General features: G+C 51.5%; 48 protein-coding genes (2 of these 48 cut by a window edge). 32 read left to right on the plus strand and 16 right to left on the minus strand.

Translation table 11 applies throughout. From position 1 onward, the window contains the following. Both ACO0LN_RS22075 and ACO0LN_RS22080 read left to right on the plus strand, forming a co-directional pair. On the plus strand, nt 1-254 hold the 3' end of the coding sequence (locus ACO0LN_RS22075) for a LysR family transcriptional regulator (protein ID WP_422977512.1). 676 nt of this gene lie to the left of the window's left edge; only the last 254 of its 930 coding nucleotides appear in the window; its start codon lies beyond the left edge, outside the window; its stop codon occupies nt 252-254. A gap of 134 nt (nt 255-388) precedes the next feature. After that, nucleotides 389-928 carry a M50 family metallopeptidase gene (locus ACO0LN_RS22080; RefSeq protein WP_422977514.1) on the plus strand — a complete coding sequence of 180 codons (540 nt, stop codon included), beginning with the start codon at nt 389-391 and terminating at the stop codon, nt 926-928. A 12-nt stretch (nt 929-940) separates the two neighbouring features. Here the strand turns inward: ACO0LN_RS22080 and ACO0LN_RS22085 are convergent, their stop codons facing one another. Continuing rightward, nucleotides 941-2,377: a PLP-dependent aminotransferase family protein gene (locus ACO0LN_RS22085; RefSeq protein ID WP_422977516.1), complete on the minus strand. Its 1,437-nt coding sequence runs from the start codon at nt 2,375-2,377 to the stop codon at nt 941-943. A gap of 88 nt (nt 2,378-2,465) precedes the next feature. Between ACO0LN_RS22085 and ACO0LN_RS22090 the strand changes: the two genes are divergently transcribed. Continuing rightward, entirely contained in the window at nt 2,466-3,719 is a 1,254-nt protein-coding gene (locus tag ACO0LN_RS22090) for a benzoate/H(+) symporter BenE family transporter (protein WP_422977518.1), read from the plus strand. Between the two features lie 12 nt (nt 3,720-3,731). On the opposite strand, the gene ACO0LN_RS22095 is transcribed toward ACO0LN_RS22090, so the two are convergent. The 3 genes from ACO0LN_RS22095 to ACO0LN_RS22105 all read right to left on the minus strand — a co-directional run bounded on the left by ACO0LN_RS22095 (nt 3,732) and on the right by ACO0LN_RS22105 (nt 8,613). Continuing rightward, nucleotides 3,732-5,999 carry a CHASE2 domain-containing protein gene (locus tag ACO0LN_RS22095; RefSeq protein WP_422977520.1) on the minus strand — a complete coding sequence of 756 codons (2,268 nt, stop codon included), beginning with the start codon at nt 5,997-5,999 and terminating at the stop codon, nt 3,732-3,734. A gap of 101 nt (nt 6,000-6,100) precedes the next feature. After that, nucleotides 6,101-7,741 (minus strand): GAF and HD-GYP domain-containing protein, encoded by a 1,641-nt coding sequence (locus ACO0LN_RS22100; protein WP_422977522.1) that lies wholly within the window; start codon nt 7,739-7,741, stop codon nt 6,101-6,103. A gap of 107 nt (nt 7,742-7,848) precedes the next feature. Beyond that, a complete protein-coding gene (locus ACO0LN_RS22105) occupies nt 7,849-8,613 on the minus strand; it encodes a 3',5'-cyclic-nucleotide phosphodiesterase (RefSeq protein WP_422977524.1) in 765 nt (254 codons plus the stop codon). Nucleotides 8,614-8,952: 339 nt separating this feature from the next. Between ACO0LN_RS22105 and ACO0LN_RS22110 the strand changes: the two genes are divergently transcribed. Both ACO0LN_RS22110 and ACO0LN_RS22115 read left to right on the plus strand, forming a co-directional pair. Continuing rightward, nucleotides 8,953-11,325 (plus strand): GspE/PulE family protein, encoded by a 2,373-nt coding sequence (locus ACO0LN_RS22110; RefSeq protein ID WP_422977526.1) that lies wholly within the window; start codon nt 8,953-8,955, stop codon nt 11,323-11,325. A 104-nt stretch (nt 11,326-11,429) separates the two neighbouring features. Beyond that, a complete protein-coding gene (locus ACO0LN_RS22115; RefSeq protein ID WP_422977528.1) occupies nt 11,430-11,849 on the plus strand; it encodes a VOC family protein in 420 nt (139 codons plus the stop codon). 272 nt (nt 11,850-12,121) lie between these two features. Here the strand turns inward: ACO0LN_RS22115 and pgi are convergent, their stop codons facing one another. Further along, nucleotides 12,122-13,768 carry a glucose-6-phosphate isomerase gene (pgi, locus tag ACO0LN_RS22120; RefSeq protein WP_422977530.1) on the minus strand — a complete coding sequence of 549 codons (1,647 nt, stop codon included), beginning with the start codon at nt 13,766-13,768 and terminating at the stop codon, nt 12,122-12,124. Nucleotides 13,769-13,956: 188 nt separating this feature from the next. Here pgi and ACO0LN_RS22125 point away from each other — a divergent pair, with 188 nt between their 5' ends. Further along, nucleotides 13,957-14,397, plus strand: coding sequence for a response regulator (locus tag ACO0LN_RS22125; RefSeq protein WP_422977532.1), 441 nt, complete (start codon nt 13,957-13,959; stop codon nt 14,395-14,397). Between the two features lie 29 nt (nt 14,398-14,426). Here the strand turns inward: ACO0LN_RS22125 and rsmA are convergent, their stop codons facing one another. From rsmA to ACO0LN_RS22145, 4 genes are all read right to left on the minus strand, one after another. Continuing rightward, nucleotides 14,427-15,209, minus strand: a complete 783-nt coding sequence (rsmA, locus tag ACO0LN_RS22130) for a 16S rRNA (adenine(1518)-N(6)/adenine(1519)-N(6))-dimethyltransferase RsmA (RefSeq protein WP_422977534.1) — start codon at nt 15,207-15,209, stop codon at nt 14,427-14,429. Between the two features lie 38 nt (nt 15,210-15,247). Continuing rightward, on the minus strand, nt 15,248-16,288 hold the full coding sequence (pdxA, locus tag ACO0LN_RS22135; RefSeq protein ID WP_422977536.1) for a 4-hydroxythreonine-4-phosphate dehydrogenase PdxA: 1,041 nt from the start codon (nt 16,286-16,288) through the stop codon (nt 15,248-15,250). Next, a complete protein-coding gene (locus ACO0LN_RS22140; RefSeq protein ID WP_422977538.1) occupies nt 16,288-17,646 on the minus strand; it encodes a peptidylprolyl isomerase in 1,359 nt (452 codons plus the stop codon). The genes pdxA and ACO0LN_RS22140 overlap by 1 nt, the downstream gene beginning before the upstream one ends. Before the next feature lie 173 nt (nt 17,647-17,819). Then, nucleotides 17,820-20,150 carry an LPS-assembly protein LptD gene (locus ACO0LN_RS22145; protein ID WP_422977540.1) on the minus strand — a complete coding sequence of 777 codons (2,331 nt, stop codon included), beginning with the start codon at nt 20,148-20,150 and terminating at the stop codon, nt 17,820-17,822. Nucleotides 20,151-20,411: 261 nt separating this feature from the next. Here ACO0LN_RS22145 and ACO0LN_RS22150 point away from each other — a divergent pair, with 261 nt between their 5' ends. From ACO0LN_RS22150 to ACO0LN_RS22165, 4 genes are read left to right on the plus strand one after another with little or no spacing between them, the layout of a single operon-like run. Then, nucleotides 20,412-21,362, plus strand: a complete 951-nt coding sequence (locus tag ACO0LN_RS22150; RefSeq protein ID WP_422977602.1) for an aminoglycoside phosphotransferase family protein — start codon at nt 20,412-20,414, stop codon at nt 21,360-21,362. A gap of 18 nt (nt 21,363-21,380) precedes the next feature. Further along, nucleotides 21,381-22,094: an N-acetylmuramate alpha-1-phosphate uridylyltransferase MurU gene (murU, locus tag ACO0LN_RS22155; RefSeq protein ID WP_422977542.1), complete on the plus strand. Its 714-nt coding sequence runs from the start codon at nt 21,381-21,383 to the stop codon at nt 22,092-22,094. 2 nt (nt 22,095-22,096) lie between these two features. Further along, nucleotides 22,097-23,455, plus strand: coding sequence for a Xaa-Pro aminopeptidase (gene pepP / locus ACO0LN_RS22160; protein WP_422977544.1), 1,359 nt, complete (start codon nt 22,097-22,099; stop codon nt 23,453-23,455). A gap of 14 nt (nt 23,456-23,469) precedes the next feature. Further along, nucleotides 23,470-24,651: an FAD-dependent monooxygenase gene (locus tag ACO0LN_RS22165; RefSeq protein ID WP_422977546.1), complete on the plus strand. Its 1,182-nt coding sequence runs from the start codon at nt 23,470-23,472 to the stop codon at nt 24,649-24,651. A gap of 29 nt (nt 24,652-24,680) precedes the next feature. Here ACO0LN_RS22165 and ACO0LN_RS22170 read toward each other — a convergent pair whose 3' ends face one another. Continuing rightward, nucleotides 24,681-25,985 (minus strand): MFS transporter, encoded by a 1,305-nt coding sequence (locus ACO0LN_RS22170; RefSeq protein ID WP_422977604.1) that lies wholly within the window; start codon nt 25,983-25,985, stop codon nt 24,681-24,683. A gap of 202 nt (nt 25,986-26,187) precedes the next feature. Between ACO0LN_RS22170 and cyoA the strand changes: the two genes are divergently transcribed. From cyoA to ACO0LN_RS22230, 12 genes are all read left to right on the plus strand, one after another. After that, the gene (gene cyoA, locus ACO0LN_RS22175) at nt 26,188-27,288 is read left to right on the plus strand and encodes a ubiquinol oxidase subunit II (protein WP_422977548.1); all 1,101 of its coding nucleotides are present in this window, start codon (nt 26,188-26,190) and stop codon (nt 27,286-27,288) included. After that, nucleotides 27,288-29,294, plus strand: coding sequence for a cytochrome o ubiquinol oxidase subunit I (gene cyoB, locus ACO0LN_RS22180; protein WP_422977550.1), 2,007 nt, complete (start codon nt 27,288-27,290; stop codon nt 29,292-29,294). Before cyoA ends, cyoB begins: the two co-directional genes overlap by 1 nt. Next, the gene (cyoC, locus tag ACO0LN_RS22185) at nt 29,287-29,952 is read left to right on the plus strand and encodes a cytochrome o ubiquinol oxidase subunit III (RefSeq protein WP_422977552.1); all 666 of its coding nucleotides are present in this window, start codon (nt 29,287-29,289) and stop codon (nt 29,950-29,952) included. The genes cyoB and cyoC overlap by 8 nt, the downstream gene beginning before the upstream one ends. After that, nucleotides 29,949-30,410 (plus strand): cytochrome o ubiquinol oxidase subunit IV, encoded by a 462-nt coding sequence (gene cyoD / locus ACO0LN_RS22190; protein ID WP_422977554.1) that lies wholly within the window; start codon nt 29,949-29,951, stop codon nt 30,408-30,410. The genes cyoC and cyoD overlap by 4 nt, the downstream gene beginning before the upstream one ends. After that, entirely contained in the window at nt 30,407-31,276 is an 870-nt protein-coding gene (locus tag ACO0LN_RS22195) for an SURF1 family protein (protein WP_422977556.1), read from the plus strand. The genes cyoD and ACO0LN_RS22195 overlap by 4 nt, the downstream gene beginning before the upstream one ends. Nucleotides 31,277-31,359: 83 nt before the next feature. Next, nucleotides 31,360-32,712: an ATP-binding protein gene (locus ACO0LN_RS22200; protein WP_422977558.1), complete on the plus strand. Its 1,353-nt coding sequence runs from the start codon at nt 31,360-31,362 to the stop codon at nt 32,710-32,712. A gap of 138 nt (nt 32,713-32,850) precedes the next feature. Further along, on the plus strand, nt 32,851-33,387 hold the full coding sequence (locus tag ACO0LN_RS22205; protein WP_422977560.1) for a response regulator transcription factor: 537 nt from the start codon (nt 32,851-32,853) through the stop codon (nt 33,385-33,387). 91 nt (nt 33,388-33,478) lie between these two features. Next, nucleotides 33,479-33,691, plus strand: coding sequence for a hypothetical protein (locus ACO0LN_RS22210; RefSeq protein WP_422949406.1), 213 nt, complete (start codon nt 33,479-33,481; stop codon nt 33,689-33,691). A 291-nt stretch (nt 33,692-33,982) separates the two neighbouring features. Then, a complete protein-coding gene (locus ACO0LN_RS22215) occupies nt 33,983-35,629 on the plus strand; it encodes an S-layer protein (RefSeq protein WP_422977562.1) in 1,647 nt (548 codons plus the stop codon). A gap of 225 nt (nt 35,630-35,854) precedes the next feature. Next, a complete protein-coding gene (locus ACO0LN_RS22220; RefSeq protein WP_422977564.1) occupies nt 35,855-36,472 on the plus strand; it encodes a LysE family translocator in 618 nt (205 codons plus the stop codon). 212 nt (nt 36,473-36,684) lie between these two features. After that, complete coding sequence (locus ACO0LN_RS22225) at nt 36,685-37,824, plus strand: HD-GYP domain-containing protein (protein WP_422977566.1); 1,140 nt, start codon at nt 36,685-36,687, stop codon at nt 37,822-37,824. Nucleotides 37,825-37,858: 34 nt separating this feature from the next. After that, nucleotides 37,859-38,683, plus strand: coding sequence for a response regulator (locus ACO0LN_RS22230; protein ID WP_422977568.1), 825 nt, complete (start codon nt 37,859-37,861; stop codon nt 38,681-38,683). 9 nt (nt 38,684-38,692) lie between these two features. On the opposite strand, the gene ACO0LN_RS22235 is transcribed toward ACO0LN_RS22230, so the two are convergent. Then, nucleotides 38,693-39,148 carry an Lrp/AsnC family transcriptional regulator gene (locus ACO0LN_RS22235; RefSeq protein ID WP_162057814.1) on the minus strand — a complete coding sequence of 152 codons (456 nt, stop codon included), beginning with the start codon at nt 39,146-39,148 and terminating at the stop codon, nt 38,693-38,695. Between the two features lie 370 nt (nt 39,149-39,518). Here ACO0LN_RS22235 and ACO0LN_RS22240 point away from each other — a divergent pair, with 370 nt between their 5' ends. Both ACO0LN_RS22240 and rocF read left to right on the plus strand, forming a co-directional pair. Next, nucleotides 39,519-40,598, plus strand: a complete 1,080-nt coding sequence (locus tag ACO0LN_RS22240; protein ID WP_422977571.1) for an ornithine cyclodeaminase — start codon at nt 39,519-39,521, stop codon at nt 40,596-40,598. Nucleotides 40,599-40,631: 33 nt separating this feature from the next. Continuing rightward, nucleotides 40,632-41,543, plus strand: a complete 912-nt coding sequence (gene rocF, locus ACO0LN_RS22245; protein ID WP_422949411.1) for an arginase — start codon at nt 40,632-40,634, stop codon at nt 41,541-41,543. 77 nt (nt 41,544-41,620) lie between these two features. On the opposite strand, the gene cadR is transcribed toward rocF, so the two are convergent. After that, entirely contained in the window at nt 41,621-42,067 is a 447-nt protein-coding gene (cadR, locus tag ACO0LN_RS22250; protein WP_422977573.1) for a Cd(II)/Pb(II)-responsive transcriptional regulator, read from the minus strand. A 252-nt stretch (nt 42,068-42,319) separates the two neighbouring features. On the opposite strand from cadR, the gene ACO0LN_RS22255 reads away from it, so the two are divergent. From ACO0LN_RS22255 to ACO0LN_RS22275, 5 genes are all read left to right on the plus strand, one after another. Beyond that, nucleotides 42,320-44,623 carry a heavy metal translocating P-type ATPase gene (locus ACO0LN_RS22255; protein ID WP_422977575.1) on the plus strand — a complete coding sequence of 768 codons (2,304 nt, stop codon included), beginning with the start codon at nt 42,320-42,322 and terminating at the stop codon, nt 44,621-44,623. A gap of 33 nt (nt 44,624-44,656) precedes the next feature. Further along, nucleotides 44,657-45,025, plus strand: a complete 369-nt coding sequence (locus tag ACO0LN_RS22260; RefSeq protein ID WP_422977577.1) for a hypothetical protein — start codon at nt 44,657-44,659, stop codon at nt 45,023-45,025. Between the two features lie 143 nt (nt 45,026-45,168). Beyond that, nucleotides 45,169-46,461, plus strand: coding sequence for a TolC family protein (locus tag ACO0LN_RS22265; RefSeq protein ID WP_422977579.1), 1,293 nt, complete (start codon nt 45,169-45,171; stop codon nt 46,459-46,461). Between the two features lie 8 nt (nt 46,462-46,469). Then, nucleotides 46,470-47,990, plus strand: coding sequence for an efflux RND transporter periplasmic adaptor subunit (locus ACO0LN_RS22270; protein ID WP_422977581.1), 1,521 nt, complete (start codon nt 46,470-46,472; stop codon nt 47,988-47,990). Between the two features lie 17 nt (nt 47,991-48,007). Further along, entirely contained in the window at nt 48,008-51,136 is a 3,129-nt protein-coding gene (locus tag ACO0LN_RS22275; protein ID WP_422977583.1) for an efflux RND transporter permease subunit, read from the plus strand. 75 nt (nt 51,137-51,211) lie between these two features. On the opposite strand, the gene ACO0LN_RS22280 is transcribed toward ACO0LN_RS22275, so the two are convergent. From ACO0LN_RS22280 to ACO0LN_RS22295, 4 genes are all read right to left on the minus strand, one after another. After that, entirely contained in the window at nt 51,212-52,645 is a 1,434-nt protein-coding gene (locus tag ACO0LN_RS22280) for an NAD(P)(+) transhydrogenase (Re/Si-specific) subunit beta (protein WP_422977585.1), read from the minus strand. After that, on the minus strand, nt 52,645-52,968 hold the full coding sequence (locus ACO0LN_RS22285; RefSeq protein WP_162040008.1) for an NAD(P) transhydrogenase subunit alpha: 324 nt from the start codon (nt 52,966-52,968) through the stop codon (nt 52,645-52,647). Before ACO0LN_RS22285 ends, ACO0LN_RS22280 begins: the two co-directional genes overlap by 1 nt. A gap of 83 nt (nt 52,969-53,051) precedes the next feature. Beyond that, entirely contained in the window at nt 53,052-53,417 is a 366-nt protein-coding gene (panD, locus tag ACO0LN_RS22290; RefSeq protein ID WP_422977587.1) for an aspartate 1-decarboxylase, read from the minus strand. 51 nt (nt 53,418-53,468) lie between these two features. Then, nucleotides 53,469-54,584: a Re/Si-specific NAD(P)(+) transhydrogenase subunit alpha gene (locus ACO0LN_RS22295; RefSeq protein WP_422977589.1), complete on the minus strand. Its 1,116-nt coding sequence runs from the start codon at nt 54,582-54,584 to the stop codon at nt 53,469-53,471. Nucleotides 54,585-55,037: 453 nt separating this feature from the next. Here ACO0LN_RS22295 and ACO0LN_RS22300 point away from each other — a divergent pair, with 453 nt between their 5' ends. The 3 genes from ACO0LN_RS22300 to ACO0LN_RS22310 all read left to right on the plus strand — a co-directional run. Further along, entirely contained in the window at nt 55,038-55,529 is a 492-nt protein-coding gene (locus tag ACO0LN_RS22300) for an NUDIX hydrolase (RefSeq protein WP_422977591.1), read from the plus strand. Then, entirely contained in the window at nt 55,526-56,623 is a 1,098-nt protein-coding gene (gene mnmA, locus ACO0LN_RS22305) for a tRNA 2-thiouridine(34) synthase MnmA (protein WP_422977593.1), read from the plus strand. Before ACO0LN_RS22300 ends, mnmA begins: the two co-directional genes overlap by 4 nt. A 317-nt stretch (nt 56,624-56,940) precedes the next feature. Next, nucleotides 56,941-57,671, plus strand: partial view of a MurR/RpiR family transcriptional regulator gene (locus tag ACO0LN_RS22310; RefSeq protein ID WP_162040004.1) — the 5' portion only. Its footprint extends 217 nt past the window's final position; only the first 731 of its 948 coding nucleotides appear in the window; its start codon is at nt 56,941-56,943; its stop codon lies beyond the right edge, outside the window.

Below are 57,671 nucleotides of genomic sequence, written 5' to 3' on the forward strand. Positions count from 1 at the left end.
TCTTGCACCAGGCCGCCCTGCGCGGGCTGGGGATAGTCTATGACACGACTTTTCTTGCATGGCGTGATTTGATCGAAGGCACTCTGGTCACAGTTTTGCCAGACTGGAACTTGCCCTTGAATGACTTCACCGCACTTTACCCAGCTACCCGCAAGGTCAGCCCCAAGGTGCGGGCGCTGATTGATTTTCTGGTGGAAGAGTATCAGCCTGTGCCGGAATGGGATAAGGCCTTGCTCGCTGCCGGGCTCTTGTAAAATAGAGTATTGATCAATACAGACAAGCCATATATATGGATTCAGGTTATTGGAAGCTCGCGCACTGGAAAAAAATACCAGTTTACGCACATTGGACTATCCTGCTTTGGTTTCCCTGGGTTTTGATACAGGGAATGAAGCTGGTCTGGCTACTCCCTGGCTTCCTGGCATTCGTCACTATCCTGCTCTTTCATGAATTTGGTCATGCGATTGCTGCAAGATATACAGGCACCAAAGTTTACGCCATCAAACTATTCCTGATGCATGGTGAATGCTCGCATGAGACGCCTTATTATGAATCAGAGGATATTTTAATTGCCTGGGGCGGCGTGCTTGGGCAGTTGTTGCTCCTTATATTGGCTGTTGTAGCGCAATATCTGCTGTTCTATTTCTCGCCCATGTGGATGTTTCAATTGTCTCCGGTGTTCGATGTCCTGACTAAAACAAATCTGATCATCATCGCCTTCAATTTAATCCCGGTGAAGCCTTTGGACGGTGTGGTTGCGTGGCGCATCATCCCTTTTGTTTTACTGAAAATCCGCACGAGAAAAGCGGGCATCTTGTCCAGATTTGCCAAACGTCAGCAACCATCTGAAAATAAAACTGAAAAGCAAACAGAAGAGCAAAATGCAGACAAGATAGCCAAAGATTTATTTGACCGGCTTAAAAAATAAGCCCTATTTCATCTACATTTCTGAAACCAGCCTGCCCAGGGTTTTAATACCCTGTTCCATCTCTCGCCCCCATGGCCGACCTATATTCATGCGCAGATAATTGGCGTATTTGCCTGAACCAGAAAACAGGCTGCCGGGCGTAAACGCTATACCCTTTGCTACTGCCTGACGCAGCAAAGCCAAACTATCTACATGCTCAGGCAATTCCAGCCATAACCACCAGCCTCCAGCAGGACTGATGACTTGTGTACCCAAGGGAAAATAACGCGCTATGGCTGCAGTCGCCAGCGGGATATTGGCAGCCAGACGCTCGCGCAACTTACGCAAGTGGGATGGCAAGGCACCCGATTGTATAAACTCAGCCAGTACCGCCTGCTCAAACAAAGGTGTGATCAGGGATGCGCTCAGCTTCAATGAATTGATCCTGGCCTGATAACGTCCGCCTGCTATCCAGCCTATACGAAATGCCGGGGCCAGGCTTTTGCTGCAAGAGCCGCAATAGATGACCCTGCCCTGCTTGTCCCAGGCCTTGATGGCTTGCGGCCTTTCCTGTTGATGCGAAAGGTCGCCGAAGACATCATCTTCTATCAAGGCCAGGTCATATTGTTCAACCAGGCGTAACAGGCGCTTCTTGTTTTTATCCGGCATGGCGCAACCGAGGGGATTCTGGAAATTCGGCATGGCGACGATGGCACGTACCGTACCCTGATGTTCGAGCGCATATTCAAGCGCTTCCATGCTGATGCCCTGGCCTGGCACGCAAGGAATTTCTATGGCCTTGATGCCGAGGTTTTCCAGCATTTGCAACAAGCCAAAATAGACTGGCGATTCAACGATAACGGCATCACCTGGCTGGGCAACTGCGCGCAGTGCCACGCTCAGGGCTTCTGTGCTGCCATTGGTGATGAGCAAATCACTGGACTGCAAATCCATGCCTGCATTTTTTAACCAGTGTATGAGGCTGGTTTTCAAGGCTGGCAAACCCGTACCGCCGGGATAAACACCGATCACCATGGGGTCTTGCCGCAGCAGGCGCTGGGCGATTTTGGCCAGGGCTTCGCAGGGATACCATTCTGGCGCAGCACTGGCCAGATGCAGGCCCAGATGCAGGGGTTGTGCCGTCAGCGAATACAATTCCGTCATTCTGTGCTGCAAGGACATCAGTTTGTCGTACTCAACTGCCGGTGCCGCCTGGCTGTTTTTTTTCTGCGCCACGGTACTTGTCGTTTGCCTAGATTTCCAGTCAGCGACATAGATGCCAGACTTGTTGCGCGCCTCGACCAGGCCCTGGCTTTCAAGGTAACGGTAACAGCGTATCGCGGTAGAAACACTGACATGCTGCGTCTCTGCAATCAGGCGCACAGATGGCAGGCGCTCACCTACCTGATAGCGGCTGGCCCGGATGTCTGCACCAATGGCGTCTGCCAGTTGCCTGTAACTGTGCTGCATAACAGATACCCTGAATATGAATCTGTATAGCATAAGACAGACTGATACTGTAAGTAAACGCTGGCCTGCACTGAACTAGACTAGATGTATGAATACACCACACTCTCCCCCTCTCCTTACCCCGGCAAATGCCATCAAGCCGGGTTTTGCCGCTACGGCGGCAGATTTTTTTCCTGCGGTACTGGCTGGCCTGATCGCCGTCCTGATCTCTTATGCTGGCCCCATGCTGTTGATATTACAGGCAGCACAAAGCGCAAAACTGACAACAGCGCAAACCAGTTCATGGATATGGGCTATCTCGATAGGATCTGGTCTGGTAGGAGTATGGATGAGCTGGCGGCACAAGATACCTGTGATCTGTGCCTGGAATACTCCGGGTGCAGCCTTGTTGGTGACGGGCCTGGCGACGGTGCCTTATCACCAGGCCATAGGTGCCTACCTGGTTGCGGCGGCGGCGATATGGCTGATAGGCATTACCGGCATCTTTGAAAAACTCATGGCAAAAATACCCAAAAGCCTGTGTGCAGCCATGCTGGCGGGTATCCTGTTCCGCTTTGGGGTTGATGTATTTGCAAATGCCCGTAGTGAGGTTGGTGGCGCGCCCTGGCTGGTGACAGCCATGTTCGCGGCTTACCTGATATTCAAACGCCGTAGCGCACGCTATGCCATCGTCCTGACCTTGCTCAGCGGTGTCGTGCTCTGGAGTGTCCTGGGCTGGGGTGATTCCAATCAGGGTCAGTCTATTGCTGTACAACTGGGTTTGACGATGCCCGTGTGGACTGCGCCTGAATTTTCTTTGAGCGCCATCATCAGCCTTGGCTTGCCATTGGCACTGCTATGCCTGACTGGCCAGCAAGTACCGGGCGTAGCTGTCATGCGCGCTGCAGGTTACGAACAGGCACCGACCAGCAAGCTGGTCAGCGCCACCGGTTTTGTCAGTATCTTGCTGGCACCTTTTGGCTCACATGGCGTGAACCTAGCGGCGATCACTGCAGCAATTTGCACAGGGCCAGAAGCACACCAGCAGCCAGAAAAACGCTGGGTGGCCGGTGTTGCCTGTGGTGGCTTTTATTTATTGATAGGCAGTTTTGCCGGTTCCCTGACTGCCCTGTTCCTGCATTTGCCTCATGCACTGGTGACCACGGTGGCCGGTCTGGCACTGCTGGGGGCAATACAAAATGGTCTGGTGAATGCGATGCAGGAAACAACAGAACGTGAAGCTGCGCTGATCACCTTTATTATTACTGCATCGAATATCAGTTTGCTGGGTCTGGGTTCTGCCTGCTGGGGCATCGTTCTTGGAGTCATCAGTTACTACCTGTTGCGGGTAAAAGCCAAATAACCGTTGCCATTTTTATTCACTGAACTTGCTGACAAAGGTCGCTACCCCGTCCCAGTCGGCAGGCAATGGGTTCTGCCGGTAGTGGGCGATACGCTCCAGAAAGACCTGGGCTGCCAGGTCTTCTGCACGGACTTCCAGATATGAGCGGAAAGATTTTTCGGCAACATCCCACTGCTGCGCGCGAAAATCATCGAGTGCCTGATGCCATAGTTCCAGCAAGGCAGACTGAACATCGTCTATATCCGTTGCGATGGCAACCGGTTCAAAAATCGAGATGGGCCTGGTCTTGCCTTTGACCCTGACCCTGTCCAGCTCACGATAGGCAAATTCTGCCGCCGCATTTTTTGTCGCTTCACCAACCACGACACCGACACCATATACCTTGGTAATACCTTCCAGGCGTGAAGACAGGTTCACTGCATCGCCCATGACAGTATAGGCGAGCCTGATCTTGGAACCCATGTCACCTACGCGCACTTCACCTGTGTTCAAGCCCACTCCTATCTTCAAGGCAGGCCAGCCACGTTTGACAAAGTCTGCACTCAGGCCTTGCGCGATGGATTGCATTTTTAGCGCACTGGCAACGGCCAGCCTTGCATGGTCTTCGAGACGCACCGGTGCGCCCCAGAAAGCCATGACGCAGTCACCTATGTATTTATCGAGCGTGCCGCGATTACCGCGTATTTCTTCTGACATCGCGGTCAGGTAGATATTGATATATTCTCGCAAATCCGCGGCACTCAGGCTTTCGGAAATAGTTGTGAAACCGCGCACATCAGAGAACATCACAGTCAGCTCACGAATTTCACCTTCCATGGTGTAGCTGTCAGGTTCTTCTGCCATGACGGCAACCAGTTCCGGCGCTACATATTCACCGAAACGCCTGACCACGCCGCGCAATTTTCTGGATTCGACCAGATAGCCCCAGGTGATATTGAACACGAACAGCGCAGCGATCAATAACAGCACTGTTGCCAGTGGCTGGACGAGGTTGAAGGACTGATACATCCAGTAGTTGAAGGCAATCACCAGTATTAGCATTGCCGTGGTGCAGAGCACGGCTGCCAGCGCCTTGAAACGCGACAGTGCAAAAGTGAGCAATAAACCGATCAGGCATACCTGTATGACTTCAAAGCCACGCGTGCTGTCAGAGCGCTGCTTTACATCACCATCCAGTATCGAGGCAATCACATTGGCATGCATTTCCACGCCTGGGTAATCCAGTCCAAGCGGCGCGGTGCGCAAGTCCTTGAGCCCCGCTGCTGTCGTGCCTATCAAGATGATTTTCTCTTTAAGCTTATCAACAGCCAGGCGTTTTTTGAGCACATCCGAGGCTGACACATAGGCAAACCCGCCACCATTTGGCCCACCCTTGCTTTTATAGTGGATCAGTGCAGTTAGCAATGGCTCTACAGGGATGCGCTTGTTGGGTGTGGAGTTAAGTTTGATCGCTTCTATCGAACCATAATTATTCAAAAAACTTTGAGAATTGATGCCATCAGCTTGCAAAAACACTGGTTTGACTTTGCTGGCATTCAGCGCGATACGTGCTGTTGCCAATGACAGTGCTTCATAGTAGCCAGCACCATGTTTTGCCAGCAATGGAATACCCCGTATCACCCCATCAGCATCCGGTGAAGGATTAAAAAACCCACCCGCAATCGCTGCTTTTTGCAGCTCCGGCAAATTGGCGGTGTACTTGGTGTAGATGGCAGACTCAAAACTGCGCTCGCCGAGATCGGCATCGACAAAGGCGGGCGTTGGCAGCAAGCCTTTTGAACTGTCGTTCGGAGTATTTGAAAACACATAACCCAAAACCACAGGGCGCCCAGCCAAGGTTCTGGCCAGTTTGTCGTCAAAATCGAGTTCTTTTCTGAGTGCGGGCATTTGCGCTACAAAGCCAGCATTTTCCTTTAACTCTTTTTGCGCCAGACCTTCCAGTACCTGTATGCCGGTGCTGCTGTCCGGTTCTGAAAATACGATATCCAGCCCCACTGCCTTGACATGGTAATCGTCGGTCAGCCTTTCTATCAGATCAGCGACGACTCCCCTGTTCCAGGGCCATTGTCCTACCTCCTGCAAACTTTTTTCATCGATATTGACGATGACAATGTCGGGGTTGAACGTGGTAGGTTCCCACCTCATGCGCAGGTCATAGATAAAGTAATCGACTTTTTCTATGAGGGTGGTCGGCAAATTACCATTTGCCTGCAAGGCAGCCATGACGATCAGCAGCAAGCAGATGCCCCAGCGTGTCAGTTTGTTGATGTGCTTCTGCAAGCTTTCCTCCACAAACTCAGTTTAAGGTAGTGCTTATGCTGGAAAATCTTCCTGCTACCCGATGTCTTTCAACATAAGCAACAGGAAGTCTGATATGACACTCAAGTACGGTAACCAGGTACCTTGCTCAAATCAACATCATCAATCTGACTCTTGTCCATGAAGCGTTCAGCATAAGTCAGATAAACTTTTTTCTTGACGAAGATATTGAACAAGTCCGGGTCAATATGGCCATTCAGGGCAAAGCTGCCAAGGATGTGCAGTGACTCGGTCAGAGTCTTGCCATCTTTGTAGGGTCGGTCTTTGGCGGTCAGTGCTTCAAAGATATCAGCTATTGCCATGATCTTGGCCTGCACTGACATTTGTTCACCACGCAAGCCGCGTGGATAACCTTTGCCATCCATACGTTCATGGTGGCCACCGGCATATTCAGGCACGTTCTGCAAATGCTTGGGCCAGGGCAAGGCTTCCAGCATCTTGATGGTGGTAGAAATATGGTTATTGATAATGGCGCGCTCTTGCGCATTCAGGGTGCCTGCGCGCACGGACAGGTTTTCAACTTCATCCGCATTCAGGAAGGCTTGCGGTGCACCGTTAGCATCGACAAATTGCCATGCTGCGATATCGGTCACACGCTGCAAGTCTTCGGGGCTGGTTCTCTCTGAGCCTATATTCAGTTTGCGTAAAAAATTCCTGGCGTCATCGATTTTAGCCAGCTCCGTCTGCAAACCTTGCTCCAGCTCAGCGATCAGGTTTTCATTATTGACGCTGGCCTGGTACAGGGCACATTTACTTTTCAACACCTTGATTTCTGCATCGCGCTTCAAGACTTCAAAACGGGTATCGAGCAAGTGTATGCGGTCAAATATGGTTTCCAGCTTCGTGGATTTTTCTACTACATGCACAGGGGTGGAAATCTTGCCGCAGTCATGCAGAATGCCGGCCATCCACAATTCCTTGCGGTCTTTATCCGTCATGGAAAAATGTGCCAGCGGCCCTTCGCGGGTTTCATGCACGGCATTTGCCAGCAACATCGTCAATTCCGGGACATGCTGGCAATGCCTGCCTGTGTGAGGAGATTTTTCATCAATACCGATATTGATGAGGTGAACCAGCGAAACGAACAGGTTTTCCAGTTGCGAGATCAGTTGCTGGTTAGTCAGCGCAATCGCCGCCTGTGATGCCAGTGCTTCGATAAAGCGCTGATCGGTTTCGGTAAAGGAACAGAGTTCCCCGGTTTCCGGGTCTTTGGCATTAATGAGCTGCAAAACACCGATCAACTCCCCTTCATGATCGTGCATGGGTACGGTCAACAGGGATTTGGTCTTGTAATTGAATTGCTGGTCAAAATTACGGGTACCAGAAAAATTGAACACGCCTACGGTATACACATCCTGGATATTCACCGAGATTTTATAGTTGGCGGCATAGGCTGCCACGGCATTCAAATTCCGGTTGCCATTTGCATCAATCAGGGGAATGTCGGGTATATCTACCGTATGCCCTTTTACTCCACCCTGATACATGTTAAGGGTGTCATTGAGGGAAATATTGAAGCACAGACTTTGCTTGTCTTTACTGGTGCGGTATAAGGTACCACCATCGGCGTAGGTAATGCTTTTCGCCGAGCGTAGTATGTTTTCCAGCAACAATGGCGTGTCGTGATTATTGCTCAGCTCCAGGCTTAATTCCGTCAGTTTTTCCAGGCGTTGTGCAATTTCGCTACTGCTTAGTGCAGTCATAATCACTTTCTCCAGATCGTATCCAAATTCTTGCTAAGCTTGTGCGCTCATACTGATGCTTCATTATTTCCGCCCTATGAACAATGCATGAAGCCAGCGTCTATATTTCAAAAACTGAAATGGTCAGTAATTTTTAACGCTTTAAAATTCCTGTCCTTATTTTGCTCCAGTTCTGCCATGATTTGTGCTTCTTGCCCCGGTTTCAGGTGATAGATATAAAACACGACACCCGCAGGTACAACTGAGATGTCTTTGGCCAGAGCAGCGGGACAAAAATGCTTGGAAAGCAGGGCTAGCTCAGCTTCTGCATCAGGAAAAGAACAATCGACAATGACCATATCCAGGCCAGCCTGTCCGCCCAGGTTTGTCCACAGAGCAGGCGTACTGGCCATATCCCCGGTAAACAAAAACCCTTTTCCGGCGGCACGCACCCAGTACGCAACCGAACCGGGAACATGGTCTACTGCATGTGAAGTAATCGTACGTTCTCCCAGCATCAAAGTTGTGCCGGGCTGCATTTCCTGATATTGCATGGACGGATTATCCACATTTGGCAAAGTGCTGAAATCTGGCCAGATACTCCAGTTGAAGATATGGGTTTTCAGGGCATGCAAGACCTCAGGCGTGGCATGCACGGTGACAGGCTTGCTCCTTTTGCCAAACACGGCGTCCATCAGCAGTGCCAGGCCAGCCACATGATCGAGATGACTATGGCTGATAAACACATGATCTATCGCTATCAGTTGTTCTATGCTGAGCCGCGACAAACCAGTGCCTGCATCCAGCAAGACGTCATCGTCTATCAATAAGCTGGTGGTGTAGGGTTCATTGTCGCCTATTCCACCTGCACAGCCGAGAATTTGTAAGTTCATAAAGACAAAAAATAGTGTGCCCCTGTCCAACCAGGGCTTTGTTATCCGAGACCGGCATTACCTGCCTATCGGCCTCCAGGCAAGCTTAACACTTTCTTTGAAGACAAGAATACCGTCTGCATCATTCCTCCCCTGAAGATAGGCTAATTTGTCGCTTTACGCTATAAAGAGTTGACTTTGTGGTCAGACATTCGACTTCCGTGATACATTTTTGTAAAAATTGACTTAAGAGAATAATAATTTGCAGTATCTTGCAATGCGCATCATATTAAAGCTGATAATTAGCTTCTGGCTTTACATCGTGCTTAATGGCGCGGAACGTGTAATAAAGGAAAACGAATGGTTGTAACTGCTCAAGCCGCAAATGCTTCCAAGGAAGGTCTGGATCACAGGCTGCAATTCTTTAAACGCCTGCAAACCCTGACCAACAAGATACATGGGGCCGATGCTTTGGACCAGATCATGCTGGATGTCTCACCTGACATCTGCAATCTGTTTGAATGTGACCGCCTGACCATTTATGTCGTGGCCCAGGACAAGGTCACCCTGATTTCCAAGATCAAGACCGGCCTGAATTCTTTCAAAGACTTGCGCCTGTCCATTTCTGACCAGAGTATCGCTGGTCACGTTGCACTGACCAAGACCATGCTCAGCCTGCGCGACGTGTATGATGAAAATGAACTGCGCTCACATTCGCCTACCCTGAAGTTCCAGAGCGCGGTCGATCAGCGCACCGGTTACCGTACCAAGCAGATGCTGGTGGCCCCTATCCTCGAAGCACAAAGCCACGAATTGCTGGGCGTGGTGCAATTCATTAATCACAAACTGGGCGATGCATTCAATGCCATTGCCGCCGAAGGTGTGCAAGCCTTGTGTGAAACCCTGGCGGTGGCGTTTACCCAAAAAAGCAAGGTACTGCCAACCAATACGCCGCGTACCAAATTTGATTTTCTGGTGTCGGAAGCGGTTTTATCTGCGCAAGAAATGGAGCTCGCTGTCAGGGCAGCCAGGCGCAGCCTGCTGGATCTGGAAGAAGTATTGGCAGAAGATTTTAAAATCCCTATAGCCAGTCTTGGGCAGGCATTATCCAAATACTTCCGCGTCGCTTATGAGCCCTATAAGGCTGAGCGTATCATCCCTGTCGATCTGGTCAAGAAGCTCAAGCGCCAGTATGTGGAACAGAACTCCTGGTTGCCCATCATGGAAGACCAGAACGGCCTGACCGTGCTGGCGATAGATCCCGAACATACCAATACCACCCATGTCGTCAACCATGTGTTTGCGACTTCCAAGATCAATTACCGGGTCACCACCAGGAAAGAATTCCTGCAAACCATTGACCAGTTCTTTGGTACTGTTTCTGATGGCAGCTCAGTCGATGAACTGCTGTCCGGCCTTGATGATGATGACGAAGAAAACGGTGGACAAGCTGCAGTTGAAGTATCTGCCGCAGTGGAGAATGAGCTCGTCAAACTGATCAACAAGATCATCATCGACGCTTATCAGCAAGGCGCTTCAGACATCCATATAGAACCGCGGCCAGGCAAGGAAAAAACCCTGATACGCTTTCGCAAGGATGGTTCGCTGTCACCGTATATTGAAATACCGGCCAGCTACCGCAGCGCCCTGCTGGCGCGTATCAAGATCATGTGTGACCTGGATATTTCTGAGCGCCGCAAGCCGCAGGATGGCAAGATCAAGTTCAAGAAATATGGCCCGTACGACATAGAATTACGCGTTGCCACCATCCCGTCTTCTGGCGGCATGGAAGATGTTGTCATGCGTATTCTGGCTGCCGGTGAGCCTATCCCTATCGATAAGCTGGGGGTATTGCCCTACAACCTTGAGCGCCTGAAAAATGTGGTCAGCAAACCCTATGGCCTGTTCTTTGTTTGCGGCCCTACCGGTTCAGGCAAGACGACAACGCTGCATTCAGTGCTGAGTCACCTGAACACGCCAGAAACCAAGATCTGGACAGCCGAAGACCCGGTAGAAATCACACAGAAAGGCTTGCGCCAGGTACAGGTCAACCGCAAGGCGGGCATGGACTTTGCCACTGTCATGCGGGCTTTTTTGCGAGCTGATCCTGACATCATCATGGTCGGTGAAATGCGCGACAAGGAAACTGTTTCCATCGGCCTGGAAGCTTCACTGACCGGCCATCTGGTATTTGCTACCCTGCACACCAATAGCGCGCCAGAATCCATCGTCCGTTTGCTGGACATGGGTATGGACCCATTCAATTTTGCCGACGCCTTGCTAGGCATCCTGGCGCAGCGCCTGACCAAGCGCCTGTGTGGCAAGTGCAAGGAAGTCTATCATCCAGCCAAAGAAGAAATGATGGAGCTGCTGGACGAGTATTGCCAGGAATTGCTGAATACCGAGAACTTCATCAAAAACCCCATAGAAGCCAAGAAAAAAGTATTTACCACCTGGCAAAGCCAATATGCCGACAAGGCTGGCAAATTCACTTTATACAAGGCTGTGGGATGCGAGCATTGCTCAAAAGGTTATAAAGGCAGGCTAGGTTTGCATGAACTGATGGTGGCAAATGACATGGTCAAAAAACTCATACAGGACCATGCCCGCGTCTCTGAGTTACTGACTGCTGCACTGGCAGATGGCATGCTGACCCTGAAAATGGACGGTATAGAAAAAGTTCTTTCCGGATTAACAGACATGAAGCAGGTCCGCATAGTCTGCATAAAATAGTTTTTTGCAAAATCAGCTAAAATCCTGTCTATCCTCTGTACTGCTCTGAGTACGCTTGGCAAGCTCGGCAAGCATGCTCAGGCAGGATTTTTTCGAAAGCAAACATGAAATATCTGCACACCATGGTGCGCGTCACCGATCTTGAGGCGTCCCTGCGGTTTTACCGTGATGCACTGGGGCTGGAACTGGTACACCAGAAAGAATATCCCAAAGGCCGTTTCACCCTGGTGTATCTGGCCGCACCTGGCGACCATGATGCTCAGGTAGAGCTGACTTATAACTGGGACCCGGAAGAATATACTGGTGGCCGCAATTTTGGCCATCTGGCTTACCATGTAGAGAACATCTATGAACTTTGCCAGCGCCTCGCTGATCACGGTGTCACGATCAACCGCCCGCCACGGGATGGTCACATGGCTTTTGTGCGTTCACCAGACAATATTTCGATAGAGTTGCTGCAACAGGGTGAACCACTGGCACCGGCTGAGCCCTGGGCTTCGATGCCGAATACAGGCAGCTGGTAATCAGACTACCCATAAAAAAAACGCAGACCAAGGTCTGCGTTTTTTATTTCAATTCTGATGATCAGCGCGGCGCGCTTCCTTATTCATGGCACGTATCAATATAACCATGCTGACGACGATGACGACCGAGACAACGCCAAAAATTCCTGTCCACATAGATGCATTCTGAATTGATTTAAGAGCTTGCTTTATATCAAGCAAGATTCTTTGCGTCAACTTTGCCAACATGCTTTCGAGAAATTTTAACTATTTCTTTCAATCACTATACATACTCAAACGTGACCATGCCTGCGGAAGTACGCAATCAAACCGCTGGTCGATGTGTCCAGATGCGAGTCATAGTCCTGATTACCCAAAATTGCTGGCAACAGGCGGTTAGCCAGTTGCTTGCCCAGTTCCACGCCCCATTGATCAAAGGAATTGATGCCCCAGATCACCCCCTGAACAAAGACCTTGTGCTCATACAGCGCCAGCAACATGCCGAGCTGGAAAGGATCAAGGCTGGGCATGAGTATGGTGGTAGATGGCTGGTTACCGGCAAATACCTTGTGTGGCAAGAGCCTGGCGATATTGGCATCGCTAAGGCCTGCCTGTGACAACTCTTCACGCGCCTGTGTCTCAGTCTTGCCAAAAGCCAGGGCTGCGCTCTGGGCCAGGCAATTTGCCAGCAAAGGTGCCTGGTGACCTGGCAAAGGATAATCACTGGATGCCGCCACCACAAAATCACAGGGTATCAGCCAGCCACCTTGGTGCAGGAGCTGGAAGAAGGCATGCTGACCATTTACCCCTATCTCACCCCAGACGATGGGGTTGGCGCGGCAAGTCAGGGCTTCGCCATCGCGGCTGACGGTCTTGCCATTCGATTCCATCTCCAGTTGCTGCAAGAAGGCGGGTAAGTGGCGTATCGATTCGTTATACGGCAGGATGGCTGTGGTCTCAGCACCGAGGAAGTTAGTATTCCAGATCGAGATCAGGGCCAGCAAGACTGGCAAATTCTTTTCTAGCGGTGCATTGCAGAAATGCTTGTCCATGGTTTCAGCCCCGGCCAGCAGGCGCTCAAAACCATTCATGCCTATCGCCAGCGCAACAGACAGGCCGACAGCAGACCACAGCGAATAACGCCCGCCTACCCAATCCCAGATTTCCAGGATATTCTCATCTGGTATGCCAAATTCATGCGCCTTGCCTGGGCTGGAAGTAACCGCAATAAAATGTTTGCTGACGGCCCACTCCTCCATTGCGGCTGCCATCAACCAGGTACGTGCAGTCTGGGCATTGATGCTGGTTTCCTGCGTCGTGAAAGTCTTGGAAGCGACAATGAAGAGGGTCGTGCGCGGGTCCAGCTTTTCCAGCAAGGGTGCCAGATGGGCACTGTCCAGATTTGAGACATAGTAAAACGTCAGCCCAGGATGCTGGAAGGCCGACAAGGCACGCGTCGCCAGCTTCGGTCCCAGGTCAGAGCCGCCTATGCCTATATTCACCACTGTCTGTATCGCATCTCCCTTGAAACCACGCCACAAGCCACTGCGTACCCGTTCGACAATGTCACGCATTTGCTTGCGCACTGCCCTGACCTTGGGCATGACATCCTCTGCCTCATTCGGGAAGGGCGTGAAATCTGTATGCCGCAAGGCAGTGTGCAAGACCGCGCGGTCTTCACTGATATTGATTTTCTCACCGGCAAACATGCGGTCACGCCAGCTTTCCACTTTGGAAAGGCGTGCCAGGGCCATCAGGCTATCCAGTGCTGGCTGGTCTATGCGCTGCTTGGAATAATCCACCAGCAAGCCATCAAGCTCAACCGAAAAATGCCTGAACCTTTCACTGTCGGCGGCAAACAATTCGCGCAAATGCTGTTGTTCCAGCCTTTGTTGATGTGCCAGCAGGGCTTGCCACTCCGGTGTGTGAGTTATATTCATGTTTTGTCAGTCTTTCAAGTAATTCGTCATCCTCATGCCTCAGATTATAGGCCAGACAATTATGCATGCTGCAAGCTTATTATTGCTAAAATTAGCACTCATTTAAATTTTTGCAGACAAAATCCAAAACTGGATTTATCGTAAACAAAAATTAATGCAATGTGAATTTGCAGAGGAAACGGATGAACATGTTAGACAGACAAGACATAGGCATCTTTATCGTGGATGACAATGACATCAGTCGTTCCATGCTTCGCCATATCCTCAATAGCGAGGCGTTCAATGTCATTGGTGAAGCGTCCAGCGGCGTGGCCGCGCTGGAATGGCTGGAGAAAACCATACCTGAAGTAGTGTGTCTGGACGTCATGATGCCGGACATCAGCGGCCTGGAAATTCTCGAACATATCAAGAAAATCTCGCCCGACACCGTAGTGCTGATGGTCACCGGCAGTAATAATAAAGAGACTGTGGTCAAGGCGATCAAGGCGGGGGCAAATGGCTTTATTGTCAAACCATTCAATCCCGCAACGCTACTACAGTCCATGCATTATTCAGTCAGCAAATCCCAAAAACAATTGAAAATCCTGATAGACCGCAGAAAAGCCTGGCGTAAAAGCGGGCTTCTGTAAGCCTCCAACCCGCTACACCTCAAGCAGGATCAGGCCGGGCGTGCACTCAGCAAATTGGCCATGGCAACATAAGCTTCCAGCGCGATGGTCTCAGGGCGCAGTTGCGGATCGACACCACAAGCAATCAAATCTGCTTCTGACAATAAACCGGCGACGCAATTGCGAACTACCTTGCGTCTTTGTGAAAATGCCTTGGTGACGACTTCTTCGAGTTTTTTGATATCGCAAGGCAGGGTACCCGGCTTGGGTATCATGCGCACGATGGCAGACTCTACCCGTGGCGGTGGATCAAATGCCTCAGGAGGTACGATGAACATCAATTCCATGTGGTAGCGTACCTGCAGCATGACGGACAGGCGGCCATAAGTCTTGCTGCCTGGCTCCGCAACCATGCGCTCGACCACTTCTTTTTGCAACATGAAATGCTGGTCTTCGACCAGCGGTGCTATCTCGGCCAGGTGAAACAGCAAGGGGCTGGAGATGTTGTAAGGCAGGTTGCCCACCACGCGCAGCTTCTGACCTTCAGGCACAGGGATGGAGGCAAAGTCAAATTGCAGGGCATCACCCTCGTGGATGATGAGTTTTTCTGGCGAAAAGTTTTTCTTCAGGCGGGCGACCAGATCGCGGTCCAGTTCAACCACATGCAATTGCGTCAGGCCATCAAGCAACTGGCGCGTCATGGCGGCCAGGCCCGGGCCTATCTCGACCATGGTTTGTCCAGGGCGCGGGTTGATGACGCGCGTGATATTGCTCAAGACCAGTTCATCGGTCAGGAAATTCTGGCCAAAACGTTTACGAGGGATATGTTTCATATTTTTCTTGCTTATTTTTTGCTTACTTTTTTGCGTATTTACTTTTCTTGCTTGTTGACCATGCTGGCTGCAACTCGTATCGCCACCAGCATGCTGCTAATATCAGCATGCCCCGTGCCCTTGGCCGCCAGATCAAGGGCGGTGCCATGATCAACCGAAGTACGTATCAGCGGCAGACCGAGGGTGATATTCACACCCAGTCCAAAACTCGCATGCTTGAGTACTGGCAAACCCTGGTCATGATACATCGCCAGTATGCAGTCAGCCTGCTCCAGGTATTTTTGCTGGAACAGGGTATCCGCTGGATAAGGGCCGCTGACCTGCATGCCAGCTGCTTGCGCTTTTTTGATGACGGGTGTGATGACTTCAATTTCTTCCATACCCAGATAACCGTTTTCACCCGCATGCGGGTTCAGGCCAGCCACCAGGATGCGTGGGTTTTCTATGCCAAATTTGCTGCGCAAGTCGGCATGGATGATTTCCAGGGTCTTCCACAGATCATCAAACTGTATGGCATCAGCAACTTTACGAAGTGGCAAATGCGTAGTTGCCAGCGCCACCCGCAGGGCTTGCGGCAGGTGGTCATTGGCTTCACTGGCCAGCATCATGACAACGCGGCCAGTATAGGTTTTCTCGGCGAAATATTCGGTATGACCGCTAAAAGCTACACCGGCGTCATTGATGGTGCTTTTTTGCAAAGGGGCAGTGACTACGGCTTCACACCATTTGCGTTGCACGCTTTCAATAGACACATCCAGGGTATGCAAGACAGCACGGCCATTGCGCGGGTCCAGCTGGCCGGCAATGACAAACGCACTCAGAGGGCAATCGATGATGGTCAGGCGTTCATTGCCAGAGGCAGGCAAGCCCTGATGCCGCAAGGCTTGCAGGGATACCCCCATCATGCTGATGGCGGGATCAAGCTCGGCTGCCAGCATGGACAAATAGGCAGCGTCGCCTATCAATACTGACCTGACTTCATGTCTTAACTGCCAGGCAGCCCGTATCGCAATTTCAGGCCCTATGCCAGCCGGTTCGCCTACGGTTACCGCGATGACCGGCAAACTGGGCTGTGGCATTATTTTTCTTCCAGGCGGAAATCAACGTAGGCACGGTCACGGATTTCACGCAGCCAGTCTTGCAGCGCTTCATCTGACTTACGCTCGCGCACAGCCTGACGGGCGGCGATACGTTGCCTGTCTTTCGATAATTCATCGGCCTTGCGCTCTGTCACCTGGATCAGGTGCACACCAAATTGCGTGGTGACAGGTTCACTGATCTGATTGATCGCCAGTTTGTCCATGGCTTGCTCAAACTCAGGCAAAGTAGAACCAGGGTACAACCAGCCCAGGTCACCACCTTTGGAGGCAGAACCATCTGCGGAGTGGGTCTTGGCCAGGTCTTCAAAAGTGGCTTCCTTGGCTTCTATCTTGCGCTTGAATTCCTGCAGTTTCTTGCGTGCTTCATCCGCAGTCACGATCTGGCTGACCTTGATGAGAATGTGGCGCACATGGCTTTGCTGCTCGGCAGCGGCAGCCTTGGTGTCATTCATGGCTCGCTTGCCATTGACTTTGACGATATGGAAACCATTCGGGCTGCGTACGATATCAGAGAATTCCCCCACCTTGACCTTGCTGATGGCATCGACAAACAATTGCGGCAAACGGTCTTGCTCGCGCCAGCCTATGTCGCCGCCTTTCAAGGCTTCTGAACTGTCTGAGTAAGTGACGGCGGTCTTGCCAAAGTCTGCGCCTTCACGCAATTTTTTCAAGACTTCGTCAGCGCGGGCACGGCGTGCGGCGATTTGTTCGGCAGAGGCTTTTTCAGGAATGCTGATCAGGATGTGGGCCAGATTCAATTCCTGCTTGGCGGCCGCCTTGTTGTTGGCTTCTGCTGCCAGGTAGTTATCGATCTCGGTTTCAGACACTTGTATCTTGCTATCTACTTCGCGCTCACGTATGCGCTGCATGAGGATATCGTCACGAATCTGTTCACGGAACTTCGCATACGAAGTACCTTCACGTTCGATCTGGTTACGGAACTCAGGCAAAGTCATCTTGTTTTGCTCAGCCAGACGCAACATGGTGCGGTCGAGCATGACATCATCTACACGCATGCCGTTTTCTTTGGCAAGCTGCATTTGGGCGCGGTCAGTGATCATGCGTTCCAGCAATTGCTTTTGCAGAACGGCACGGTCTGGCAAAGGTGTGCCCTGCTTTTTGAGCTGCATCTCTATTTCGAGCATGCGGGCATCCAGTTCTTGCCGGGTAATCACTTCATCATTGACCACAACAACGATGCTGTTAACCTTTTGCGCCTTGCTGTTTTGCGTCTTGGGAACCGCAATAGGGCTGAGTTTGACTTGCGACCAGGCTGTCGAGCTGATGAGCAGGCCAGCAGACACTGCCAGTACTGTGAATAAGTTACTTTGTTTCATTTGCAATAAAGGTCGCATATCGGTCCAAAATCCTGTTAAGCCATTCCCGTCAGAGCATCAAAGCGGGCAAAAGTTGCAATATACACGTTCGCTCCGGTTTCATAAACTGCCGAGCAGAGCATATACAGCATATGTATTGTTAGTACAGCAAATTATTTATCTACAGCAACAAGCTAGCGCTCACTGCCAGACTGGTAACCTGAAATATTCTTTTTCAAAGCATCAATCGGGTTGGCACCAAAACCCAACCTGGCCAGGCCATTCAACTCCAGTTGTATGGAAAAGCCGGACGTATTGTTAACGCTATTGGTGGCAAACCTTTGTGCCAGGAAGCGCAATGACCAGCAGTCAGCCTTGTATTCAAAGCCCAGCAAACCATCCACCATCTTCTTGTCCATCATGGAGTAATTGCTCCTGCCTACCATGTACCAGCGGTCTGCCACTGGCCATTGAGCTGAGACATCGACCTGTTCCAGACTGTTACGCTGATAACGGTATTCGAGGTTCAGTACTTTTTTCGGTGAAGGCTGCCAGTGCACGCCGTAGTTGGCACGTACTGACTGCCTGTCTGTCTGGCTCAGTTGCAAGGCCATTTCACCGCTCAATGTCGATGATAGTTTACCAGTTGCCGCCAGCAGCAAATCTGAACGGCTGGGGCTGACAGTATTATCAAGCGTGACTTTTTGCGTATTGAAATAGAAACGCTGACCTATCGCCAGTTTCAGGCTTTCATCCCCATTGCCTTCGATAAAGCGGGAAATCAGGGCAGCAGTAATCTGGTTGGAGTCACCTATCCTGTCCTGACCGGTAAAACGGTTTTCACTGAAAATCTGGGCGAAATTAAAGTCGGCGACCGCGCTGTCAAAGTTAGGCATGCGCGACTGATCGCGGTAAGGGGTATTCACATAAAACAGCCTGGGCTCCAGCGTCTGGGTCAGTGCCTTGCCAAACATCTCGGTCTTGCGTTCAAACACCAGCCCGCTATCCACCGAGAAAGTTGGTACTACGCGATGGAAATCGGCTTCCTTGCCTGGTTCAGGATTCACCAGATGGTAGTTGGTCGCATGGAAAGAGATTTTCGGGATGACAAAACCACCAGCCTGCACCAGAGGCAGAGAAATCTGGGGGTTGAACACCGCCCTGTCACCACGCACCATGGTTGGGTGCCAGAAGCGTGTCAATATGCTGTCCATGGACCAGTCCAGCCCGGCAATATCGTGTTGCTCGGCATGCAATTGCAATTGCGGCAGCCTGTCATACGGGCGCGCTATCGGCGCTGTCAGATCCTGCAAAACCTGGTAATTCGACGTCCTGAGTGACAGATTCCAGAAAGAACCGTAATACGTCAGATTGGCTTCGCGCAATAACAAGCGCTGCGCTGTCTTGGTAATCGTACGTGAAAAGTCGGTAGGATAATCATCATCCGAGGCTGAATTAATATTCCAGGACAATTCCAGTTGCGGCAATAATTTTTGCTGATGTATCGATGCCACCGCATAACGGTTAGTACCTGTGACGCGGTCATTGAGCAAACCTTCGACACTGGTTTCACCGGCATAGGTCTCCCCCAGATAACGCCCCTCTACCCCGAGTTGCAGGCCGCGCCTGGCGATCATTTTGGGGTAGAGCGTCAAATCGCGGTTAGGTGCAATATTAAAATAATAAGGCAGTGTGATTTCAGGGCCACCCTTGGATGATGCACCCAGTATCGGTGGCAGCAAACCAGAGTGACGTGCCCCTGACAAAGGGAAGGTCAATGAAGGTGTCGCCAGGATGGGCACACCCTTGAAATACAACACCGACTTGCCAGCCACACCTTTGTCGAGGCCTGTATCAAGACTCAGGGTATCTGATTGCAGATACCAGTCAGGGTCCAGGCCTTCGCATGTACTGTAGGTGCCGCGCGTGATCAGGGAACGTTCTTCGTCCTGAAAATCGATGCGTGCAGCGTGTCCCTGGGCATTATTGCGCAAGAGTTTATAGATGGGATTGGCGACATAGCCGGAACTGGCATCAAGCTGCATGCGCAAGGCATCTCCCTTATAGCAGTCGCCGTAACGTGTCATGCGTACTTTACCACTGGCTTCAACTTCGTCTTCGAGATTGCGGTACATCGCCTCATCTGCATTGATGCGGGTGCCACCTTTGACGACTTCTACATCATGCTCAAACTTGATATAGCGCTCTGGCCTGCCAGAGAAATTACCGGCCCGGACAGTCACAGGTGCATTTTTGTCATCCTGCTTTTGCTTTTCGCTCAGCTTTTCCAATTGCTTCTGGCTGGGCAAAGACTCTTTGGACGATTTGTCGTCGGGCTGAGTTTGCAGTGGTGACTGTATAGGGGTTGCCTGCTGATTTGGAGCCTGAACTTCATCCGGCTTGGCTGTGATGACGTTCTGAGCCATCGCCTGAGAAAAGTAGGCGGGCACCAAAACCGACACCAGAATTGCCGGGATAGTAGGAAACAACAGCGGTGAGTGAGATAATACGGGTTTCCTGCGCATGAATTCAGTGGTCAATAAGCGTTTTGCCAACAATGCTGGACGATGTCATACAGACAATATGCCAGAAATCAGTCGCCTATTATAGGTTAAATGCTGGCAAAACCACTTGAAGTATGCAGACAAACTAACTTCCATTACTATTTATACATGTCTTCTACAGCAATCCCAGGGAATTCTGCAGCATCTGCAGCGATCTCCCCCGAAAAAGAACAACGCAAGCAAGCGCTGCAAAACTGGCTTGCCAGCGTAAATGGACATGCCATGAAGCTGGCCAGCATGCGTGCAGCATCTGCCGATGCCAGCTTCCGCCAATATTATAGAATTGACACTGAAGATGGTAGCAGCCTGATCGCCGTCGATGCACCGCCCGCGACCGAGAATACCGCAGCCTTTATCAAGATGGCGAATCTCTTGAAAAGTATCAACCTGACGGTGCCTGAAGTACTGGCACACGATCTGGAGCAGGGTTTCATGCTGGTCACCGATATGGGCATGCACACCTATGGCCAGATCTTGAACAGCGACAATGCCCACAAGCTATATCTGGATGCGATAGACAGCCTGATACTGTTTCAGGCGCAGAGCCAGGCCGATGTCCTGCCTGAATATGACCGCCCCTTCCTGCTGCGTGAATTGAATATTTTCAAGGAGTGGTATGTAGGCAAGCACCTGGGTGTCACCCTGACTGATTCGCAAACCGCGACGCTGGACAAGGTATTTGATCACTTGCTGGCCAGTGCCCTGGCACAGCCGCAAGTGTATGTGCACCGCGACTATCATTCCCGCAACCTGATGTGGATGGACAAGGGCAATCCTGGCATCATCGATTTCCAGGATGCCGTGTATGGCCCCATCACTTACGATCTCGTGTCGCTGTTGCGCGACGCCTATGTACAGTGGGATGAAGAAATCGTGCTCGACTGGGCCATACGTTACTGGGAAAAAGCCCGCCGTGCAGGCTTGCCAGTGGCACCGGACATCGACAGCTTCTACCGCGATTTTGAATGGATGGGCTTGCAGCGCCACCTCAAAATCCTCGGCATTTTCGCCCGTCTGTCACACCGAGATGGCAAGCACCATTACATCGCGGATATCCCGACTGTCATGGAATATGTGCGCAAGACTTCGCATCGCTACAAGGAACTGATCCCGCTGTTGCGCCTGCTGGATGAACTGGAAGACAATGCGCCGCAAGTTGGATACACCTTCTAAGGCGGAGTAATAAAACTCATGAAAGCCATGTTACTTGCCGCCGGGCGCGGCGAACGTATGCGTCCATTAACCGATGCCTGCCCCAAGCCTTTGTTGAAGGTGCGCGGCAGGCCGTTGATAGTCTGGCATATCCTGAACCTGGTCAAAGCAGGTATCACCGAAATGGTCATCAATCATGCCCACCTCGGCCACATGATAGAAGATGCTCTCGGTGACGGTTCACGCTTTGGGGCAAAGATACAATACTCAGCCGAAGAACAGGCGCTGGAAACCGCAGGCGGCATAGCCAAGGCCCTGCACTTGCTGGGCGATGATCCGTTCATCGTGGTATCCGGTGATATCTATATTCCCCATTTCAATTTTGCAGAATGCCTCAATACCCTGGAAGAAAATGACCCCTGGGGTAATCCACATCCTGCAGACAAACGCGATATTGCCTGGTTGTATATGGTGAAAAACCCCAGCTTCCATCCGACTGGTGACTTTGCCCTGACACTGATGAGTTTGTCGAATGAAGGCACGCCGCGCCACACCTTTGGCAATATTGGCGTGTATCGCCCTGAAATGTTTGCGTCGATACGTCCGGGTGACCATGCCAAGCTCGGCCCTTTGCTGCGCGAATACATAGATGCAGGCCGCATAGGCGGCGAGCTGTACCGCGGCGAATGGCATAATCTGGGCACACCAGATCAACTGGAAGCGCTGAACGCACCATTGAATTTCAAAGGATAAGCATGAGCATCAACACCACTGACTATTCTGCATATTCTGCACGTCGCCAACAACTGATGGCGCAGATGCAGGCGCAAGGTGGTGGTGTGGCAGTCATACCAACTGCCCGTGAATGGATACGTAATAACGACAATCACTTTCCCTTCCGCCACGACAGTTATTTTTATTATCTATCCGGTTTCACTGAACCTGAAGCGATGGTCGTGCTGGTCGCCACTGCGGACAAACAGCAATCAATTCTGTTTTGCCGCGAAAAAAATCCTGAACGTGAAATCTGGGATGGCTTTCGTTTTGGGCCAGAGGCAGCCGCCAAAGAATTTGGCTTTGATGCTGCCTACCCGATCGCCAGCCTGGCAGAAAAATTGCCAGAATTCCTCAGTGATGCACATGCTGTGTTTTACAGCGCGGCACAAGAACCGCATATCGACAGCCAGGTACAGCAAAGCCTGCAAGCCGTGCGCGACAAGAGCCGCAGCGGTATCAAGGTCCCGTACATTACGGTGGATGTGCGCGCACTCATCGATGAAATGCGCCTGTTCAAGGATGCGACAGAGATCGCCCTGATGCAACGCGCCGCCAGCATCTCTGCCGCGGCCCACGCGCGTGCCATGCGCAGCACCAAACCCGGCAAATTTGAATATGAACTGGAAGCAGAGCTGTTGTATGAATTTCGCCGTAATGGTGCGCAGGCACCGGCCTATGGTTCCATCGTTGCTACCGGTGCGAATGCCTGCATTTTGCATTACCAGAGCAATCAGGCGGAGATCAAAGATGGTGATCTGGTATTGATTGACGCCGGCTGCGAATTTGACAGCTATGCATCCGATATCACCCGCACCTTCCCTGCCAATGGCAAGTTCAGCCCTGCACAAAAACGCCTGTATGAAATCGTGCTGGCGTCACAGCAGGCCGCGCTGGAATATGCACGACCAGGTTCTGTGTATATGGATGGTCACCATGCAGCAGTACGCGTGCTGACTCAGGGCATGCTCGATACTGGCTTGCTGGACAAGAACAAGGTCGGCAGTCTTGACGATGCGATTGCCAGTGCCGCCTTCCGTCAGTTCTACATGCATGGTACCGGCCACTGGCTGGGTCTGGATGTGCATGATGTTGGTGACTATCGAGAAGCACTGAAAACTGGCGATACCCGGGCGTATCGCCAACTGCAGCCTGGCATGGTCATCACCATAGAGCCAGGTATCTATGTGCGCCCTGCAGAAGGCGTGCCGGAAGAATACTGGAACACAGGGATACGCATAGAAGACGATATCCTGATCACGGCAGACGGGCATTTGAATCTGAGCCGTGACACACCAAAAACGGTGGCTGAAATTGAAGCAGAAATGCGTGCGCGCTGAAAGTGCTGAATTAAATGACTCACACCATCAATGATGTCGATATAGCGATTTGTGGCGCAGGCCCTGCTGGCCAGGCTCTGGCCTTGTTATTGCAACAGCAGGGTTATGCGGCTGAGCGCATTGCTCTCTACGATGCCAAGACTAGCGAACAGGCAGAACAGGATGCACGCTCCATTGCCATTTCCTATGGCAGCAGGCAAATCATGCAGGCGGCTGGTGCATGGCCGGTCAGGGCCACAGCGATACAGGAAATCCATGTTTCACGCCGCGGCCATTTTGGCCGCAGTCTGATGCGGGCGGCTGACTATGCAGTGCCAGACCTGGGTTATGTAGCCCGCTATGGCGACATCATACGGCCACTGCAGGCAGCCATCAACAAAAGTGGCATACGCATACAGAGGCCGGTAAGTGTCAGCAATATCGAAGAAGCTGCTGACCATGTACGCCTGACACTAAGCCATGCAGACACGGGAGAAACTAGCCATGTCAGCGCCAGCATCGTGATACAGGCAGAAGGCGGGACTTTTGGCGACCAGGAACAGCGCAGCCAGCGCCATGATTATCAGCAAACTGCCATCATCGCCCATGTGAATACTGATGCCCAGATAGCAGGACGCGCTTTTGAACGCTTCACCGAACAGGGCCCGCTGGCCCTGTTGCCGCAAGAAGATGGCTATGCCCTGGTCTGGTGTGTGCGTCCCGAGCAGGCAGCACAATTGCTGGCACTGGATGAACAGGGTTTCAAACAAGCCCTGCAAAACGCCTTTGGTCACCGTCTGGGCAACTTCATCAAAACCTCGGCACGTCTGTCTTACCCGCTGGGCTTGAACGCCCAGGCACATGCGACTGCACGCACTGTCGCCATCGGTAATGCCGCGCAAACCCTGCACCCGGTCGCAGGGCAGGGCCTGAACCTGGGCTTGCGTGACAGCATGGTATTGGCACGCACACTGAGCAGGCATCTGCATGGAAATTCTGCCAGTGATCCGGCAACAGCCTTGCAGGCTTATATCAGGGAGCGTGAGACCGACAGGAAGCTGACGATACGCATCACCGACAGCATGGCCCGCGTATTTGCCAGCAGCCCCGACGGTTCATTCAGCCAGAGCTTGCTGGGGCTGGGATTGGGGGCGCTGGATATGATCAAGCCAGCAAAGCGTGTGCTGGCAGAGCAGATGATGTTTGGCTGGCGCTGAGCGCACACCACGGTGCGCTCAGTCATCAATTAATTCCTGATTTCCAGTGCGCGGTTCAAGCTCAGCGCTGCTACCGAGCAGGCCGCGCCGGACAACAAATAGAGACTGACATATTCCAGCCCGAAATGGGACGACAGCCCCAGCGCCACCAGTGGTGCAAAGCCAGCCCCTACCAGCCAGGCCAGGTCAGATGTCAGGGCAGCACCGGTGTAACGGTATTTGGGAGAAAAATTGGAAGTCACAGCACCTGATGCCTGCCCATACGACAATCCCAGTACGCCAAAGCCTAGCAAAATAAAAATATCCTGCCCAAGTTCACCACCGTCCATCAAGGCAGGAACGAAGCCACTCAGCACGGCTATCATCAATGCCAGAGCAAACAACATTTTGCGACGGCCAATACGGTCGGCAATCAGGCCAGAAATAACGATACCCAGCATCATCAACACTGCACCTACCATCTGAATTTCCAAAAACTCGCTGAGCGAACGCTTGGAATAAATCGTGATCCAGGACAAGGGGAACACGGTAACAAGATGGAACAGTGCGTAACTGGCCAGGGCTGCGAGCGCACCTATGAGCAGGTTACGACCTTGTGAACGGGTCATTTCAATGATATTGGTGGGCTCCAGCTCGCGCTCGTCCAGCAAATGCTTGTATTCATTGGTAGAAACCAGGCGCAGGCGGGCAAACAGGGCAACCACATTGATTGCAAATGCGACATAGAATGGATAACGCCAACCCCATTCCAAAAAGTCTTCAGTCGACAGATTGGCAACCATGTAGGCAAACAGGCCCGCTGCGATCATGAAGCCTACCGGTGCGCCCAGTTGTCCCAGCATGGCATACCAGCCACGCTTGTTTTCGGGTGCGTTCAAGGCCAGCAAGGAAGGCAGACCATCCCAGGAGCCACCCAGCGCCAGCCCCTGCCCTATGCGTAACAAGGACAACAAGACGATGGAAGTTACACCCAGATGCGAATAGGTTGGCAGGAACGCAATGCCAGCAGTAGATACACCCAATAAAACCAGAGCAATGGTGAGCTTGGCTTCACGTCCGATTCGCTTCTGGATTTCCATAAAAGCTACTGTGCCAAACGGACGTGCCAGAAAAGCAAATGAAAAGATCACGAAGGCATACAGTGTGCCTTCCAGTCTTTGTTCAAATGGAAAGAAAACCTGGGGAAAAACCAGCACTGAAGCCAGTGCATAGACAAAAAAGTCAAAATATTCCGAGGCCCGTCCTATGACGACGCCGATGGCGATTTCGCCGGGTGCAATGGAGGAATGATCGGAATGACTGTTTTTGACATTCCTGATTGCAGTATCTGCCATGGAGCTGGAGGGCAGTTCATTTTCATTGGTGCTGATGCTGGCCATGATGGTCCCTCAAATTGTCTCAAAATTTATAGTCTGGCTGCTGTGCGATCTTCATTTCTGATGCTTATTTGAAAACTAGGACAAAACGTCCAATCGCCAAGGCCTTTTTGTAAAGGTACATTAGCACAAATTTCTATAATCATTGACCTATCTCAATATGATTCCCTCATTTGCACGACGCGGATTTGCTGTTTTTTCTGCAATTTTGTTGGCGGGTTGCAACACAGTGGTAATGAATTCCTCAGGTGATATCGCCGCTCAACAAAGCCATCTGATATGGGTATCTACCCTGTTGATGTTACTGATCATCGTACCGGTGATCTGTTTGACCATACTGTTTGCCTGGCGTTACAGAAAAAATAACACCTCAGCTAAGTATGAACCTGACTGGGATCATTCCACCCAGCTTGAACTCGTGATCTGGGGTGCGCCGCTGCTGATCATCATCGCCCTGGGCCTGATCACATGGATCAGTACGCATACGCTGGACCCTTACCGCAAGCTGTCACGCCTGGACGAAAACCGCCCTCTTCCTGCTGACGCCAAGGTACTCAACGTTGAAGTAGTGGCCCTGGACTGGAAATGGCTGTTTATTTACCCTGACCTTGGTATTGCCACGGTCAATGAGCTGGCTGCACCAGTAGATGTGCCTGTGCGCTTCAAGATTACCGCATCGAATGTCATGAATTCCTTCTTCATCCCTGCACTGGCTGGTCAGATCTACGCCATGCCAGGCATGCAGACGACGCTCAATGCAGTGATTAACAAGCCGGGTGAATTTGATGGCTTTTCAGCCAACTATAGCGGAGCAGGTTTCTCTGACATGCGCTTCAAGTTTCATGGCATGAGTACGCAGAATTTTGAACAGTGGGTGCAGGCGGCCAAAGCCAAGACGCAGACGCTGGACCGCGCGACTTATCTGAAGCTGGAAAAACCGAGTGAGCGCGAGCCGGTGCGTCATTACGCCAGTGTTGATGCGGATTTGTATCATGCCATTTTGAATCGCTGCGTTGCCACAGGTGAAGTCTGCATGGACAAGATGATGATGAGCGACGCAAAGGCAAATGCCAGAGCCTATGCCGCATCTGATGCGAAAATGGATTTCAGCAATTTGTTCACGCAGCGCCTGGAACAGGATAACGCCGCTCGCACAGCACGCTTGTTGGCTTATCTGGACGCTGACATTTGTAAAGCATCCCCAGAAGCGTCCTCCAAAGCGTTCCCCGAAGTGCTCCCTCTTATCATTGGAAGTAAATGATGCAAGATCATATTGATTTGACCAAGCTCATCCTGGGCCGTCTCTCCTGGGATGCGATTCCCTTTCACGAACCTATTTTGCTGGCAACCTTCGCAGGTGTCGCACTTGGTGGCATTGCGCTGCTTGGAGCGCTGACCTACTTCCGCCTGTGGGGCATGTTGTGGCGCGACTGGTTCACCAGTATCGACCACAAAAAGATAGGCATCATGTATGTGATTTTTGCCATTGTCATGTTGCTGCGCGGCTTTGCTGACGCCCTCATGATGCGCTTGCAGCAGGCAATTGCCTTTGGTGATACGGCAGGTTTCCTGCCACCGCATCACTATGACCAGATATTTACAGCACACGGCGTGATCATGATTTTCTTCGTGGCCATGCCTCTGGTCACAGGCTTGATGAACTATGTGGTACCACTGCAAATCGGTGCACGCGACGTTGCCTTCCCTTTCCTGAACAATTTTAGTTTCTGGATGACCGCATTTGGCGGTGGCCTGGTCATGGTGTCCCTGTTCGTTGGTGAATTTGCCCGCACTGGCTGGCTCGCATATCCGCCGCTGTCCGGCATCATGTCCAGCCCGGATGTCGGGGTTGATTACTATATCTGGTCATTGCAGATCGCTGGTGTCGGTACTCTGCTGTCGGGGATTAATCTGATCGCCACCATCATCAAAATGCGCGCGCCTGGCATGACGATGATGAAGATGCCGGTGTTTACCTGGACTGCGCTGTGCACCAACGTACTCATCGTTGCAGCCTTCCCTGTGCTGACTGCGGTACTGGGCATGTTGTCACTCGATCGTATGTTTGGCACCAATTTCTTCACCAATGATCTGGGTGGCAACTCCATGATGTATGTGAACCTGATCTGGATCTGGGGTCACCCTGAGGTTTATATCCTCGTCCTGCCTGCGTTTGGTGTGTTCTCTGAAATCGTCTCTACCTTCTGCAGCAAGCGTTTGTTTGGTTATACTTCGATGGTGTATGCGATCGTGGTGATCACGATCTTGTCTTACCTGGTATGGCTGCATCACTTCTTCACGATGGGGTCGGGAGCGAGTGTCAATTCCTTCTTCGGTATCACGACCATGATTATCTCTATCCCTACCGGGGCGAAGATATTCAACTGGCTGTTCACGATGTACCGTGGCCGTATCCGTTTTGAATTGCCGATGCTGTGGACTATAGGTTTCATGATCACTTTCGTTATTGGTGGCATGACAGGTGTCTTGCTGGCGGTACCACCTGCCGATTTCGTTTTGCACAACAGCCTGTTCCTGATCGCGCATTTCCATAACGTCATTATCGGTGGCGTGCTGTTTGGCATGTTCGCTGGTATCAACTACTGGTTCCCTAAAGCTTTTGGCTACAAGCTTGATGACTTCTGGGGCAAATGCTGCTTCTGGTTCTGGACTATCGGTTTCTATTTCGCCTTCATGCCTTTGTATGTACTGGGCCTGATGGGCGTGACCCGTCGCCTGAGCCATTTTGAAGACCCATCCCTGCAAATCTGGTTCCAGATCGCTGCTTTCGGTGCCGTCCTGATTGCACTGGGTATTGCGTCCTTCATCATACAGTTGTATGTCAGTTTCAAGAATCGTGCATCGCTGCGTGACTTCACTGGTGACCCATGGGGTGGCCGTACGCTGGAATGGTCAACATCCTCACCACCTGCACCTTATAACTTTGCCTTTACACCAAAAGTGTATGACAACGATGCCTGGGCTGATATGAAGAGCAAGCAATACCAAAGGCCTACAGATGGTTTCGTACCTATCCATATGCCTAAAAATACCGGGGCTGGCTTCGTCATCGCCTTGCTGAGCGCAGCCTGTGGCTTCGCCCTGATCTGGCAGATGTGGTTGCCAGCGGTGCTGGGTTTTGTCGCCATGATGGCTGCCATCATCGTTCACACCTTTAATTACAAGCGAGATTACTACATCCCTGTTGCTGATGTTATCCGCACAGAAGAAGAACGTAGCCGTCTGGCAGGTGCCGCCCATGTCTAATACTGCAACTATCCCTAACGAGGGCACGAACTTGAATACCAGTGCAACTTCGCAGGCTAGCACTTTTGCCAGCAGCGATTTCTATGTCAAGGAACACCATCCGGAAAACGGCACCCTGCTCGGCTTCTGGCTTTACCTGATGAGCGATTGCCTGATCTTCGCCTGTCTGTTTGCTACCTATGCAGTACTGGGCCGCAATTATGCAGGTGGACCTACAGGTGCAGAACTGTTTGACTTGCCGCTGGTCGCCGTCAATACATCCCTGCTGCTGTTATCTTCCATCACGTATGGCTTTGCCATGCTGGAAATGCAGCGCAAGCGTGTTAAAGCCACCTTGATCTGGCTGGCCATTACCGGTTTGCTGGGTGCCGGCTTTATCAGCCTGGAACTGTATGAATTTGCCCACCTGATACACGAAGGTGCAGGCCCGCAACGCAGCGGCTTTCTGACCTCTTTCTTTGCCCTGGTTGGTACGCACGGCCTGCACGTTACTTTTGGCATTATCTGGCTGATTACCCTGATGTTCCAGATAGGCCGTCATGGCCTCACGCCTGAAAATGGCAGGAGACTGATGTGCCTGTCGATGTTCTGGCATTTCCTGGACGTGATCTGGATCGGTGTATTTACCTTTGTTTATTTGATGGGAGTCTTGCCATGAGCGCACACCAAGAACATACGGCGCATGATCATCATGATCATCATGGACATACTCACGCCAACCATGGCAGTCTGAAAGAATACGCCACCGGGTTTATCCTGGCGGTGATTTTGACTGCGATACCCTTCTGGCTGGTCATGGGCAAAGTCATGAACAAGTCGAGCACCACTGGCATGGTCCTGCTGGTATTTGCAGCAATACAGATCGTCGTGCACATGGTGTATTTCCTGCACATGAATAGCAAATCAGAGGGCGGCTGGACCATGCTGGCTCTGCTGTTCACCGGCATGCTGGTATTTATCATGATGAGCGGATCGCTATGGGTCATGTATCATCTGAATCACAATATGATGCCCGGCATGATGCATGAAACAGAAACAAAACCGCAATCGATCAATGCCGCCCCCATGTCCAAACCTGCTGCGGACAATATGAAGTCCATGCCATCCATGCAATGAAAAAGCAGGAACAAGGAGTTGCCGGGAAAGTGGCTGACCTGACACCACAGACAGGTCAGCCTCCCTCATCTCCCCGTCACTCCCGCTTATTCAGACTGAGCTTCACGGCCTGCATGGCAGTCATCTTTGCAGGCTTCATTTCACTGGGTACATGGCAGGTACTGCGCCTTCAATGGAAGCTCGATTTGATAGAGCGGGTTGAACAGCGCGTACACGCAGAGCCAGTCCCCATTCCCGGCTTTTCACTATGGCCACACATCAATGCAAGTGCGGATGAGTACCGCCATGTGCAGGTCAGTGGCGTTTTTCTGTATGAGAAAACCATACTGGCGCAAGCCACGACAGAATTGGGCGGCGGCTTTTGGGTCATGACGCCACTGGCGACAGCAGATGGCGCTACGATACTGATCAACCGTGGTTTTATCCCGGAAAAAATGGCCACGACTTACCGGACGTCACCAGAAAAAGATCGCCTCCCCACATCCGGCACCAGCTCTATACAGGTCACCGGCCTGTTGCGCATCACAGAACCAGCTGGAGGGTTTTTAAGGAAAAATGATCCCGCTGGTAATCGCTGGTATTCACGCGATGTGAACGCCATCGCTGCTGCAACTGGCTTGACCAGGCCTGCCCCTTTCTTTATCGACGCCGATGCAAGCCCGGCCAGCAATAAGCCCGGCACTCAGCAAAATGAAGTATCGGCCAACACCCCTGTCGCCGGCTTGACCGTGATTCATTTTCACAACAACCATTTAATTTACGCCGTAGTCTGGTTCTCGCTGGCAGCCATGACGGCAGCAGCCTGGGCATATGTCATGCGGGATAAAAAAAGTGCCCAGGCCGTCAAGACAGGGAATACCGCATAGACCAGGCTGGAGTTGCAAATTTAACATAGAGCCCATGTTCTGTTAGCATGCACTAAAAAGCACAATAACGGGACATGGCAAGCATGATAAGAAAAATACTTCCTCATAGCATCGGGCAAGGCATAGTGGCAAAAACCGCAACAAAAACACCAGAAAAACAGTCTGCCATTGCGATAGAGTACGAAAACTCGGCAGGTCACAAGAACATGTTGCAGCTTATACAACTGCGCTGGCTTGCCGTGTTTGGTCAGTTATCAACCATATTGATCGTCATGTTTGGCTTTGGCATACAGTTGCCTCTGGTTAAAATGCTGGCCGTGCTGATCTGTCTGATAGGTTTTAATATTGCCAGCCATTTACGCTGGCATGAGCGCGTGTATGTAACCAATGGCGAACTGGTTTTTGCTTTGCTGATTGACGTATTCAGCCTGACGGCACAGCTATATTTTGGCGGCGGCACGTCGAATCCCTTTGCTTTTCTGTATCTGCTGCAAGTGATTTTAAGTGCGGTCTTGCTGGAAGCCTGGTCCACCTGGATCATCGTCATCATCACCAGTGCCTGCCTGGCCGGACTATCGCTGTTTTCTGAACCTTTGCCTCTGCCATCCAGTGAAACAGGCGGCTTGTCGCGCTTGTATATCGCTGGCTTCATTATTTGCTTCATGCTCAATGCTGCCCTGCTGGTTTTCTTTATCACCCGCATAGGCCGCAACCTGCATGCGCGGGATGTTCAACTGGCAGACCTGCACCAGCGTGCAGTAGAAGAAGACCACATCGTGCGCATGGGCCTGCTGGCCTCTGGGGCAGCGCATGAACTGGGTACACCATTGGCAACGCTGTCAGTCATCCTTGGTGACTGGAGACGCATGCCAGAATTCAAGAAAAACCCTGAATTGCTGGAAGAAATCAGCGAAATGGAAACGCAGTTGCAGCGCTGTAAAAGCATAGTCAGCGGCATCCTGCTATCTGCCGGGGAAGCACGCGGTGAATCTGCCCTCAAAACCACCATCAATACTTTTTTGAATGATCTGACCAAGGAATTTATCTCGACCCGCCCTATCGTCTCATTTGGTTTCGACAATCAAATTCAGGAGGATATCCCCATCGTCTTTGATACTGCCTTGAAGCAAATGGTCTGTAATGTGCTCGATAATGCGCTGGAAGCTTCACCTGACTGGATGAGCATGGAGGCCAGGCGTGAGGGTGATGCACTGATATTTACGGTCGTTGATCGTGGGCCTGGTTTCGACCCGGCCATCCTGTCACGCATAGGGGAACCATATCAATCGACCAAGGGCCGCCCAGGCAGCGGGCTGGGATTATTTTTCGTCGTCAATGTGGCGCGCAAACTGGGTGGTCATTTCACGGCATCCAACCGCGAAGATGGCGGTGCCATCGTACAATTGAATCTCCCGCTTGCGGCGATCATGCTTTAGGAACCTCAGATTAAGCAGATTTGCTCCGGTAAGAAAATCAATAAAGACTTTACAATGTCACAAGAGCTGGAATAGTTTGAATGGCCGCTCTGCTCCACCTCAACGAAATACAGCGTTAACTTCAGGAATTGTTTCACTATGCCAGAAAGTCGTCTGTTACTCATTATCGAAGACGATACTGCTTTTGCCCGCACACTGGGCCGCTCGTTTGAGCGGCGCGGCTATACCGTGCTGCACGCAAGCAGCAAGGATGATGCTGAAAAATTATTATCAGAACATAGTCCCGCTTACGCCGTGGTGGATCTGAAGCTCAATGGCCATTCATCTGGCCTGGCCTGCGTACAGCTTTTGCACCAGCACAATCCTGACATGCTGATCGTCGTGCTGACAGGATTTGCGAGCATTGCGACTGCAGTGGAGGCAGTCAAACTGGGCGCATGCCAATATTTGTCCAAACCGTCCAACACCGATGATATCGAAGCAGCCTTCGGGCATATCGCTGGCACGGCAGAGGTAGAAATTACCAATCGCTCTACGTCCATCAAGAACCTGGAGTGGGAAAGAATCCACGAAGTACTGGCTGAGACTGACTTTAATATTTCTGAAACAGCACGCAGGCTGGGCATGCACAGGCGTACGCTGGCGCGCAAGCTTGAGAAACAAAGAATCAAGTAAATTACTGATCTGTTATTTTTGAACAAACACAGTAAATACCTGCCTCACCAGGTTTACTCTATAATCCGCCCTTCAACTGAAAGGAAACACCATGAAAATGCGCATCAAAAGACGCCATCTGAATTTTGGACGCTTGTACAATCACCAACTGGCTGCTGTGCTTGAAGCTGCATTTGAAGAATTCAAAAGCAATTTCAGCGAGCAAGGCGCATCCATCACCGAGTCTATAGACTCTTTGCAAGACCTGGGTGCCAGCTACCGTCATTTCAAGAAATTTGCCCTGCGCTTCGCCAAGGCACATTAAACCCAGCCTTGACGAGTCGTTGTCGCCGGTTTTCACCTGAACACGCGACTCGTTTTTCATTGAGAACCGCGTAAAGTCCTGCGGGCTCAAGTGTTCTTCACAAATTAAATGCTCAGCTCCATTGCGGGCATAACTCGTTTTTTCGCTCATGACGCGCCGATCATGTGCGTATATCTCAAAACTCATTCGACATATTACGATGGTTTCTCATTGATGAAATCGATTGTAATTACAGCGTCACAGTCAATTCCTACAATTCTCTCATATACGCTCCAGAGAAAAGGATTTCCAATGCGTCCCCGCTATTTGAGTTTGATTGTTATTTCTTTTGTTATTCCATCCACGGTCATTTTGCTGCATGGCTGCGGTAGCTCGTCTGATAGTACCGCCCAAGCACAAAAACCTGACCTCCCTGCTACTTCATCTGCTGGATGGACAACCGGTGACTTGCATGTACACACCATACAGTCCGACGACGCCCGCACAACACAAACATTGGATACGGTGCTAGATAAAGCATTTACCAGCTATGGGTTGGACTGGACGGCTATTACGAACCACCTGCGCTCCTCAAAATATGACAATAACGGTACTTCCCTGACAAACCCGGTACCATTCGCGTATGGCATGGAATCCTATGAAATCCCCAGGATCAAAGCCTTGCAGGCATCTGGTCGCTATGCAGACAAAACCATTTTCTCAGGTTTCGAATGGGATATGCCCACCCACGATCATTTAGGCGTCAGCATTTTTGATGTAGTAGATGGTAAATTTGTGTCATCCCCATCTGCGTCCAAGGAATTCCAATACCTGTTTACCACATTGGAAGACAGCAAATTTGATACTGCGGACGTCAGCAAATGGAAAACAAAATATCCGCAGCGCTTCAATAGCACAGCAACAGATGCCTTGCAGGCCATTTCGTGGTTAAAGAAAAATTATCCCGATACCAGTTTTATCACCATCAACCATCCTTCGCGCAATCCCGGCAAATACACCATTGCTGATTTCCGCACGATGAATGACATGGCACCCAACATCATGTTCTCAATAGAAGGCATGGTAGGCAACCAGATGGAACCAGATCGCGGCGGATATACCTCAAGCTATGTCGATGCCAACAAGCCAAATCGGGTTTATGGTGGCGTTGACGCCATCGTGGCCCAGGTTGGTGGTGTCTGGGACGCCTTGCTTGGTGAAGGTCGACGTATCTGGAATATCGCTGATTCTGATTCACATTTCAAAATCGATGATGCCGGTAATAGCAGCGGTTACTTCCCTGGCGAATATGCAAAAAACTATGTGTGGATGAACGACAAAAAAGCGGGCGTCAATGAATTGATCAAGAGCCTGCAGTCGGGAAGGATGTTCAGTGTCTTTGGTGATCTCATCAATGCCATGGAATTCACGGTCAGCAATGTCAGCAATGCAAACGATGTCAAAAACATGGGGCAAGAGCTGAAGGTAGCAAACGGTAACACGGTTGAAGTCACCATACGTTTCAAGAGCCCGGCCAGGAATAACTATGAATTTCCGGCTGGTAGTGGCGTATCCGGCAACAAGGCACCGAAGGTGGATCATGTGGATTTGATCGTGGGTGATGTTGGCAGCAAGGCGGCACCGGATTCCAGCGCTTACAATGTAGCGACCAACCCCAGCACCAAGGTCTTGAAACGCTTCACCAGCGCCGACTGGAAAACAGACGCTGAGGGTTACAGTGTCATCAAGTATCAGATGCTTGTGCAGAAAAATCAGTACCTGCGCCTGCGTGGCACCAACCTCGCCATCAACGTCGCAGACATGACAGAAAATGGTGAACCATTGGCCGATGCCAAAATCACGACCACTGACAACCCGACGCGCCACAACCAGATCAATGACCGTAACTACGCCAGTCTGTGGTTCTATTCCAATCCAGTCTTTGTTAGCGTGAACTAAGCCTGGTCGTATAAAGGGTGGGTAGAGGGCCTTGCGCTGGAAGTAATTGCAGGTCACTTACCCCCCTTCATCCAACATAAGGGAAATTATCTTTTCGATAAATTTCACCTTTGACTAAGGATCAAAGTGCACATCTGTTACTCCATGGTTGACCAAATCTGTATTCCTTTCGCTTAAATATTCAGGAGTACAATTTATGCCACGACATAACGAGGGAGGGCCGCAATGAAACTGTATCCATTATTCCTGCTGATGGCAGCAGCCACCGTGTTCAGCCCTGGTCCTGGTGTAGTCATGACACTGACAAATGCCTTACGCTATGGCATGCGCGGCACTTTTGGTGGCATTCTGGGTATCTCCTTTGGTGCTTTGATTGTGGCCGCAATTTCTGCCACCAGCGTCGGTGTCGTGCTGGCCGCATCGGCTACCGCATTTACCGTACTCAAGTTGCTGGGAGCTGGATACCTGATTTTCCTCGGCGTCAAGCTTTGGCGTGCACCAGCCTTTCGTTTCACTGAAGGCGATGCCCATGAAGCCAGCTTCAAAAAGCGCTTCCTGGAAGGCCTGTCTTTGCAGATGACCAACCCCAAGGCGATATTCTTTTTCCTGTCTGTATTCCCGCAATTCATAGACCCGGCCATGAGTTATGGCCTGCAGTTTGCCGTGCTGGTCATGACTTATAGCGGACTGATCGTCATCATTCATAGCAGCTATGCGATTTTTGCCGGTCGCGCCAAAACCTGGCTGACATCAGAAAAAGGCGGTTCCTACATGAATAAAATAGGTGCTGCCACCTTTGTATTTTTTGGTTGTGCCCTGGCGGGTGCGAAACGCACGGTATAAGTAAGGCCCCCAAGAGCGCGGCGGTCTTCCCAAGCGTCACAAGTTTGCTGTGCACTGCACAAGCACAAGTACCGCGCTGCAAAGCAGCAACGGATTCATCCATTCTTGACATTTGATAACAGGCACGGACAAAGAATTCTGCTAGGATAAATGCGTGTTCAAGGTACTCCGGCAAGCTTCATTCCCCGCATCATTCACCGTCCGAGGTGTGCATGTCAACCAGACGCATAGGAATGTCTGACATCGTCATAGGCCAGGCCTTGCCCTGGGACGTCTATGGGAATGATGGTAGCCTGCTGTTGCGCAAGGGCTTTATTGTCACCCATGCGGGTCAGGTATCAGCTCTGGCAGAACGCGGCCTGTTCGCAGATACCGGCAAGTCCGAGGGTGGTTTGCGAGATGGCAAAGTGGCCGAGAAAGCTACTGAAGCCCCTTCCGTTGTACGCACCATCAATACAGTACGCACAGAATTGCGCAGGCTGGTTTACAACCTCAATACCGAAGCCGATGTACAAACCCAGCTTATCTCCCTGACCAAAAAAATGGGCGCAGCAGTCTTCATGGCACCGGACGTCGCACTCGGCTGCATCTTGCTGAATCAGGACGATAACTATGGCCCACGGCATTCTGTAGATACTGCCATAGTATCCCTGCTGATTGCCCGTACTCTCAAAAAACCTGCAGACGAAATGCTCTTGCTGGCTGCCGCTGCACTGACCATGAATGTCGCCATGCTGAGGCAACAAGAGAAACTGCAAGAGAAAAGCGAAACTCTGAATGCGGCAGAGCAGGAATTGATTTCGCAGCATCCTGAAGCCGGTGCTGCCATGCTGCGGGCCGCAGGCATAGACAATGAAGACTGGCTTTCCTGGGTTTTGCATCATCATGAAAGCGAAGATGGCAGTGGCTATCCCAAGGGTAAAACCGGTGCGGATATCCCGCAAAATGCCAAGATCATTTCCCTCGCCGACCGTTACTGTGCCAGGGTATGCGCACGCAGCTACCGCAAGTCCATGCTGCCGAATGCGGCATTACGCGACATACTGGTAGAGGGTAAATCCAAGATAGATCCCATGCTGGTGACAGTCTTTATCAAGGAACTGGGTACCTACCCCATAGGTACTTTCGTCAGACTGGAAAGCGGAGAAATTGCCGTGGTAACAGGTAAAGGCGAGACCACCACTACACCTTATGTGCATGCACTGCTGGGGCCGCGCGGCACACCACTGTCAATACCGCTAAAGCGCGACACGCAAAAGCCGCTGATGGCGATACGTGAAGTCTTGCACCGCGACCAGGTCTCGGTCAAATTTACCATGCGTCATTTATGGGGCGACATTGCCCGCCTGTGAAATGCCCCTCCACCAGAATTGATTAGCGAACATCATGAATAATGACCTCCCTGAGTCTGAAAAAATCAACGAAGAAGAAAGCTTTGAAGAGCTGAATCAGGCAGACTACCGCAGCCTGGTATATCTATACTTTCCTGACATTGATGCAGGGCAGCAACTGGCAGCAACACTGGAACTATATCAGCATGAGGTGCTTTGCTTTACCGAGGCGGATGAGTTGCAATCCGCCATCATGGTCAGGATGCCGCAGGCCCTGGTCGTGGATGTGGATAGTCCTGCCGGAATGGCGACCCGTAAGAAAATTGCTAACCGCGTCATCAGCAACTTCCCCATCATTTATATTTCAGAGATGGACGATTTTACACAGCGCCTGGCGGCTGTCAGGGAAGGCGCAGCGGGTTACTTTCTCAAGCCTCTTGATATCGAAGCATTGAGTGCCAAAATAGATGAAAAAATCGCCAGGAATGAAGTGCTGGCCTATCGCATACTTGTTGTTGATGACGATGAAATGCTGGCCGCCTATTATGATGCCATACTCAGCAGCGCTGGCATGCATGTGAAAGCCATCAACGACCCCAGTGAAATTCTTGAATCACTGAAAAAATTCAAGCCTGAACTGGTACTGACAGACTTGAACATGCCCGTCTGCAATGGACTGGAGATGGCGCAAATCATCAGGCAAAACAATCGCTATATCGATATCCCCATCGTCTTTTTATCCACTGAAGTACAAAAACAAATGACGGCAATAGAAACCGGGGCAGATGATTTCCTGGGCAAACCCATAGACCCGGAAAAACTGATTTCCACTATCGCCAGCAGGGCAGAACGTTATCGCAATCTGCGCAAGCAGCGATAGGCTAGCTCATCAGTCTATAGGCAAGCCGCTGACTGGCTTGATTTCTTCCATGCAGATCATCGAGCGTAAAGAGGCTACGCCCGGTACCTGCATCAGGGTATCGGTCAGAAACTGTGAGAGGCTTTTCAAATCGCTGGCAACGACCTTGAGAATGTAATCAAAGTCACCTGAGATGGTGTGGCATTCTATGATTTCAGGAAAAGCCTTCAACTGCCGCTCTACCTCGCGCACATTGCGAAATTGCTCCCTGTCCAGAGACAGGTTCACGAATGCCATGACACCGAGACCCAAAGCCTCAGGTGCAACCTGCGCGACATAGGCGCGTATCACGCCCTTCTCCTCCAGCGTCCTGACCCTGCGCAGGGTCTGCGGTGCCGACAGATGTATGCGTTCGGCCAGGCTTAAATTGCTCATGCGTCCATCTTGTTGCAAATGTCGCAAGATACTTCGATCATATACATCCATATTCATCCCCCGGCTCTACCCTGATTTTCAGGATATTTTGTCATTTTCATTAAATGAGAAATTAAAACACACTAATTATTAATATATGAAACTTAATTTCTATTTACATGAAATTTACATCTTATTTAGCAATCTATTTCTTTTCCCGGCTGGCTACAATGGTAAACAGAATACATAGCACAACAGGTGCGCAAGAGCCTGATGCGAAATGGGTCTGGTGGATTTTCAAAAACATCACTCTTCTTTGAAAGAGTGAATGGAAGTCTCGCAACATCAGGAAAACCAGGGTGATTTCGCAATAGCCTCTGAAATGTGTTCCCGCAAGTCCTTATACATAAATACTGTAAATACGGTAAACACGGAGAACATCATGGTGACCTTCATCGGCACAAAAGAACTGCAAAACCACTTGAAGAAGACCAGGCTGGAAGATGCCATTGCGCGTCTGGCTGGCATGATCAAGGAAGATTATTTGCGCTGGCAGTCATTCGACAAATCGGCACGCGTGGCAAATCACTCCGACGTGGGTGTCATAGAACTGATGCCTATCTCTGACGGTAGCCAGTACTCATTCAAATACGTCAATGGTCACCCAAAAAACACCCAGGCTGGTTTGCTGACGGTAACTGCCTTTGGCGTACTGGCTGATGTGAATACCGGCTACCCCCGCCTGCTGTCAGAACTGACACTGACAACCGCCATACGCACCGCCGCCACCTCGGCGCTGGCAGCGACTTACATGGCGAGGCCAGACAGCCGTGTCATGGCACTGATAGGCAATGGTGCACAAAGTGAGTTCCAGGCAGTGGCTTTTCATGCCATGCTGGGCATCAAAGAGTTGCGCGTATATGACATAGACCCTGCAGCAACCGACAAATTAATTCATAATTTGCGTATGTATCCAGAATTAAGGGTGATACGTGCCAACTCCACTGCCGAGGCAGTCAAGGGCGCGGACATCGTAACCACGGTGACAGCAGACAAAACCAATGCCATCATACTGACCCCGGACATGATAGAACCCGGCATGCACATAAATGGCGTAGGTGGTGATTGCCCAGGCAAGACAGAATTGCATGCAGATATTTTGAATAACGCGCATGTGGTGGTGGAATATGAACCGCAATCCCGCATAGAAGGTGAATTGCAGCAAATGCCGGCGGACTTCAAGGTAACCGAGTTGTGGACTATCCTGGCAGGTAATGCCACAGGTCGCAGCCATGCCGAGCAAGTCACGGTATTTGATTCTGTAGGATTTGCGCTGGAAGATTTTTCTGCCATGCGTTATCTGGAAAAATATGTCATGCAGGCCAATTCACCGGTACTGGACCTGATACCTGAAATGATGAACCCGAAAGACCTGTTTGGTATGGGAATGGCAGCAACAAGCACAAATGTTGCCAGCCCTGCCCGTAGCAATACAGAATGTGCAGTACCAATAAACGCCTGAAGTCTATCCGACAGGGCATTACACTAGAAACGAATGAAAACCATTTCCTTAATTGGAGCGCCTACCGATGTAGGCGCAAGCGTCAGAGGCGCGGGCATGGGGCCTGACGCATTACGTGTCGCAGGCCTGAACGAGGCTTTGACGGCACGCGGCCTGAAAGTCATTGACCATGGCAATTTGCATGGTCCGGCCAATCCCTGGGAACAACCAGTGAATGGCCTGCGCCACCTGAAAGAGGCGATAGACTGGAACCAGGCCGTGTATGACGCCGTTGATAAGGCCTTGCAAGATGGCCACATGCCCATGATGCTCGGTGGTGATCATTGCCTGGCAATAGGCTCCATCAGCGCGGTGGCGGCACACTGCCGCCGCGTTGGCAAAAAATTGCGCGTCTTATGGTTTGATGCCCATGCCGACAGCAATCTTTCGACCATCAGCCCTACCGGCAATATCCACGGCATGCCTGTCGCCTGCCTGATGGGTCATGGTCCGAAGGAGTTGATCAACTATAGCGGCCAGACTCCTGCCATACAACCTACCGACATACGCCTGATAGGCATACGCAGTGTCGATGATGGCGAGCGCAAGTTCATTCATGAAATGGGCATGCAGGTATTCGACATGCGCTACATCGATGAATACGGCATGCGCAATGTCATGTCTTCCGTGCTGGCCAATCTGGACAGCAATACCCATTTGCACGTGAGCTTTGACCTTGACTGCCTGGACCCAGGCATCGCCCCTGGTGTAGGCACGGCAGTGCTAGGTGGCCCCAGCTACCGCGAAGCACAGTTGTGCATGGAAATGATTGCCGACACCGGCCTGATGGCATCGCTGGATGTGGTAGAGCTAAACCCTGCGCTCGATGTGCGCAACCAGACTGCGGTACTGGCAGTCGATTTGATCGAAAGCCTGTTTGGCAAATCAACGCTGGTCAGGATGTAAGCGAGAATGTAAGGAATATCAGGTCATCGGCCGTTTTTTGCTGATGACCTGTTCAATCTTCAAAGGCTTTGTAGCCATCAATGACAGCCACTACCGTGGCTACCCAGATTACGCACCGGATGCTCTTCCGCCGTACCCAGATTCTGCAAAATACCGCAATCTTTTGTTGCCTGCGCGCTGGTGCATAACTTGCGTAGGGACTTTAACTGTGACTCCAGTCCCTTCAACTCCCTGATGCGGAGCGCGACATGTTCTATATGTTTGTCGAGCAAGGCATTTACTTCTGAACAATTATCCTCAGGCGCATCGCGGAACTGCAATAGCTGGCGTATTTCATCCAATGTCATATCCAGAGAACGGCAATGCCGTATGAATTGCAGGCGCTCTGCATGCATTTCACCATACAGGCGGAAATTGCCCTGCGAGCGGCTGGCTTGTGGCAACAAGCCCTCTTTTTCATAGTAGCGTATGGTTTCTACCAGGCAACCGGAGCGTTTTGCCAATTCGCCAATTTTCAATTCCATTTGTGTGCCTCCATCAATTTAAATCTAGTGGACTGTAACAGTGGAATCGAGAGTGAAGGACATGTGCCCGGCGCATCAGGGCAAGACGCAAAACACAGCGATAGCGGGGCTATCGCGAGTATTTGCAACGCAGCCATGATCGTCGCGCACATGGCAGGCACTCCGATTTTCACTGTTACAGTCCACTAATGCTTGACTCTATACCTGCTACAGGGTGTCTAATGCTCACTATACCTCTTTTCCGGAGTCAGCATGGCGCATCAGCATCAACACGATCATTCAGGGCATGGCCATGGACATAGCCATGGACACACTCATGAACATGGCGATGAACACAAGCATGAATCAGCGCACAAGCATGCGCATAGCTGTTGCGACCACGGTGAGGTCAAAGTGGCGCCGGAGAATGAAAAGCCTATAGCCTCACCTGCCGGTACATCGACCGTGGTGTATTCCATAGAAAACATGGATTGCCCGACGGAAGAAGGCTTGATACGCAATAAGCTGAGCCCCATGCCCGGCATAGCACAGCTTGATTTCAATCTCATGCAACGCAAACTGACGGTCAGCCATACGCTGGAAGACCAGGCAAAGATACAAGCTGTACTAACTTCGATCGGCATGCAGGCCGTGCTGTTAAGCGGAGATGGCAAAGACAATGAGGATGCAAGCGCAATACCGCCAGCAAACCCTGCACACAAATGGTGGTTGCTGGGTGCTGCCGGCGTAGCTGCAGTACTTGCCGAAACCTATGCCTACATCAGCGGCGCAGAAAAAGCCTGGCCCGTTATGCTCTTATCTGCCCTGGCGATACTGCTCAGTGGCACCAGTACCTATAAAAAGGGCTGGATAGCGCTGAAGAACCTGAACCTGAACATCAATGCCCTGATGACGATCGCCGTCACCGGTGCGCTGATCATAGGGCAATGGCCAGAAGCTGCCATGGTCATGGTCTTGTTCAGCCTGTCAGAAGCCATAGAAGCAATGTCGCTGGACCGCGCCCGCAATGCCATACGCGGCCTGATGGCAATGACGCCAGAGACAGCCCGTGTCTTGCAGGCAGATGGTAGCTGGCAGGATGTCGCAGCAAAAAACATCGCCATAGGCGCTACGGTAAGGGTTGCTCCGGGTGAACGCATCCCGCTCGATGGCGAACTCAGCAAGGGCCAATCCTCAGTCAACCAGGCCCCCATCACGGGCGAGAGCATACCGGTTGCCAAAACTATCGGCGACAAGCTGTTTGCTGGCACCATCAATGAAACTGGTTCTTTTGAATACCGCGTGACCGCTGCGCAAACTGACTCCACCCTGTCGCGCATCATCCACGCTGTTGAAGAAGCGCAAGGCAGCCGTGCGCCTACACAACGCTTTGTCGATAGCTTTGCCAAGGTATACACACCCATTGTGTTTGTACTGGCACTCGGCGTCATGCTCTTCCCTCCCCTGTTGCTGGGCCTGCCTTGGATGGTGTGGATATACAAGGCGCTGGTCTTGCTGGTGATTGCCTGCCCATGTGCGCTGGTTGTCTCTACCCCTGTGACTGTAGTCAGCGGGCTGGCTGCAGCGGCCAAGGCGGGCATACTTATCAAAGGTGGCGTGTATCTGGAGGAAGGCCGCAAGCTGAAGTCACTGGCGCTCGATAAAACCGGCACCATCACCCAGGGCAAACCTGTTGTCACTGATGTCAAACTACTCAATGGTGAAGAGGCCATTGCATTGCAACTGGCAGCCAGCCTGGCAGGCCGCTCTGACCATCCGGTGTCGGGCGCAGTGACTGCCTATTCGACAATGCAAGGCAGCAGCGCATTGGAGGTTGTTAACTTTGAGGCCATTGCAGGCCGTGGCGTTAAAGGCCAGATAGCGGGCAAATGGTATTACCTTGGCAATCATCGTCTGATAGAAGAACTCAACATTTGCAGCCCGGCTACCGAGGCAGCATTGTTCGCGCTGGAAGCGGAAGGCAAGACAGCGGTCATCATTGCGAATGAAGAAAAGGCATTGGCGGCAATAGCCGTGGCAGACACTGTGCGTGAAAGCAGCCGTCAGGCGATTGCAGAACTGCATGCGCTGGGCATACGCACTGTCATGCTGACCGGCGATAATGAAATGACGGCAAAAGCCATCGCAAAAAACGTGGGCATTGATGATGCGCGAGGCAATCTGCTGCCGGAAGACAAACTGGCCGCCATCAATGACGAGCTGACCAGTCACGGCACGGTCGGCATGGTCGGTGACGGCATCAATGATGCGCCAGCGCTGGCCAAATCCAGTATAGGCTTTGCCATGGGTGCGGCAGGTACGGACACGGCGCTGGAAACGGCTGACGTTGCCCTCATGGATGATGACTTACGCAAGATCCCGCAATTCATCCGCCTGAGCCAGCGCACTGCGGCTATACTGAAACAGAATATCGCACTGGCACTGGGTATCAAGCTGGCCTTCCTCGTCATGGCAGTCATGGGCATAGCGACTTTATGGATGGCGGTATTTGCTGATATGGGTGCAAGCCTGCTGGTGATTTTTAACGGTTTGCGTCTGGTTCGCCGTCTGAAATAGTGACAACAAGCTTTAGGGTTTATAATTCACACCATGCTTAAAAAGTTCATCCTTATGATCATCGTCGCCTTCACTCTCCAGCTAAGCTGGTCGGTGGCGAGTGCGTATTGCATGCATGAGACGGACAAGACTGCGCAACACTTTGGGCATCATCCGCATGAGCATGAAGCCAGGGATGGTGACAATCATGCTGATAAATTTGCAGACAAATCAGCAGCAAAAAAAGCAGCTTCCCACCCAGACTGTGCGTCGTGCGCACATAGTCCACTGGGTGCGGATTCATCCAATCTGCCGCTGACAGAATCGACGCTGACCACTTATCAACTCACTGCGGCATCGCAGCAGACTCCTGCGCCTTTCCTTGCGCAACCTGAACGTCCCAAATGGATGGCCTTCGCCTAAGTCCGGCGAGGCATCTGTCTATATTCATTTCATTGCTTTTTTTTCGTCACGTATTTTTATACGTGCAACGTGAAGTATTTAACAAGCTAGAAACTTGACAGCTACTTGCTGGATTCTTCCTTTTCGTTTTTCAGGAGAATGCCATGCAAAAATTATTCTTGCCACTCGCTGTAGTGGCTGTACTACTGTGCACTATGCTGTTTCCAGCATCAGCACAGGCACAAACATCAGTAAAAAACTCATCGCCTTTGACCAACGCTGGCGTAATGACCTTGCCCATGGCAATAGCACAGGCGCTTGCCAATAACCCCGACATCGCTGCTGCCAGGCGTGAAGTGCAAGCCAGCGAGGGTGCATTGCGCCAGGCTGACGTTATGCCCAACCCTGAACTGTCTGTACTCATGGAGGATGCCAGGCAAGACAGTCGTAGCACCACCATACAAATCAACCAGCCACTGGAACTGGGTGGCAAACGCGGTGCACGCATCAGCGTCGCCGAGCGTGGCCGCAGCCTTGCATTGAATGAACTTGCGATCAAATCAGCCGAGATCAGGGCTGCCGTCACCACACATTTCTTTGCTGTGCTGATTGCACAAGAACGCCAGCGTCTGGCCACTGCTTCACTGGAACTGGCTCAACGCGCCAGCCATGCTGCCAGCCGCCAGGTCAGCCTGGGGAAAATCCCGCCACTGGAAGCCACCAGGGCAGGCATCGCAGAATCTGGTGTGCGTGTGGAACTGGCGCAAGCCAATAGTGAATTGCTGATGGCCAGGCAGCGTCTGGCTACAGCCATGGGCAACAAACTGGCTGCTGAGCAGCAATTGCAAGCTGAATTTCATACCTTGCCCGCCTTGCCCGACATGCGAAAACTGACACAAGCCCTGTCCCGTTCACCATTGATGCAACGCGCGCAACTGGAAGTGGACAAACGCCAGGCCATGTCAGCACTGGAAAAAAGCAGGCAAATACCGGACCTGACTTTAAGCATAGGCAACAAGCGCGAGCAGCAAACTGGCCGCAACCAGGCCATCGTCGGCATCAGCATCCCGCTGAATCTGTTTGACCGCAACCAGGGTAATTTGCAAGAAGCACTGAGTCGCGCAGACAAGGCCAGGGATGAATTGACGGCCACAGAAAACCGCCTGCATGGCGAATTGCTGCAAGCCCATCAACGCCTGAGCCTGGCCAGAGAAGAAGCGGAGATGCTGAAAAAAGAAATGCTGCCCGGTGCACAACAGGCATATGAGCTTGCCATCAAGGGCTTTGAATACGGCAAATTCAATTTCATGGATGTGCTGGACGCCCAGCGTTCATTGCTGCAAGCAAGGGCGCAATACTTGCGCAGCCTGTCAGAAGCCCAGCGTGCTGCGGCGGATATCGAGGCTTACATAGGTGACAGTGAATTCAGCCTGTTCACCGCCACCTCTTCATTTTAGGATTTTGTATGAAACTGAATATCAATAAAAAAACTGCCGTGCCAGTCATCATCGTCATCCTCATAGGTGCAATATTGGCTGCGCTGATACTGGGCGCAGGAAAATCAAAAAAAACTGATGATCATGGCAGCCATGCAGAACAGGCTGAACATGCCGACAAAGAACATCACGATGAAAACAATGAAACGGCCAAAGGCCCGCATGGTGGCAAGCTGTTCAGCAAGGATGGTTATGCACTGGAAGTGACTATTTTCGAACAAAATACGGCACCAGAATTTCGCCTGTATGCCTACCTGGACGGCAAGCCACTGCCACCTGCAGCAAACAACGTCAGCATCAATCTTGAACGTCTGGGCGGGGCAGTACAAAACTTCAAGTTCAGCACAGAAAAAAATTATCTGAAAAGCGATGCCATTGTCGAAGAACCGCATTCCTTCAAAGCCAGTATCACAGCGCAGCATGCGGGCAAGAGCTATCAGTTCAATTATGAGCAGATAGAGGGCCGCGTCAGCATGAATGCCTTGAAGCGCAAGCAAAATGGCGTAGAGACAGAAATAGCAGGCGCAGTGAAACTGCAAAGCAATCTGAATTTACTGGGTGAAGTGAAACTGAATGAAGACCGCATGCTGCAAATTGTGCCGCGCCTCGCAGGTGTCGTAGAAAGCGTGGCGGTGAATGCAGGTGACAAGGTCAGCAAAGGACAACTTCTGGCGGTGATATCCAGCGAGGCATTGGTGGACTTGCGTACTGAAGTGCTGGCAACCCAAAAACGCCATGCACTGGCACGCAGTAATTTTGAGCGAGAGAAAAAACTCTGGGAAGAAAAAATCTCGGCTGAACAGGATTATCTGCAAGCCCGCAATGCCATGCAGGAAGCCGACATCACCCTGCAAAGTGCGCAACAAAAACTGGCTTCCCTGGGTGCTGGCATGGCTACAAAGGGCAACCTGAACCGCTATGAAATCCGTTCACCCATCGCAGGCACAGTGACCGAGAAACACATCAGCATGGGGCAGTCACTCAAGGATGATGTTGCCATCTTTACGGTAGCCGATCTCAGCAGTGTCTGGGTGGAAATCGCGATACCTGCCAAAGACCTCAACAATGTCAGGACAGGCCAGAGCGCCAAAGTCAGCGCCAACGCCTTTGATGCAACGGCAGAAGGCAAGCTCAGCTATGTAGGTGCAGTCATGGGGGAACAAACCCGCACAGCCAAAGCACGCTTGCTGCTGCCCAATACCAAGGGGGCATGGTATCCCGGCCTGACTGTGAATGTAGCCCTGCTGTCAGCCGAAGTGGAAGTACCGGTTGCGATAGTCAATGAAGCCATACAAATCATTGATGAACAAGCCACGGTGTTTGCCAGCTATGGCGATCAGCTGGAAGCCAGGCCGGTGGAACTGGGACGCAGCGATGGCAAGTACACAGAAATACGCAAGGGCTTGCAGGCTGGTACAGCCTATGTTGCCAAGAACAGTTTCCTGATCAAGGCTGAGCTCGGCAAAGCTGCCGCCAGTCATGAGCACTAAGAGCAGGAGCGCACATCATGTTTGAAAAAATTATACAATTTTCGATAGCGCAACGCTGGCTGGTCATCATGCTTACACTGGCGCTGGCGGCACTGGGCATCTTCAGTTACCAGCGCCTGCCGATTGATGCCGTGCCGGACATCACCAATGTCCAGGTACAGGTCAATACCGCTGCCCCTGGCTACTCACCACTGGAGGCTGAGCAACGCATCAGCTTTCCCATAGAAACCGTGATGGCAGGCCTGCCTAACCTGCAACAGACGCGTTCATTGTCACGTTATGGCTTGTCGCAAGTGACCATCATCTTCAAGGATGGTACTGACATTTACTTTGCCCGCCAGCTCGTCAATGAACGCATACAGGAAGCCAAGGGCAAACTGCCAGCAGGCATAGAACCTGGCATGGGGCCTATCTCCACGGGTCTGGGTGAGATTGTCATGTGGACAGTCGAGAGCAAGGAAGGCGCACTCAAGGCGGATGGTCAGCCCTACACGGCTACCGACCTGCGTGAAATACAGGACTGGATAGTCAAGCCACAATTGCGCAATGTCGCAGGCGTGACCGAGATCAATACCATAGGTGGTTATGCCAAGGAATTCCTGGTTGCACCATCGCCAGAAAAACTGGTGGCACATGGACTGAGCTGGCAAGACGTCGTCACTGCACTGGAAAAAAATAATGGCAATGTCGGCGCTGGTTATATAGAAAGACGTGGCGAACAATATCTCGTCAGGGCACCGGGGCAACTGGCTTCCATGGATGACATACGCAATGTGGTCGTCAGCACCCAGAAAAATATTCCTGTCCGCATCAACGATATCGCCGAAGTCAGCATAGGCCGTGAATTGCGTACTGGTGCGGCGACTGAAAATGGCCATGAAGTCGTACTCGGCACGGTGTTCATGCTGATCGGTGAAAACAGCCGCAAGGTATCGCAGGATGTGGCAAAAAAACTGGCTGAGATCAACCGCAGCCTGCCGCCTGGCATTGTCGCCAGCACCGTATATGACCGTACTGTGCTGGTCGATAAGGCCATCAATACGGTAAAGAAAAACCTGCTCGAAGGTGCCGTACTGGTGATTGCCATCCTCTTTTTGTTTTTGGGGAATATCCGTGCAGCCATCATCACCGCCATGGTGATACCGCTGGCGATGCTGTTCACGTTTACCGGCATGGTGGGCAACAAGGTCAGTGCCAATCTCATGAGCCTGGGCGCACTCGATTTTGGCATCATTATCGATGGTGCGGTGGTCATCGTCGAGAATTGCGTGCGCAGGCTGGCTCATGCACAAGCGGCTACCGGACGCACGCTGAACCGCAGTGAACGCCTGCAGGAAGTGTTCGCCGCCGCCAGAGAAGCCCGCCGCCCCTTGCTGTTTGGCCAGTTGATCATCATGGTGGTTTACCTGCCCATCTTTGCGCTGACCGGGGTAGAAGGCAAGATGTTTCACCCCATGGCGTTTACCGTGGTTGCTGCCCTGATTGCCGCGATGGTCTTGTCAATGACTTTCATCCCTGCGGCTGTCGCCCTGTTCATCGGTGAACACGTTAACGAAAAAGAAAATCGTCTGATGCTATGGGCCAGACAAATCTATCAACCCATGCTGGATTTTGCCCTGCAAAGCAAGGCACTGGTCTTGAGCATCGTCGTGGTGGTGCTTGCCCTGAGTGGTTTGCTGGCCAGCCGCATGGGCAGTGAATTTGTCCCCAGCCTGAATGAAGGTGATATCGCCCTGCACGCCATGCGCATACCCGGCACCAGCCTGAGCCAGGCTTTGCAAATGCAGATAGAACTGGAACATGTGATACGCACTTTCCCCGAGGTGGACAAAGTCTTTGGTAAGCTGGGTACGGCAGAAATTGCCACTGACCCGATGCCACCGAATGTGGCCGATACCTTCATCATGCTCAAGCCGCAAGCGCAATGGCCAGACCCAACGCGCAGCAAGGATGATCTGGTAGCAGCCATACAGGAAGCCGTGGAAAAAGTACCGGGCAATAATTATGAATTTACCCAGCCCATACAGATGCGCTTCAATGAACTGATCTCTGGCGTGCGCAGCGACGTGGCGATCAAAGTGTTTGGTGACGACATGGAAATCATGAACCGCACTGGGGAGCAGATTGCCAGAGTGCTGGAAAAAATGCCCGGTGCTGCCGATGTCAAGCTGGAGCAAACCACCGGCCTGCCTATGCTGAGCATCAACATCAACCGCGAGAAAGCGGCCAGGCTGGGTTTGAATATCAGCGATGTGCAAGATGTGATTTCTGCAGCGATAGGTGGCAAGGAATCTGGCACTCTGTTCCAGGGTGACCGCCGGTTTGATATCGTTGTACGACTGCCAGAAAATGTGCGCAGCGATATCGACGCCATCAAGCGCCTGCCGATTCGTCTGCCGAATGTACAAAATGGAGCGGCCAGTTTCATTACCCTGGCTGACCTGGCAAGCATAGACATGGCACCCGGCCCCAACCAGATCAGCCGTGAAGATGGCAAGCGCCGCGTCGTCGTCACTGCCAATGTGCGTGGCCGCGACATAGGCTCTTTTGTAAAAGAAGCACAGGATCAGCTGGCACAAAAAGTCAAAGTCCCGACGGCTTACTGGACCACCTGGGGCGGCACTTTCGAGCAATTGCAATCTGCATCACAGCGCCTGCAAATCGTCGTCCCCGCAGCTTTGCTACTGGTCTTCATGCTGTTGTTCGCCATGTTTGGCAATATCAGGGACGGCTTGCTGGTATTTACGGGTGTACCGTTTGCCCTGACTGGTGGCATAGTCGCCCTGTGGTTGCGCGACATACCCTTGTCGATTTCAGCAGGCGTAGGCTTTATCGCCCTGTCTGGTGTTGCGGTATTGAATGGCCTGGTGATGATTGCCTATATACGCAGCCTGCGTGAAGAAGGAATGCCGCTGGACAGCGCAATCCAGCAAGGTGCATTGACACGCCTGCGCCCGGTATTGATGACGGCGCTGGTAGCATCGCTGGGCTTCATCCCCATGGCGCTGGCGACAGGTACAGGAGCTGAGGTGCAGCGGCCACTGGCGACGGTGGTGATAGGTGGCATACTGTCATCCACCTTGCTGACCTTGCTGGTGCTGCCTTTGCTGTATCAACTGAACCATCGCAAGACAGATAAACCTTAATCCAGACTAAAACAAAATGCCCGGGAGTGAATATCGCTACCGGGCATTTTTTACAACTCAGCTTGGTTCAGCTAATTACTCAACAGCCTTCACCATATCTTCAATGACTTTCTTGGCATCGCCAAACACCATCATGGTTTTATCCATGTAGAACAATTCATTGTCCAGACCTGCATAGCCAGAAGCCATGGAGCGCTTGTTGACGATAACGGTCTTGGCTTTATAGGCTTCCAGGATAGGCATGCCAGCAATCGGTGATTTGGGGTCTTTTGCCGCAGGATTAACCACGTCATTCGCACCCAATACCAGCACAACGTCAGCCTGGCCAAATTCGCTGTTGATGTCTTCCATCTCGAATACCTGGTCGTAAGGCACTTCTGCTTCTGCCAGCAAGACATTCATATGACCAGGCATGCGCCCTGCCACAGGGTGAATTGCATACTTGACGGTAATACCTTTGTGCGTCAGTTTTTCTGTCAGTTCTTTCAGGGCATGCTGGGCACGTGCTACCGCCAGGCCGTAGCCAGGAACGATGATGACAGTCTCGGCATTGCCGAGCAAGAAAGCCACGTCATCAGCAGAGCCGGACTTGACCGTACGCTGGGCCTGATCGCCAGTAGCAGCGGCGGCAGCTTCGCCACCAAAACCACCCAGTATCACATTGAAGAAAGAACGGTTCATCGCCTTGCACATGATGTAAGACAGGATGGCACCGGATGAACCCACCAGCGAACCAGCAATGATCAACATGGAGTTATTCAGCGAAAAGCCAATACCTGCAGCCGCCCAGCCAGAATAACTGTTCAGCATCGACACCACCACCGGCATATCAGCACCACCGATAGGGATGATGATGAGTACGCCCAGCACAAAAGCCAGGGCCGTCATGATGATGAACGGTGTCCAGCTTTGCGTGACGCAAAAGGCAATACCGCAACCCAGCATGGCAATTGCCAATACCAGGTTCAACTGATGCTGGCCACTAAAACTGACCGGCGCGCCCTGGAACAAACGGAACTTGTACTTGCCCGACAATTTACCAAAAGCGATGACGGAACCAGAGAAAGTAATCGCACCGACAAAAGTACCGATGAACAATTCCAGACGGTTACCAAAAGGGATAGGCTGGTCTCTTGCGACGATATTGAATACCCAGGGTTCAGACACAACGGCTACGGCGATACACACCGCTGCCAGACCGATCAATGAGTGCATCGCAGCAACCAGTTCCGGCATCTTGGTCATCTCTACGCGTTTGGCCAAAGTTGCACCTATGCCGCCACCAACGATGACGCCAATGGCAACCAGGCCATAGCCCAGACCTGCACCGGCGCTCTCGTTTTTCAGCTTGACGATCAAGGCAATGGTGGTCGCGACTGCGATTGCCATGCCTATCATGCCAAAACTGTTACCACGACGTGCGGTAGAAGGATGGGACAAACCTTTGAGGGCCTGGATAAAGCAAACGGATGCGATCAGATAAAGCATCGTTACCAGATTCATGCTCATTATTTGCCCTCCTTGTCAGCATGGGCAATGGCTTTAGGTTCTTTTTTCTTGAACATTTCCAGCATCCTCTGGGTAACCAGAAAACCGCCGAATACATTCACTGCTGCCAGTGCTACGGCTGCCGTGCCCATCACCTGGGCCAGCAGGCCTTCGGTCAGACCGGCGGCCAGCATGGCACCGACGATGATGATGGCAGAAATGGCATTCGTCACCGCCATCAAAGGCGTGTGCAGGGCCGGTGTTACTGTCCACACCACGTGGTAACCGACATAAATTGCCAGCACGAAGATGATGAGATTGGTAAGGGTATGACTAACTTCCATGATGTCCTCTCTTTAATTGGATTGAGACATGCAAATCGCTGGATGGGCAAACAAGACTTTGAGTACTGCCTGCCCTGGCTACGTTATTTATACTCTTTAATACTGGTGATCTGATTCTTGCCATTGACGAAAACAACATTCGGTTTATACGCCTTTGCTTCTTCTTCTGTCATCGCCGCATAGGTACAGATAATCATCAAATCGCCCAGTTGTACGCGGCGGGCTGCAGCGCCATTGAGTGAAATTTCACCGCTGCCACGTTTGCCCTTGATGGCATAAGTGGAGAAGCGTTCACCGTTGTTGACGTTATACAGCTCTATCTGTTCGTTTTCGATGATGTTGGCAGCGTCGAGCAGATCTTCATCGATACCGCACGATCCTTCGTAGTGCAGGTCACACTGGGTTACAGTTGCGCGATGAATTTTGGCGCGGAGCATATTTCTTTGCATGGTCTTTCTACTTTCTGATACTGATTGCTAAAAACTTTAAAACTTTTTATTCTATTTCTTTAAGACTTCACCACCTGAGCAAACCAGGGTGGCAGCGACGATTTCATCTTCACGGTTAATCGCCAGTGCAGCATCCTTGTCGATAATGAGCTTCAAAAAGTCCAGCACATTACGGGAATAAAGGGCCGATGCATCAGCTGCCACCAGGGTTGCCAGGTTAGGCTCGCCTATGATGTGTACACCGTATTTGGTGACTGTTTTGTTGAGTTCGGACAAGGGGCAATTGCCACCCTGCTCTACCGCCATATCGACGATGACTGAGCCTGGCTTCATGGCTTTTACTGTCTCTTCCGAGATCAGGATTGGTGCCTTGCGGCCAGGGATCAAGGCTGTCGTAATGATGATATCAGCCTGCTTGGCACGTTCATGCACGAGAGCAGCCTGCCTTTCCATCCACGCTGCTGGCATCGGGCGAGCATAGCCACCTACGCCTTTGGCGATCTCGCGTTCTTCATCGGTTTCATAAGGCACATCGATAAATTTTGCACCCAGCGATTCAACCTGTTCCTTGACGGGCGGGCGTACATCCGACGCTTCAATCACTGCACCCAGGCGTTTGGCTGTGGCAATCGCTTGCAAGCCTGCAACGCCCACGCCCATGATAAGCACCCGTGCGGCCTTGACCGTGCCCGCCGCTGTCATCAGCATGGGCATGAAGCGTTGATAGGTATTCGCGGCCAGCATGACAGCCTTGTAACCGGCGATATTGGCTTGCGAAGACAATACATCGAGCGACTGCGCACGGGTAATGCGCGGTGCAGCTTCGAGTGCAAATGCGGACAGGCCGTGTGTGGCCATAGCCGCAATATTGTCAGCATCAAAAGGATTGAGCATGCCAACCAGCACCGTGCCTGACTTCATCAACGCACGTTCTTCTGCATTCGGGGCACGTACTTTCAAGACCAGCTCAGCGCCCAGTGCATCGGCAGCAGTGCCAATTTCTGCACCTGCAGCCCGGTAGGCCTCGTCAGTAATACTGGAAGCCACGCCTGCACCAGACTGCACGATCACCTGGTGTTTGGCGGCGACATATTTTTTGATGGTTTCTGGGGTTGCCGCTACACGCGTCTCCCCCGGCCGTGACTCGGCGGGTATGCCGATTTTCATAGATTTGCTCCCTTTTTTAGTGTGAATATTGGTGTATCAATTTCGTGCTGAAAAGGCCAAGGGTAAGCTCTGACCTTTCCATTATTTTTTTGCTGATGCGGGCCACTAGTTTTCTTACCCGAATCTTACATTTGATATTCGACAACGATATTACACGCAAAATGTTTTTTAGCACAACCGTTCACTTTTTTGTATTTTCTACAAATTTCTTTAAAGAATCATGCTGATGACGCCCTGCAGACATCTATAAAACTAAATTATTTCCTTTAAAAACAGTCACTTGAAACTAAAATCAAAAACCGTACAAGTTTGGTGCAAAATCAAAATACAGCGAAAGCACAAAAATAAGCGAGCATAGATAAATTACGCATTAGCTAATTCGCTTTCAAATTTGCTGGTTTGCCACACAAAATTTGACGGCAAAGTAAAATGTCGGACTTACCGAGAGAAGCCATGTCTGCCATTTGGAAACCATCCGTCACTGTAGCCGCAATTATTGAGCGCGACCAACAGTTTTTCATGATTGAAGAAGAAACTATTGATGGCGTGCGCATCAACCAGCCCGCCGGTCATCTGGACCCGGATGAAAGCCTGCAACAAGCCGTCATCCGCGAAACCCTGGAAGAGACTGCACACGACTTCACACCGACCGCATTGATAGGCACTTACCTGTCGCGCTTCATTTCACCCAAGACTGGTGAAGAAGTCACTTATCTGCGCTTTGCCTTTACCGGCGAACTGGGCGCGGCACACGACCGCGCCCTCGATACCGGCATCTTGCGCACCGTGTGGATGAGTTACGACGAAATCGCGGCAGCGCAGGACAGGCATCGCAGCCCTCTCGTGATGCAATGCATAGACGATTATTTGCAGGGCAAGCGCGCGCCGCTATCCCTGTTGTTTACCCATCCAAGCGCACTTGGAAACTTGGAACCGCAAAAATGAGCAAGAAAAAAGTAGTGATAGGCATGTCAGGCGGTGTTGATTCGTCCGTCTCGGCATGGCTGCTGAAAGAACAGGGCTATGAAGTCATCGGCCTGTTCATGAAAAACTGGGAAGATGACGACGATTCAGAATACTGCTCTACCCGCGAAGACTGGATAGATGCCGTCAGCGTTGCCGACGTCGTTGGCGTTGATATCGAAGCCGTCAATTTCGCCAGCGAATACAAGGACCGTGTCTTTGCAGAATTCCTGCGCGAATACCAGGCTGGCCGCACACCGAACCCGGATGTGCTGTGCAATGCCGAAATCAAGTTCAAGGCTTTTCTTGATCATGCGATGAAGCTGGGTGCCGATTACATCGCCACCGGCCACTATGCCCGCGTGCGCGAAATGAATGGCCAGTTCCAGTTGATGAAAGCAATGGACGCCAGCAAGGACCAAAGCTATTTCCTGCACAGGCTGAACCAGAAACAACTGGCAAATACCCTGTTCCCGCTAGGCGAAATCCAGAAGACAGAAGTACGCAAGATCGCCGAGCAACTGCAACTCCCGAATGCGAAGAAAAAAGATTCGACTGGTATTTGTTTTATTGGTGAGCGCCCTTTCCGCGAATTTTTGAATCGCTATCTGTCATACAAGCCAGGCAATATACAAACGCCTGAGGGTGAAATCATAGGCCAGCATGTGGGTCTGAGTTTTTACACCCTGGGTCAGCGCAAAGGCATAGGCATAGGCGGTATCAAGTCGCACCAGAATGCTGATGGCAGCAGCGATGCCTGGTATGTCGCGAAAAAAGATGTGGAAGCCAATACCCTGTATGCAGTGCAGGGCCATGATCATCCATGGCTTTTGTCCGCCGGGCTGGAAGCCGGGCAAGTCAGTTGGGTGGCGGGCGAAGCGCCGCAAGCAGGTGAGCTGTCTGCCAAGACCCGCTACCGCCAGCCTGACGTCGCCTGTCATTTCAGTGGTGACACTGAGCGTTTTCAACTGGACTTCCCGCAAGCGCAATGGGCAGTCACGCCAGGCCAGTCTGCGGTTTTGTATGACGGCGATGTTTGCCTGGGTGGTGGGATTATTGATGTCGCCAGCCGCTAATTGTCGGAAAAAATGAAATGCCCACATGCCTGTGGGCATTTTTTTACCGTTTGGTAAATAACTGAATATGTTTCAATTCACTTTAATAAGTGCCGACAATCTTTTCAATTACACCACCATTAGCTTGCGTAAATTCAGGTAAATTCAGAACAAAATTTGATGTATTTTGTTTATCCTGACAAATCTCCTAAATAGACCAAATTATCCAAAATATGTACGGAGAGAGACATTCATCGATTTGACACGATTCATTTCTTTACAATTTAAATCGATGAAATTATATTTACATTTCTATTTCACCGGAAAAGCCAGCCGATATGAATCGTCCTGATACGCAATCCCTGGGTGGTACTGTTAATGCGCGCATAGGCAAGGTCTATATGAACTTGTCAAAAGCACACAGAAAAGCAGCCGATTATGTGCTGTCGAATGTATTTCGATCAGCCACCATGTCTATCGATGAGCTGGCAAATGCCGTCGGCATCTCGGTCGCCACGGCAAATCGTTTTGCCAGGGCGCTGGGCTTTGAAGGTTATCCGCAATTCCGCGCTGAACTGGTGTATGGCTTTGAAGCCATGCTGGCACCTATTGATAATCTGCGCAGCGAAATCCAGCGACCTGCCACCAGCACAGAAATTATTTCCAGTTCTCTCAATGAAGACATGGCCAATCTGGAGGCTACCCGGCGTGGCCTGGCCCCTGACCTGTGCAACCATGCCGTGCGCCAGATCCTGAATGCGGAAAGAATTTACATCGTCGGCTATGGTGCCAGCGCCTTCCTGGCTGGCCTGATGGCGCATAGTCTGGACCCATTCTGTAATACCGTGCAATCAACCCTGGGCTCAGGCGGGCCATCGAATGTCGCAAGGCAGTTGTTCAAATACACAGAGCGCGATCTGGTCATCGGCATTTCTTTCCCGCGCTATGCAGAAGATGTGGTCACCATCCTGCAGCAGTTGCGCGAAAAAGGTGTACCTATCCTGGCGCTGACGGATGCACCCAGTTCACCATTGGCCTCACTGGCGAACATCACCCTGTATGCGCAAAC

The sequence above is a fragment of the Undibacterium sp. TC9W genome (assembly GCF_049339865.1).
In the GTDB taxonomy this organism is placed as follows: domain Bacteria; phylum Pseudomonadota; class Gammaproteobacteria; order Burkholderiales; family Burkholderiaceae_D; genus Undibacterium.

Coding starts and splice junctions, on each gene's coding strand:
- ACO0LN_RS22080 (WP_422977514.1), top strand. CDS start 389: ATGAAGCTGGTCTGGCTACTCCCTGGCTTCCTGGCATTCGTCACTATC.
- ACO0LN_RS22085 (WP_422977516.1), bottom strand. CDS start 2,377: ATGCAGCACAGTTACAGGCAACTGGCAGACGCCATTGGTGCAGACATC.
- ACO0LN_RS22090 (WP_422977518.1), top strand. CDS start 2,466: ATGAATACACCACACTCTCCCCCTCTCCTTACCCCGGCAAATGCCATC.
- ACO0LN_RS22100 (WP_422977522.1), bottom strand. CDS start 7,741: ATGACTGCACTAAGCAGTAGCGAAATTGCACAACGCCTGGAAAAACTG.
- ACO0LN_RS22105 (WP_422977524.1), bottom strand. CDS start 8,613: ATGAACTTACAAATTCTCGGCTGTGCAGGTGGAATAGGCGACAATGAA.
- ACO0LN_RS22110 (WP_422977526.1), top strand. CDS start 8,953: ATGGTTGTAACTGCTCAAGCCGCAAATGCTTCCAAGGAAGGTCTGGAT.
- ACO0LN_RS22115 (WP_422977528.1), top strand. CDS start 11,430: ATGAAATATCTGCACACCATGGTGCGCGTCACCGATCTTGAGGCGTCC.
- pgi (WP_422977530.1), bottom strand. CDS start 13,768: ATGAATATAACTCACACACCGGAGTGGCAAGCCCTGCTGGCACATCAA.
- ACO0LN_RS22125 (WP_422977532.1), top strand. CDS start 13,957: ATGTTAGACAGACAAGACATAGGCATCTTTATCGTGGATGACAATGAC.
- rsmA (WP_422977534.1), bottom strand. CDS start 15,209: ATGAAACATATCCCTCGTAAACGTTTTGGCCAGAATTTCCTGACCGAT.
- pdxA (WP_422977536.1), bottom strand. CDS start 16,288: ATGCCACAGCCCAGTTTGCCGGTCATCGCGGTAACCGTAGGCGAACCG.
- ACO0LN_RS22140 (WP_422977538.1), bottom strand. CDS start 17,646: ATGAAACAAAGTAACTTATTCACAGTACTGGCAGTGTCTGCTGGCCTG.
- ACO0LN_RS22145 (WP_422977540.1), bottom strand. CDS start 20,150: ATGCGCAGGAAACCCGTATTATCTCACTCACCGCTGTTGTTTCCTACT.
- ACO0LN_RS22150 (WP_422977602.1), top strand. CDS start 20,412: ATGAAGCTGGCCAGCATGCGTGCAGCATCTGCCGATGCCAGCTTCCGC.
- murU (WP_422977542.1), top strand. CDS start 21,381: ATGAAAGCCATGTTACTTGCCGCCGGGCGCGGCGAACGTATGCGTCCA.
- pepP (WP_422977544.1), top strand. CDS start 22,097: ATGAGCATCAACACCACTGACTATTCTGCATATTCTGCACGTCGCCAA.
- ACO0LN_RS22165 (WP_422977546.1), top strand. CDS start 23,470: ATGACTCACACCATCAATGATGTCGATATAGCGATTTGTGGCGCAGGC.
- ACO0LN_RS22170 (WP_422977604.1), bottom strand. CDS start 25,985: ATGGCAGATACTGCAATCAGGAATGTCAAAAACAGTCATTCCGATCAT.
- cyoA (WP_422977548.1), top strand. CDS start 26,188: ATGATTCCCTCATTTGCACGACGCGGATTTGCTGTTTTTTCTGCAATT.
- cyoB (WP_422977550.1), top strand. CDS start 27,288: ATGCAAGATCATATTGATTTGACCAAGCTCATCCTGGGCCGTCTCTCC.
- cyoC (WP_422977552.1), top strand. CDS start 29,287: ATGTCTAATACTGCAACTATCCCTAACGAGGGCACGAACTTGAATACC.
- cyoD (WP_422977554.1), top strand. CDS start 29,949: ATGAGCGCACACCAAGAACATACGGCGCATGATCATCATGATCATCAT.
- ACO0LN_RS22195 (WP_422977556.1), top strand. CDS start 30,407: ATGAAAAAGCAGGAACAAGGAGTTGCCGGGAAAGTGGCTGACCTGACA.
- ACO0LN_RS22200 (WP_422977558.1), top strand. CDS start 31,360: ATGATAAGAAAAATACTTCCTCATAGCATCGGGCAAGGCATAGTGGCA.
- ACO0LN_RS22205 (WP_422977560.1), top strand. CDS start 32,851: ATGCCAGAAAGTCGTCTGTTACTCATTATCGAAGACGATACTGCTTTT.
- ACO0LN_RS22210 (WP_422949406.1), top strand. CDS start 33,479: ATGAAAATGCGCATCAAAAGACGCCATCTGAATTTTGGACGCTTGTAC.
- ACO0LN_RS22215 (WP_422977562.1), top strand. CDS start 33,983: ATGCGTCCCCGCTATTTGAGTTTGATTGTTATTTCTTTTGTTATTCCA.
- ACO0LN_RS22220 (WP_422977564.1), top strand. CDS start 35,855: ATGAAACTGTATCCATTATTCCTGCTGATGGCAGCAGCCACCGTGTTC.
- ACO0LN_RS22225 (WP_422977566.1), top strand. CDS start 36,685: ATGTCAACCAGACGCATAGGAATGTCTGACATCGTCATAGGCCAGGCC.
- ACO0LN_RS22230 (WP_422977568.1), top strand. CDS start 37,859: ATGAATAATGACCTCCCTGAGTCTGAAAAAATCAACGAAGAAGAAAGC.
- ACO0LN_RS22235 (WP_162057814.1), bottom strand. CDS start 39,148: ATGGATGTATATGATCGAAGTATCTTGCGACATTTGCAACAAGATGGA.
- ACO0LN_RS22240 (WP_422977571.1), top strand. CDS start 39,519: ATGGTGACCTTCATCGGCACAAAAGAACTGCAAAACCACTTGAAGAAG.
- rocF (WP_422949411.1), top strand. CDS start 40,632: ATGAAAACCATTTCCTTAATTGGAGCGCCTACCGATGTAGGCGCAAGC.
- cadR (WP_422977573.1), bottom strand. CDS start 42,067: ATGGAATTGAAAATTGGCGAATTGGCAAAACGCTCCGGTTGCCTGGTA.
- ACO0LN_RS22255 (WP_422977575.1), top strand. CDS start 42,320: ATGGCGCATCAGCATCAACACGATCATTCAGGGCATGGCCATGGACAT.
- ACO0LN_RS22260 (WP_422977577.1), top strand. CDS start 44,657: ATGCTTAAAAAGTTCATCCTTATGATCATCGTCGCCTTCACTCTCCAG.
- ACO0LN_RS22265 (WP_422977579.1), top strand. CDS start 45,169: ATGCAAAAATTATTCTTGCCACTCGCTGTAGTGGCTGTACTACTGTGC.
- ACO0LN_RS22270 (WP_422977581.1), top strand. CDS start 46,470: ATGAAACTGAATATCAATAAAAAAACTGCCGTGCCAGTCATCATCGTC.
- ACO0LN_RS22275 (WP_422977583.1), top strand. CDS start 48,008: ATGTTTGAAAAAATTATACAATTTTCGATAGCGCAACGCTGGCTGGTC.
- ACO0LN_RS22280 (WP_422977585.1), bottom strand. CDS start 52,645: ATGAGCATGAATCTGGTAACGATGCTTTATCTGATCGCATCCGTTTGC.
- ACO0LN_RS22285 (WP_162040008.1), bottom strand. CDS start 52,968: ATGGAAGTTAGTCATACCCTTACCAATCTCATCATCTTCGTGCTGGCA.
- panD (WP_422977587.1), bottom strand. CDS start 53,417: ATGCAAAGAAATATGCTCCGCGCCAAAATTCATCGCGCAACTGTAACC.
- ACO0LN_RS22295 (WP_422977589.1), bottom strand. CDS start 54,584: ATGAAAATCGGCATACCCGCCGAGTCACGGCCGGGGGAGACGCGTGTA.
- ACO0LN_RS22300 (WP_422977591.1), top strand. CDS start 55,038: ATGTCTGCCATTTGGAAACCATCCGTCACTGTAGCCGCAATTATTGAG.
- mnmA (WP_422977593.1), top strand. CDS start 55,526: ATGAGCAAGAAAAAAGTAGTGATAGGCATGTCAGGCGGTGTTGATTCG.